Genomic DNA, 57,671 nt, shown 5'->3' on the forward strand with positions numbered 1-57,671 from the left:
ACCGCGCCGCGCATGATCCAGTCGTCGCGCCCGAGCTTCTGCCGCAGCGGTGCGATGGGGGCGGCACGGTCCGGCAGACTCAGCGTCTCGGTCGTCATCGCTGCTGTCCCGTGTCTAGGCCGGCCCGGAGCGCGGTTGGGCAAATACGCGCAACCGCTGCGGCGGCAGTGCGACCTCGATGGTCGCGCCCGAGGAAATGCCGAGGTCGCGCACGGCGTTGATGGAAAAGTCGGCCGAGAAATTCAGGTTGGTGCCGCTCGCATGCAGGGTCGTCGCGAAATGATTGCCGATGAATTCCATCACGCCGACCTGGACCGAGAGGCGATTGTCCGCATGCTCGCCGATGTCGCGCACCACCACGTCCTCCGGCCGAAGGCAGACCGTGACGGCCGCGCCCTCGGCGAGCGGCACCTCCTCGCCGAAATCGAGCACGGCCCCGCTGACGTCAGCGCGCTTGCTGGTGACGAGGCGCCCCTCCAGAAAGTTCATCTTGCCGACGAAGTCGGCGACGAAAGCCGTCGCGGGGCGGCCGTAGATCTCGTCGGGCGTGCCGACCTGCTCGATCCTGCCATGGCTCATCACCACGATCCGGTCGGACATGGTGAGCGCCTCCTCCTGATCGTGGGTCACCATGATCGTCGTCAGCTTGAGGCGTTGCTGCAGGTCGCGGATCTCGCCGCGCAGGCGCGCCCGGACGCGGGCGTCGAGGGCGGACAGCGGTTCATCCAGCAGCAGCAGGCCGGGCGATAGCGCCAGCGCGCGGGCGAGTGCGACGCGCTGCTGCTGCCCGCCCGAGAGCTGGGCCGGATATTTGCCGGCCTGCTCGGGCAGGCCGACGAGTTCGAGCAGCTCCTTGACCCGTTTGTCGGTCTCAATGCGAGGCGTGCCTGCGGATACCAGGCCGTAGGCGACGTTGTCCTTGATCGTCAGGTTCGGGAACAGCGCATAGGACTGGAACACGATGCCGAAGTCGCGCTTGGCGACCGGCAGCGTCGAGATATCCCGCCCGCCCTGATGGATCGACCCGGTGGTCTGCACGTCGAGGCCGGAGATGGCGCGGAGCAGCGTGGTCTTGCCGCAGCCGGACGGCCCGAGGAATGAGACGAACTCGCCCGGCATGATGTCGAGATCGACAGTGTCGAGCGCGGTGAACGCGCCGAACTTCTTCGAGAGGTTGCGGATGCGGAGATAGGGCACCGTCGTTGGCGTGCTGTCCATTCTACTGTCCCGCATTGACCGGCGGCGCGCGTGCACCGCCGGGTTCGTTGCTCCGAGAATCCCGGGCGGGATGCTCAGTTCAGGTCTTTCAGTTTCTGTTCAATTCTTGGGTTCGGACTTGCCGTCGTAGCGCTTGCTCCACTCTGCCAGGATCTTGTCGCGGTTCTCCGCGGCCCAGGCGAAGTCGTTCTTGATCAGCATCTTGTCGATGTCACCCTGGATGAACTCCATGGAGCTTGCGATGCCAGGCAACGCGACGATGGCGAAGTTCTCGGCGTAGAGCTTGTTGGCCTCCGGCGTCGCCGCCCAGTCGACCAGCTTCTTCGCCGCCTCCACCTCCTTGGTCGTCTTCATGATGCCGATCGCCTCCATGTCCCAGCCGAGGCCTTCCTTGGGCAGGACGATGCTGATCGGCGCTCCGCCCTTCTTGGTCTTGTTGGCGCGATATTCGAACGAGAGGCCGATCGTGTACTCGCCGGCGGCGGCCTGCCGGCACGGCTTGGAGCCGGAATGCGTGTAGGCCGCGATGTTATGGTGAAGCTCATCCATGTACTTCCAGCCTCCGTCCCAGCCGAACATCTGAAGCCAGGCGGAGACCATCAGAAATCCGGTCCCCGACGAGGCCGGGTTCGGCATGGCGATCTGTCCCTGATAGACCGGCTTGGTCAGATCGGCCCAGGACGCGGGCTCGGGCAGGTTCTTCTTGCCTGCTTCCACGGTGTTGACGCAGAACGCGGATGCCCAGACGTCCATGCCCACCCATTGCGGCGAGGCGGCGGGATCGCGCATCTTGGCGTCGACCTTGTCGAGACCCGCAGGCGCGTAAGGCATCAGCATGCCTTCCTTCTGCAGCAGCATCAGCGAGGTTGCGGCAAGACCCATGACCACATCGGCCTTGGGGTTTGCCTTCTCCGCAAGGAGTTTTGCGGTGATGATGCCGGTGGAGTCGCGAACCCAGAGGATGTTGATGCCGGGATTGGCCTTCTCGAAGGCGGCCTTGTAGGGCTTGATCTGGTCGGCCTCCAATGCCGTGTAAACGGTGAGGTCTGCCGCGCGAGCTGCAGTCGCGAGGCAGAACATGGCGGCGGCGATCGACGCAACAGCGCATCGCAGACCGGTTGTCGTGCACGGGTTCATGTCGGGCTCCATCGATGTTGGCCAGGGGGCCGGCGCCGTCAGGGCAGGGAACCCGGTATTGTTAGATGACATTCCCGTGACGCGCATGTCGGATTTTGTGCACGGCGCGCCTCGATTGCTGTGTCTCTGCACATCTTGAGTGCAGTATCGGCTCAAGTGCACCGCAACTTCGCGGGACTTCCGCCCGTCACGGTCGAGGACGGTGCGACGGTTGCAGCGGCGCTTGACCTTGCCGGGCGGGGAATGGACTTGCAGATGCGGTGCATCTGACGAGCTCAGGACATTGCGAGGCGTTCGTCACCTTCGATCGCAAGCTCGTCAAGTCCGCGAAAGCAGCAGGCCATGCGGGCGTTCGCGAGGCACGGTAATCGCGGCGGAACGGGATCGAAAGGCGAGGTCACGGCCTCCGGCGGGAGCGATTGCCGCAAAAAGCCAGCATGGCATCATGCCACGGTTCTGCCCGACGCGTCAAACGATATTCGTAAAATACGAAATTGCGCCGGTCTCAATTGCTGCCGACGGACGATGTGGAGGGTTGCGAAGACGCGCACGTGCTGCAGATCCGCGATGCTTTCTGGTTTGCCGCTGATTGGGTTGACGCAGCAATGGCTTGACCGAATGAGCCGCGTGCCGGCGAGCAACCGCGCTTCTACTGTGCATGGGGTTGTATTTCGCCTTTTGCAAGGACGAGGACAAGCATAGAGGAGAGGGCCGCTCGCGCCGAGCAAAACAAAAGGCCCGATCGCCATCGGCGATCGGGCCTTGTTCGTTGGCGCCGGCTTGCGCGCTTACGCCGCCGTCGAAGCCTTCCGCGCCGCCTTGGCGGCAGCAGCCTCGGCCTCGTCCTTGCGGATCTCCGACAGCTTCTTCTGGACCTGCTCGGAGAAGATGTACTGCGCCGGGCGCTGCTTGGAGAGGTCGATCTCGGGCGCCATCGGGCCCGTGGTCCTGATGCCGCGCAGCGACACCCACATCGCCTTCAGCGGGTTGTTGAGGGCTGCGGTCGCCGCCGTCGGCTCGTAGCCGCAATGGGCCATACAGTCGGCGCACTTCTCGTAACGACCGGTGCCGTAGCTGTCCCAGTCGGTGGTCTCCATCAGCTCCTTGAAGGTTTTGGCGTAGCCTTCACCGAGCAAATAGCAGGGCTTCTGCCAGCCGAAGATGTTGCGCGCGGGCATGCCCCACGGCGTGCATTCGTATTCCTGGTTGCCGGCGAGGAAGTCGAGGAACAGGCCGGAGTGCATGAAGTTCCACTTCTTGCCCTTGCCCATCGCGAAGACATCGCGGAACAGCTTCTTGGTCTTGGTGCGGTTGAGGAAGTGCTCCTGGTCAGGCGCGCGCTCATAGGCGTAGCCGGGCGACATCGAGACGCCGACGCCGAGCTCGACGGTGAGGTCGAGGAATTTTGCGATCTCCTCTGCCGGATGGCCGTCGAAGATGGTGGCGTTGACGTTGACGGTGAAGCCGCGCGCCTTCGCCGCCTTGATCGCGGAGACGGCGCGGTCGAACACGCCAACTTGCGACACCGCCTTGTCATGGTGGTCACGCAGGCCGTCGAGATGCACCGAGAAGAACAGGTAGGGCGAGGGCTCGAACAGGTCGAGCTTCTTCTCCAGCAGCAGCGCGTTGGTGCAGAGCGAGACGAACTTCTTGCGCGCGACGAGGCCGCGCACGATCTCGCCGATCTCCTTGTGGATCAGCGGCTCGCCGCCGGGGATTGCCACCATCGGCGCGCCGCACTCGTCGGCCGCGTCCCAGCACTCCTGTGCAGTCATGCGGCGGTTGAGGATCGCATCCGGATAATCAATCTTGCCGCAACCGACGCAGGCGAGGTTGCAGCGGAACAGCGGCTCGAGCATCAGCACGAGCGGATAGCGTTTGCGGCCAAGCAGTTTCTGCTTGAGCAAATAGCCGCCGATACGCATTTCCTTGAAGAAGGGGATTGCCATTACACGTTTCTTTCTGGGCTTGAAATTCGGGTAGGTCAGCTTGCAGCCAGCTCGGCCGGAAGCCTGAATTCGATGTTTTCCTCGCGGCCGGGAAGTACCGAGACCGTCACCGGTCCGATCCGCCGCAGCGCTTCGATCACGTCATCCACCAGCACCTCGGGCGCCGAGGCGCCGGCCGTGAGGCCGACGGATCTCGCACCTTTCAACCACTCCGGATTGAGCTCGCTTCCATCGGCGATCAGATAACTCGCGACGCCAGCCTCGGTGCCGATCTCGCGAAGCCGGTTCGAATTCGAGCTATTGGCAGCGCCCACCACCAAGATCACGTCGACCAGCTTGCTCAAGTCCCTTACCGCAGATTGGCGGTTCTGTGTCGCATAGCAGATATCCCGGATGTCTGGGCCTTGAATATCTGTAAATTTGGCCTGAAGGACCTCGATAATGCCCCTGGTGTCGTCGACCGACAGGGTGGTCTGGGTGATGTAGGCCACTGGCGTATCGGCAGGCAGCGTGAGGGCCTTGGCTTCCGCGACGCTCTGGACCAGCAGAACCGGCCCGGGAACCTGGCCCATCGTGCCCTCGACCTCCGGATGGCCGGCATGGCCGATCAGGATCAGGGTACGGCCCTTGGTGATGTAGCGCTTCCCTTGATTGTGAACTTTCGTGACCAGAGGGCAGGTGGCATTCAGCACCGGCAGGTCGCGGGCGGCAGCCTCCTCCTCGACGCTGCGGGCGACGCCATGGGCACTGAAAACGGTCACGGCCTTCGGCGGAACTTCAGACAGCTCCTCGACGAAGATGGCGCCCTTGGCCTTCAGGCTCTCGACCACGTATTTGTTATGCACGATCTCGTGGCGCACGTAGACCGGCGGGCCGTATTTCTCCAGCGCTCGCTCCACGATCTCGATCGCGCGCACCACACCGGCGCAAAAGCCGCGCGGTTGCGCTAGATAAACTTCCATTGGACGCCCATCACGCAAGTTGCACCAATCCGCTTCATTGTCCCGGCGGCACCCCGATATGGTCCCATGCTGCAATATCCGCACCATCGGTGTCGCAACCGCGGTAACCGCCCACCCCATCGGGGGCCTCGGCGCATGCAGGCACAGCACTTTGTGTCAAAAAATCGGCAATAAGGAAAGGTGGGAATGAGCTGCTGGTTCCCGGCAGTGCCGATCAAGGTATTATAGTAGTCGACTTACAAGAGCCCGGACGGCGACGTTTGTGCTCATCCCTCCGTCACTTTGCCGCCTCAAGTCTCCGGCTATACCGGCCGTCCCGCATGATTTTGCCACGGTCTCCCGGCGTTCACATCGAACCTTGTTCCGCTGAGAACCACTCAAAACAGCAATAGGTTTCGCTCCGGAACTCCGATAAACAGCGGGCGTTTCCGGCAAGCTGTTAACACCAGAAAGAAAATACGTGCTGCAAAGCGTAGTCGTTGCCATCGTCAGGGCCTGCACCCGGTTTGCCTCCCTCGTCGTCGTTCTCGGGCTCCTGCTGGCGGTGGGGGCGGGCTATTACACGTCCAAGCACTTCGCCATCAACACCGACATCAACTCGCTGATTGCCCAGAATCTGGACTGGCGCCAGCGCGATCAGCAGTTTGACCGAGCCTTCGATCGCGACGCCACGATCCTCGCGGTTGTTGAGGCCAGGACGCCAGAGATGGCAAACGCGGCGGCTGACGCGCTGTTTGCCAAGCTCAAGGACGATAAGACCCATTTCCAGTCGATGCAGCAGCTTGGCACCGGCGAGTTCTTCGAGAAGAACGGCCTGTTGTTCCTGCCGACCGAGGAGGTCGCCAAGATCACCAGCCAGTTCGAATCCGCAGCGCCCCTGATCGAGATCATGGCCGGCGATCCCTCGATCCGCGGCCTGACCGGCGCGCTGGAGACCGGGCTTGCCGGCGTCAAGCGCGGCGAGGTCAAGCTCGACAGCACCGAGCGGCCGTTCAACCAGATCGCACAGACGGTCGAGACCGTGCTCAACAAAGGCAATGCGGTCTTCTCCTGGCGCGAGCTCGTCAGCGACGAGCCGCTGAAGGATTCCGACAAGCGCGCCTTCATCGAGTTCAAGCCGATCCTCGACTACAACGCGCTGGAGCCCGGCAAGGATGCCACCGATGCGATCCGAAAGGCGGCGGCGAACCTCAATTTCCCAACCAAATACCAGGCGCGCGTGCGGCTGACCGGCCCAGTGCCGATCGCCAACGAGGAATACGCCACCGTCCAGGAAGGTGCTGTCGTCAACGGTGTCGGCACGGTGCTCGTCGTGCTGTTCATCCTGTGGCTGGCACTGCATTCGGCCAAGATCATCTTCGCCGTGTTCGTCAATCTCTTCGTCGGCCTCGCGATCACCACCGCCGCCGGCCTGATGATGGTCGGCTCGCTCAATCTGCTTTCGATCGCGTTTGCCGTGCTGTTCGTCGGCCTCGGCGTCGATTTCGGCATCCAGTACAGCGTCCGCTACCGCTCGGAGCGTTACAAGGTCGATGATCTCCGCAAGGCGCTGGTGCTTGCCGCCAGACGCTCCGCGATCCCGCTGTCGCTCGCTGCGATGGCGACCGCAGCCGGCTTCCTCTGCTTCATCCCGACCGACTACAAGGGCATCGCCGAGCTCGGCCAGATCGCCGGCGTCGGCATGCTGGTGGCGTTCATCTCCTCGATCACCGTCCTGCCGGCGCTGCTCAAACTGCTCAACCCGCCCGGCGAGAAGGAGCCGGTGGGCTACGCCTTCCTGGCGCCGCTCGATCATTTCCTGGAGAAGCACCGGGTGTTGGTCGTCGGTGGCACGCTGCTGCTCGCGGTCGCCGGCCTGCCGCTGCTCTATTTCATGAAGTTCGACTTCAACCCGATGAACCTGCGCAATCCGAACGCGGAATCGATCGCGACATTCCTCGACCTGCGCAAGGATCCAAACACCGGCGCCAACGCCATCAACGTGATGGTCACGTCGGAAGAGCAGGTCCAGCAGGTTGAGGCGAGGCTCGAAAAGGTCCCGGAAGTATTGCGGGTGATGTCGCTCAACAGTTTCGTGCCTGAGGACCAGGAGCCCAAGCTGAAGCTGATCGCGCAAGGCGCCAAGGTGCTGAATCCCGCGCTCAATCCGGACCAGGTCGATGCAGCGCCGTCGGACCGGGAGAACGTCGAGTCGCTGAAATCCTCGGTCGAGAATCTCCGCCGGACCGCGGGCGACGCCAAGGGCCCCGGTGCGGTTGCCTCGCGTAGGCTCGCGGCCGCCCTGGAAAAGCTCGCCAACTCGGATGAAGCGACCCGCAACAAGGCGCAGGATGTGTTCGTTGCGCCGATGAAGATCGTGTTCGACCAGCTCAGAAACGCGATGCAGGCCGGGCCGGTGACCCTGAACTCATTGCCACCGGATCTCGTCAGCGCCTGGAAGAGCAAGGACGGCATCATTCGCGTCGAGGCCCAGCCCAAGGGCGATCCGAACGACAACGATACGCTGCGCAAGTTTGCGGCAGCTGTGCTCGCTGCCGAGCCGACCGCAATTGGTGGGCCCGTCTCGATCCTGAAATCCGGCGACACCGTGGTGAATGCCTTCATCCATGCCGGCATCTATGCGCTGCTGGTGATCGGCCTGTTGCTGTGGATCACGCTCCGTCGCATTGTGGATGTGCTGATGACGCTGGTGCCGCTGTTGGTTGCAGGTGCAGTGACGCTCGAGATCTGCGTGTTGATCGGCCTGCCGCTGAACTTTGCCAATATCGTCGCGTTTCCGCTGCTGCTCGGCGTCGGTGTCGCGTTCAAGATCTACTATGTCGTCGCCTGGCGGTCCGGCAGGACAAACCTGCTTCAGACCAGCCTGACGCGCGCCATCTTTTTCAGCGCTCTGACGACGGCGACGGCGTTCGGCAGTCTGTGGCTGTCGAGCCATCCGGGCACGTCCAGCATGGGCAAGCTGCTCGCACTTTCTCTGGTGACGACGCTTGCCGCAGTGCTGCTGTTCCAGCCGGCCCTAATGGGCAAACCCCGCAATCTCAGGGAGTAGGCAGATGTCGCCCACGGGGTCAGTGGCGCCTTTCTGAACCGGCTTCGCCGCGCCCGCACCCTTCGGAGCGGCCGCCGTCGGCGCAGGTGCCGCGGCAGCCGGCGCTGGCGCAGACTTGGGCGCCGCGCCGGTGGTTTTTGGCTGGCCCTTGGCCATGGCGTTGGCGGTGCTCGGGGGGATCGGCGGACCAACGCGGGTCCAGGTCTCGCCGCCGCACAGGAAGCCCAGCACGCAACCCTTGATCTCGAGCTGGTCGGTGCCATTTGGCGTGATGGTCGCACTATACATCTGACCATCCTTGGCGTTGTAGACCTGACCTTCCCATTGCTCGGCGCCGGGCGTCTTCTTCATGTTGATCAGGGTCGCCATGCCCAGTGTTGGCCTGTTCTTTTTTGAGGCATCCGGGTTGTTCTCGTCGCGGCCGCCAGGCTGTTTTTCCCAGGAAACCGCGCCCCACATGCTGTCATTGCATTGCGCGACACGAATATTGGCGACGCCGTCGGCGACCCGCCAGTCGCCGGTCGGATCGGCGGCAAGTGCAGGTGTCAGGCCGGCGTAACCACCTGCCAGTATAATTCCGGTGTAAATGGCCAAACGCATATGTGTTCCTCGGCAGTGCAACATGGTCTAAAGCTGTGCTTGCGAAGATGGTCCGAAAAAGGGCAAAAGGCCGCACAGACCCTTTTCCGTTTGCTGACCGTTTTCAGTTGACGAAGCGGCCCTCAACCGAAGTATGTAGCGGATGAACAGTCCAAATCCAGACATGTCCCAGTTGTTCGCGGACCGTCAGGCCCAGCGCAGCACCCTGCATAATCGGTACCTGAACGAGCAGTTCGTCCGGGTTCTCAAGACCATCGGCTACGACGTCGGCTTCCAGAAGGGGCAGGGGCAGTACCTCTACGATCGCGAGGGGGCACGCTATCTCGACCTCTTGTCCGGCTTTGGCGTGTTTGCGATCGGGCGCAATCATCCTGTCATGCGCGAGGCGCTCAAGAGTGTGCTTGACGCCGATCTGCCCAATCTCGTTCAATTCGACGTCTCGACCCTGGCCGGCGTGCTCGCCGAGCGGCTCCTCAAATATGTTCCCTATCTCGACAAGGCCTTCTTCGCCAATTCCGGCGCAGAATGCGTCGAGGCCGCGATCAAGTTCGCGCGCGGCGCGACCGGGCGCCCCGGCATCGTCTATTGCGCCCACGGCTATCACGGCCTGACCTATGGCGCGCTGTCGCTGACCGGCGATTCGAACTTCCGCACCGGCTTCGAGCCGCTACTGCCGGGTTGCACCTCGGTTCCGTTCAACGATCTCGCCGCACTCGAGAAGGCCCTGGCCTCGCGCGAGGTCGCTGCCTTCGTCGTCGAGCCGATCCAGGGCAAGGGCGTCAATATGCCCTCCGACGAGTTCCTGCCGGGCGCGGCCGCACTCTGCAAGAAATATGGCACGCTGTTTGTCGCAGACGAGATCCAGACCGGCATGGGCCGCACCGGCCGCTTCCTCGCGGTCGAGCACTGGAATGTCGAGCCCGACATGGTGCTGTTGTCGAAGTCACTGTCGGGCGGCCACGTCCCCGTCGGCGCCGTGCTGACGCGCAAGAGCATCTTCGACAAGATTTTTAATCAGATGGACCGTGCCGTGGTGCACGGTTCCACGTTCTCCAAGAACGACCTAGCGATGGCCGCAGGTATTGCCACTCTCGATGTGATGGAGTCCGAGAAGCTGATCGAGGCTGCCGCCAAGCGCGGCGCAGAGCTTCGCCTCGCGCTTACCCGCATGGTCCCCGGCTACGAGCTGATGAAGGAAGTGCGCGGCAAGGGCCTGATGATCGGCATCGAGTTCGGTCCGCCGAAATCGCTGCGCCTGCGCGCCTCCTGGAACGTGCTGGAGGCCGCCAACAAGGGCCTGTTCTGCCAGCTCATCACGGTGCCGCTGTTCAAGGATCACAAGATCCTGACCCAGGTCGCCGGTCACGGCAGCCACACCATCAAGCTCTTGCCGCCGCTCACCATCACCGAAGAAGACTGCAGCTGGATCGAGCGCGCCTTCGACGACGTGATCGCCGGCAGCCACAAGGTCCCCGGTGCGATCTGGTCGCTCGGCAAGACGCTGGTGGACAACGCGGTGCGACGGTCGGCGTAAAGCATGATCCGGAAAAGTGCGAAGCGGTTTTCCGAAAAGATCATGCTCAAACAATAACCTAAAGCGCGATCACGATTCATCCTGATCTCATCGCGCTTTAGGCCGTTCGCTCGGCCGCGTCAGGCCGTGTCCAGCTCAATGCGCAAACACCGTATTGAACATCGGCGAGACATCGTCGTTCTTCTCGATCGCGAGAATTGCGCGGCGTTGCGTTGCAAAGAGGATCGGGATGTCCATCCAGTCTTTGCTTCGGATCAGCAGCGAATTTTTGGACGCATCCTGCGGCACCGCGGACAGGCCGATCAGGAAATGCGCGTCGGCGACCCTCACCGAGAGGGCCGCAAGGGGCGCGCCCTTGGCCTGCTCGTTGGCCTTCATCAGAAGGCCCGGGACCTGTTTGATCCGACCGGCGGTGAAGCCTGGGCCAACATCGATCTGCACCGTATGAGTGGCAGGCAACGCGGAATCGAAATTGCGTCGGATGGTGAGCGTCATTTGCAGTTTTCGCGAGGGTATCTCGACGGTGCCGCGTATCGTGACGTCGCCTGATGGCGCCGAGGCATCGGTCGTCGGTTCGACCTGCCAGGTGATCTGTCCCTCTACGCGGTGACCTTTCGGATCGCTCAGGTCTTCCTCGTAGAGGACGGCGCGCATCGTGGTGGCGAGTCCGTCCCGGGCTGCTGCCGGCCCGGATGCGGCGATCGTCCAGGCAAGGGCTGCAGCGAGAAAAAGAGCGCGGATCATGGCGTTGAATTAGCAGCGCGCCTCTGACCCCGCAATCGAAAGTTGTGATTGCGCCTCGTTATCGAGCGTTGCTACCCCTCCACATTCGCCTTCATCGCCGCCTCGAACTTGTCGACGAACTCGCTGAGCTCGTCGCCACCGATGTCGCTGACGGCCCAGAAGTTCAGGCCGCGCTCGCCCCAGCGGCGGCAGTTGAAGCCCTGCATGGTCTGCGTCCTCGGTGGCCGATGCTCGGTGCTCGCGGTCTGCGACACGAACAGGTTGATGATGTGCTGCCGGCGCTTGTAGACGACCGCGCCGATGGCGCGCGCATCGATATAATCGAGCCGGCCGCCGACCAGCGTAAAGCCTTGCGCGGTGAGGTCGATCACCGGCGGGGCGACGTCGAGCTTGCCGTTGAACCACGGCTTGACGGTGTGCTGGTCGGTCGAGACCACGTCGATGAGATGGCCCGCCTGGAGCGAGCGCAGATGCGCGGAGACGACCTCCGAGAGGATGCGCTGCTGGTCGTCCTGGCGCAGCACGACGGCAACGACGCCTGAAGCGGCGAGTGCGGAGACCGCCGAACCCATCGCAAAGCCGCGCAGCACGGACCGCCGGCTCGGCTGCGGCCGCGCTTGCGGGATCGACGCCTCGATACGAGTCCGGAGGCTGGCAGGCGCGCTGTAGCGCAGGTTGGTGTCGGCCAGTACGCGCTTCATCTCTTGCTGGGCCGCGAACTCGGCCGCGCAGGCCGGGCAGGCGGCGATATGGGCTTCGACCTCGCGCGCGTGTCCGGCATCAAGCTCGTTGTCGAGCAGCGCGTGAAGCAGGATCTTTGCTTCGTCGCAGGTCATTTCGAGTGCTCCTCTTCCGCCGTCCAGGCCGCGCGCAGCATGGCGCGGGCGCGGGCAAGGCGGGACATCACGGTGCCGACGGGGGCGCCAACGGCTTCGGCAATTTCACGATAGGACAGGTTGTTGATCTCCCGCAGCACGAAGGTCTCCTTGAACGGCTCGGCGAGCGCGTCGATCATCTTGCGGATGGCGCCGGCGTCGCGAGTGCGTAGCACCTCGGTCTCCGGGCTCGACTCGCTCTCCTGCCACATCGGCGTCTGGTCGGCCGCGCCCGGCGTATCCTCGATCGCGGCGTGCGAATGCGAGCGCCTGGCATATTCGGCGTTGCAGACATTGCGCAGGATCGCGAACAGCCAAGGCTTCATCGCCGGGCCGCGATAGCTGTCAAAGTGCTTCAGCGCGCGCAGATAGCATTCCTGCACCGCGTCCTCGGCGTCGGAGGCGTCGCGCAGGAGATAGCGTGCGAGCGTGTAGACGTCGTCGAGATAGGGCAGCGCCGCCTCGCGGAAGCGCTGCGCCTTCTGGAAATCGTCGCTGACGGGCATCGCCTCTCGCTTTGCCTCTTGCTGCGTTTGGTACGTCGTTTCGTCTCTGGGCCTGACCGAAGGCGCGCGAGCCCGGCCGGTGTGGGACCACCGGCCGGGCAAGACAGAGATGCCTTGGTTGGAGACGTTACTCAACCTTGATCATCCCGGTCATGTGCGGGTGCAACGAACAAAAATACTTGTAGTCGCCCGCATCGGTGAAGGTGAACGTGAACTTGTCGTCGGTATCGAGGGTTTTCGACCGGAACTTGCCGGCCGACACCACTGTGTGCGGGATGTCGTCCCGGTTGGTCCAGGTCACGGTCGTGCCGAGCTTGATGTTGAGCTCCGGCGGTTGGAAGACGAAATTGTCGATGTGCACCTCCATGGCGTTGTCGTCGGCACGGGCGGTGACGGGCAGCAGGATGGCCGCGGCCACAGCGACGGAAAAGTCGCGGCGATTGAGCGTCTTCATGGTCAGCTTCTCTTCAACCCTGGATCAACCTTGGAGCGGCGTGTCGATGATGGCGAGCCGCTGCTCGTTCTGCTTGAAGTTGACGCTGGCAACCCCGAGCATCGCTCGGAGCTTGGCGTCCTCGACTTTCATCGGTCCGGGCGAGGGGGCGGTGCCGGGCGCCGGCTGCGGGAAGGCGGTGGAGCGCGCGGTGTGGAAGGTGACGTTGCCCTCGACCTTCTGCATCACCTGATGGATGTGGCCATTCAGCACGGTGACCGAGCCGAAACCCTTGACGTATTCGAGCGCGCGGCCGCCGTCCTCGGTGCCCCAGCCCCATTCCGGATACACCGTCCAGAGCGGGATATGGGCGAACAGCACGATCGGCGTCGACTTCGACTTGCCGCGAAGGTCGTCCTCGAGCCAGGCGAGCTGCTCGGTGCCGAGATTGCCGAGACCGCCGGCCTTGAGATCGACGACGTTGACGAGCCCGATGAAGTGCACGCCGCCGGCGTCGAAGGAGTACCAGCCCTGGCCCTTGGTGCCGCGGCCGTAGCGCTCGCGATAGAACTTCACCTCCTCGTCGAGGAAATCATGCTCGCCGGGCACGTAGTGCACATCCAGCTTGGACTGCGAGATGATGCGGTCGGCATTGTCGAACTCGGCTGCCTTGGACAGATGGGTGATGTCGCCGGTGTGGATCATGAACGACGGCCTGGCCGGCATCGCATTGATCTTGCCTACGGCTTCCTCAAGCGTGCCGAGCGCATTGGGATTCGCCGGCTTGTCGAAGCCGACATGGCTGTCGCTGATCTGGAGGAAGGTCATGCCGGGCGCGGCGGCCGTTGCGGCCTCAGCGGAATCGATGATGCCAAGCGAGCGCGGCACGCCGCCAGTGATGGTCCAGAGCACCCCGGTGCCGGCCCATGTCATGCATTCGAGCACCTTGCGGCGGCTGACGCCGTCGTCCCCATGATTGTGTCCGCTCATCGCAACGTCTCCCTTGGCCCTGAATTGGGCTTCGGGGAGGTGATCGGGGGAGGGGAGGACTTATTCCCGAATGCGATGACGATTTCGTGAGGTAGTTTCGTGGTCCGGACGCGCTGCAACGCGAAGCGTTGCTTCGCAGAGCCGGGACCCAACAGAAAGGCGAGCGGCGCGCCGTGAGATGGGCCCCGGCTCAGCAGCGCATCACTGCGTGCTGCGCTGCGTCCGGGGGCACGAGAGCAATGGCAGGGCTACTACTTCGCATCCTCCAAAATCATCGCAGCCCCCTTCTCGGCGATCATCGCCGTCGGCGTGTTGGTGTTGCCCGAGGTGATGGTCGGCATGATCGAGGCATCGACGACGCGTAGGCCGCCGAGGCCGTAGAAGCGCAGGCGTTCGTCGACCACGGCCAAGGGATCGTTCGCCGATCCCATCTTCGCCGTGCCGACGGGATGGAAGATGGTGGTGCCGATGTCTCCGGCGGCTTTTGCCAGCGAGGCATCGTCGTCCCCGACGGTGGGTCCAGGCAGATATTCTGTGGGTCGATATTTCGCCAGCGCCTTCTGCTGCATCAGGCGGCGCGTGGTGCGGATCGCGTCGGCGCCGACCTGACGGTCGTCGTCGGTCGACAGATAGTTCGGCGCGATGATCGGCTTGTCGTCCGGGCTCGCCGAGCGCAGCCGCACGGTGCCGCGCGAGGTCGGCTGGAGATTGCAGGCGCTGACCGTTATCGCCGGGAAGCGATGCAAGGGATCGCCGAACTTGTCGAGTGACAACGGTTGCACGTGGAACTGGATGTTGGCGCGCGCGCGCGTTGCGTCAGACCGCGTGAAGATGCCGAGCTGCGACGGCGCCATGGTCAGCGGACCACGGCGGCGGAAGGCATAGTCGAGACCCATCAGGCCGCGGCGGAACAGATTGTAGTAGGTCTCGTTCAGCGTTCGCACGCCCTCGACCTTGTAGATCGCGCGCTGCTGGAGGTGGTCCTGCAGATTGCGCCCCACGCCGGGCTTGTCCATCACGATGTCGATGCCGAGCGGAGACAGCCAGTCGGCCGGCCCGATGCCGGAGCGATGCAGCACCTGCACCGAGCCGATCGAGCCCGCGGAGAGGATCACCTCGCGTTTGGCACGGGCCTCGACGATCTCGCCGTTCTGGATGAAGCGCACGCCGACGGCGCGGCCCTGTTCGATGATCAGGCGGTCGACCAGCACATGCTTTTCGAGCCGAAGATTGCGACGCCTCAAGGCCGGCTTGAGGAAGCCGCGCGCAGACGACCAACGCCGGCCGCGCTTCTGGTTGACGTGGAAATAGCTGGTGCCCTCGTTGTCGCCGGTGTTGAAGTCAGGAATGCGCTTGATGCCCATCTCCTCGGCGGCATCGGCGACGGCGTCGAGAATATCCCAGGACAGCCGCGGCGCCTCGATGCGCCAGCCGCCGCCGGCGCCGTGATGCTCGCTGGCGCCGAGGAAGTGGTCTTCCAGCCGCTTGAACAGCGGCAGCACGTCATCGTAGCCCCAGCCGGTCATGCCGAGCTGGCGCCAGTGATCGTAATCGGCAGCCTGGCCGCGCATCGAGATCATGGCGTTGATCGCCGAGCAGCCGCCGATCACCTTGCCGCGGGGATAGGCGAGCGAGCGGCCATTCAGGCCCGGCTCGGCCTCGGTCTTGAACATCCAGTCCGAGCGCGGATTTCCGATGGCAAAGAGGTAGCCGACCGGAATGTGGAACCAGATCCAGTTGTCGTCGCCCCCGGCCTCGAGAATGAGGACGCGGTTTGCGGGCTCCGCCGACAGCCGGTTGGCAAGGATGCAGCCGGCCGTGCCGGCGCCGACGACAATGTAGTCAAACTCACCTTCGAGCCGCCTTGGCATTCCGCTTTCCACCCAAACAGGCGTCATGCCCGGGCTTGCCGTCTTCGCTGAAGCTTCGCCGGCCCGATACCGTGAGCCCGGCGAAGCCTTGGCGGAGCCGGGTCCCGGGCAGCCACGCGCTTTCTGTCCTAATAGGCAGAGGTGGATGGCCGGCACAAGCCCGGCCATGACGAGAGGACAGGGCTACCCTCGATCTGCGGCAGTTAGGTGGACTGGCGCTTGCATGGTAGACGGGCTTGGATTTTCAACAGAGCTAGAGACCCTTCATGCCCATCGTCAACCGCGTCGCCGACCTTCAACCCGATATCCAGGCCTGGCGGCGGGACATCCACCAGCACCCGGAGCTGCTCTATGATGTCCACCGCACCGCAGCATTCGTGGCGGATCGCCTGCGCGAGTTTGGCTGCGACGAGGTCGTGACCGGCATTGGCCAGACCGGCGTGGTCGGCGTGATCAAGGGCAAAAAGCCCGCCGGCGAGGGGCTCAAGGCGATCGGCATGCGCGCCGACATGGATGCGTTGCCCGTCGACGAGCAGACCAATCTGCCTTACGCCTCGAAGACGCCGGGCAAGATGCACGCGTGCGGCCATGACGGCCACACTGCGATGCTGTTAGGGGCCGCGCGCTATCTCGCCGAGACCCGCAATTTCGCCGGCGACGCCGTCGTGATCTTCCAGCCGGCCGAGGAGGGCGGCGCCGGCGGCGCGGCGATGGTCAAGGACGGCATGATGGAGCGCTTCGGCATCGAGCAGGTCTACGGCATGCACAACGGCCCTGGCATTCCGATCGGCTCCTTCGCGATCCGGCCCGGCCCGATCATGGCATCGACCGACGAGGTCGATTTCATGATCGAGGGCCTCGGCGGCCATGCTGCGCGTCCGCACAAATGCGTCGATTCCGTTCTCGTGGGTGCGCAGCTGATCACCGCCTTGCAGTCGATCGTCTCGCGCAGCGTCGATCCCTTGGAATCGGCCGTGATTTCGATCTGCGAATTTCACGCCGGCAATGCCCGCAACGTCATTCCGCAGACGGCGACGTTGCGGGGCACGATCCGCACGCTGACGCCTGATGTGCGCAAGCTGGTCGAGAAGCGGGTGCGCGAAGTCGTGGCGGGCGTCGCCCAGATCACTGGCGCAAAGATCGACCTGCACTACAAGCGCGGTTATCCCGTCGTGAACAATCACGCCGCGCAGACCGAGGTGGCGACGCGCATCGCGAGGCAAGTCGCGGGCGATACCAATGTGGTGGAGATGTCGCCGATGATGGGCGGCGAGGATTTTGCCTACATGCTGGAAGCGCGCCCCGGTGCTTTCATCTTCTGCGGCAACGGCGACAGCGCCGGCCTGCATCACCCCGCCTACAATTTCAACGACGAGGCGATCGTGTTCGGCACGTCCTACTGGGTCAAGCTGGTCGAGGAACAGCTCGCAGCGTCATGACGCGCTGAGCTGAGGCACAACTGAAAAGGGCCCGTGCATCGCACGGGCCCTTTTTGTTGGCATGTCTCGCGGCTCAGAACACGTGCGAGAACAGGTAGTACAGCACGCCCGAGATGATCATCGCGGCCGGCAGGGTCAGCACCCAGGCCATGGCGATGTTGCGGATCGTCGCCCATTGCAGGCCCGAGCCGTTGGCGGCCATGGTGCCGGCGATGCCTGATGACAGCACGTGGGTGGTCGAGACCGGCAGGCCGTAGACGTCGGCGGCGGCAATAGTGGCGGCCGCGGTGATCTCGGCGCAAGCGCCTTGCGCATAGGTCAGGTGCGTCTTACCGATCTTTTCGCCGACGGTGACGACGATGCGCTTCCAGCCGACCATGGTGCCGAGACCAAGCGCGATGGCGACCACGATCTTCACCCAGCCGGGGATGAACTTCGTCGCGCTGTCGAGCGAGCCCTTGTAGGCGTTGAGCACGGCGACGTCGGCGGCGCTGAGCTCGGCCTCCTTGTCCTTCATCAGGAAGCGCAGCGCTTCCGATGCGAGATACATGTCGTTGCGGGTATTGCCGACAAGGTCGGCGGGCACTTTGGCGAGCGAACCGTAGGTGATCACCTGCTTGGCGATGTCGCGCACCAGCACGGCGAGCGACGGGAACGTACCGCCAGTGACCTCGCGCTGCGCGACATAGTTGGTCACGGCCGGCCGCGGATTGCCGATCACGCTGTAGCCGGCGGCCTTGCCCTCGATGATCCTGCTGGCGGCTTCCGAGTTCTGGACGAACGCGGCGATCTGGCTCTCCGGCAGCGCGCGGTTGAGCGCGTAGGCGGTCGGCACCGTGCCGATCAGGATCAGCATGATCAGGCCCATGCCCTTCTGACCGTCATTGGAGCCGTGGAAGAAGCTCACCAGCGTGCAGGTGAGGATGAGGATGCCGCGGATCCACCACGGCGGCGGCTGGTCGCCCTTCGGCTCGCCGAACAGAGCGGGGGTGGCGCGCAGCAACACGGTGCGCAGGATCAGCAGCAGGCCGGCGGCGAGCGCGAAGCCGAACAGCGGCGACAGCAGCAGCGCCTTGCCGATATTGGTGGCCTGGGTCCAGTCGACTCCGGAGGTGCCGCTGCGGCCATGCAGGACCGCGTTCATGATGCCGACGCCCATGATCGAGCCGATCAGGGTGTGCGAGCTCGAGGCCGGCAGGCCAAAATACCAGGTGCCGACGTTCCAGATGATGGCGGCGATCAGCAGCGCGAACACCATCGCGAATCCGGCGCTGGAGCCGACCTGGAGGATCAGCTCGACCGGCAGCAGCGAGACGATGCCGAAGGCGACCGCGCCCGAGGACAGCAGCACGCCGAACAGGTTGAACATGCCGGACCACACCACGGCGACGTGGGCGGGCAGCGAGCGGGTGTAGATCACGGTCGCCACGGCGTTGGCTGTGTCGTGGAAGCCGTTCACGAACTCGAAGCCGAGCGCGATCAGGAGCGCGACGAAGAGCAGGAGGAACGGAGCGAAGGACTTGACCTGAGCGCCGGAGGCATCGACGTCGACCCAGATGCTGTAGGCGACGAAGAGCAGCGCGGCGGCGATCACGCCCATGTAGATCACGCCGGTGAGCGGATGAAATCCACGATTGAGGTCTGGCCCCTTACTCAAGGCAGGCTCGATCGAGCCCGGCAAAGCAACGTCACTCATCGGAAATTCTCCTGTCCCAAGGCCCCGATTTTGCGCGCGGCATGTGACAGGCGGTTGAAATGGCGGAAAAGCCGCCGAAATGACGGGAGTGCTCGACGGCCTTTTGCTGTGCATCGGAGCCGCGTCAGGCGGCGCGCGGGGCTTTCTTCTGCAACGCGGCGGCGATCTTCAGGTCTTCGACAAAGCGCTGATATTCCATCACCTTCGCCTCGGGATCGGGTAGCCGCAGCAAATAGGACGGATGCACCGTCACCAGAGCCTTGCGACCGTCGGTGAGGTCTATGAGCCGGCCGCGCGTCTTGCCGATAGGCGTGATCTTGCCGAACACGCTTTGCGCGGCGGTCGCGCCCATCGCAACGATGAGATTGGGCTGTATTGCCGAAACTTCCCGCTCATACCATTGCCGGCAGGCTTTGATCTCCGGTGTTGCCGGCTTCTGGTGCAGGCGGATCTTTCCGCGCGGCACGAATTTGAAGTGCTTCACGGCGTTGGTGACATAGACCTTCTTGCGGTCGACGCCGGCCTCCGCAAGCGCGCGGTCGAGCATCTGGCCGGCCGGGCCGACGAAGGGATGGCCGGCGAGGTCCTCCTTGTCGCCGGGCTGCTCGCCGACCAGCATGATGGTGGCGTTCTCGGGGCCTTCGCCGAACACCGTCTGCGTCGCATTCTTGTAGAGCGGGCAGGCGCGACAATGCGCAGCCTCTTCGCGAAGCGTTTCGAGATCGTCGGCGGCAGGTTTACGTTTCATCGGAGCCTCCGGCCGTTTCTGAGGCTTGTGCGGATCGGTTGCGGCGTTGGCGATCATGGCGCCGGTCATGCGCTCGGCGTCCTCGATCAAGGGCTTAATGATCGAAGCCTCGGGCAGGTTCCTCCAGTATTTCTTCGGCATCTCCGTCTGCATCGCTTTCACCTTCAGGCGTGCCGGATTGAAGATGCTGGCGTAATAGCGCCGCCAGGTTTCCTCCAGCCGGTCTTCGCCCGGCGCTTCGCTCTTGCTCACGCCCGGCGTGAACGAGAGCGCATGGCCGTCCCAATGCGCGCAGAGATCGGGCGTCAGGATCGACCAGGGCATGTCGGCAAAGCGTCTTGCGAAGAACGGCGCCGCGAGCTCGACGATGTGATGTTCCGGCTCGAACCAGGCGACGTAATGGGCGTCGCGCTCGCGGCCGATCTCGCGAAAGCGCACGAAGGCGTGCATTTTGTGCTCGTCGCGATGGACCGCGCGTGCCATCGCCGTGACCAGCGCAACATCGGGATCGGTCGCGACCTCGATCAGATCGTGATTGTCCTTCAGCCGCCAGAGCAGCCGATAGAGGATCGCAAAGCGCTCGCGATCGCGATGCAGGATTGCTGATTTTGCGAGATCGACGAATTTACCTGATACATTGAACGTGCCGTCATTCACTTCGAGGATCGGCGACGGTGCGGGAGGCGCAAACAACTCCGCTTCGCCGCCTTGCACGGCCCAGGTGACGTCAGTGGGCTGCACATGATGAAGCACGAGGCTGCGGGCGGCTTTGCGCCAACCGTCGAAATCGGTTTCGCTGTCGAGCGTCATGTACTGCATCAGAATCCAAACCCTAATTGTGTTGCTTTCGGCTTGAATCGTTCGATCAGTCCGGCAGCATCGAGACGATGCGGCGAAGGGCGGTGATCGCTGAGAATGATGAACGGCAGCGCCTTGTGCTTGGGCACGTGCAGCCGCGCCAGGTCGGAGAGGCGGATCGTGGTGGTGCGCCGCGTCGCGATGATGCGCTCGACCGCCTTGGTGCCGAAGCCCGGCACCCGCAGCAGCTCCTCGCGGCTGGCGCGGTTGACGTCGAGCGGGAAGCGGTCGCGATGGCGCAGCGCCCAGGCAAGCTTCGGATCGATATCGAGCGGCAGCATGGCGCTGTCGTCGACGATCTCGCCGACGTCAAAGCCGTAGAAACGCATCAGCCAGTCGGCCTGGTAGAGCCGGTGCTCGCGCAGCAAGGGCGGCTGCACCAGCGGCAAGGCGCGGCTGGCATCGGGGATCGGGCTGAAGGCGGAGTAGTAGACGCGCCGCAGCCGGTAGGAGCCGTAGAGATTGGCGCTGGTGTGGAGGATGGTTTGATCGTTCGCGCTGTCGGCGCCGACGATCATCTGCGTGCTTTGCCCGGCCGGCGCGAAACGCTGCGGTCTTGCCTTCGTTTTTGCGTTACGGCCTTCCTCGGCCTCGTCGAGCTTCAGCCGCAGCCGGCCCATGGTGCGGCGGATCGCGCGCACGTCTTTCTCGGGCGCGAATTGCTGCAGGCTCGCGGCTTCAGGCATCTCGATGTTGATGGAGAGACGGTCGGCATATTTGCCGGCCTCCGCGATCAGCGCATCGTCAGCTTCCGGAATTGTCTTGAGATGGATGTAGCCGCGGAAGTGATGCTCCTCGCGCAGCTTTTGCGCGACGCTCACCACTTGCTCCATCGTGTAGTCGGGGCTGCGGATGATGCCGGAGGAGAGAAACAGTCCCTCGATGTAATTGCGCCGGTAGAAGTCGAGCGTCAGCTTGACCAATTCGTCGATGGTGAAGCGGGCGCGCGGCACGTTGGAGGAGGCGCGGTTGACGCAATAGAGGCAATCGTAATTGCAGGCGTTGGTGAGCAGCACCTTGAGCAGCGAGATGCAGCGTCCATCGGGCGCGTAGGAATGGCAGATGCCCATGCCGGGCGCAGTCGAGCCCATGCCCTTGCCGTCGCTGGAATCCCGCTTCTCGGTGCCGCTGGAGGCGCAGGAGGCATCGTACTTGGCGGCATCCGCGAGAATTTCCAGCTTGCGTTGTATGTCCATGTTTGAATCTCTTTGATTCCGCTCATGAATCTTTGGCACGCCAATTCGATTGACTCTTCGGCTGCCGTTAGCTTTATATTAGAACATATCATGAACAAATGAGCCAGCCGTTGGTTCTTCTTTTGAAAGCCACGGCATCAATCTTTGAGGAGCGGCGAGCATGAGCGGCGCACGCATGAGCGCGCTTGCGACCTTGCGCAGCCAGATCGAACGGATCGAGACGGCGGAGGTCGTGCATCATCAGGACCGCGTCGCGCTTGGTCACGGCGAAGTAGACCGCGCGCTGAAAGGCGGGCTCGCGCGCGCGGCGATCCACGAGGTGTTTTGCGAAGGGCGCCAGGGCGCGGCCGCGACCGGCTTTGTCACCGGGCTTGCGGGCCGCGTCACGACGCAGCGGCCGCTATTGTGGGTGCGGCAGGATTTCTCGGAGATCGAGACTGGTGCGCTGTCGATGAGCGGGCTCGCCGAGCTCGGCCTCGATCCGCGCCGCGTGGTGATGGTGCGTGCGGCTGACGTGGAGAGCGCGCTGCGCACTTCGGCCGATGCGCTCGCCTGCGATGCGCTCGGCGCCGTCGTGCTCGAGCTCTGGGGCGAGATCAGACAGTTCGACCTGGTGGCGAGCCGCAAGCTGACGCTGGCTGCGCAAGGCTCAGGCGTCACCGGCCTGTTGCTGCGGATGGCGGCGCGGCCGCTGCCGTCGACCGCGGAGACGCGCTGGATGCTGCGCGCGGCGCATTCACCGCCGGGCCCGATGTGGGATGCCTGGGGCGCGCCGCGCTTCGATGCCGAGCTGTTGCGCAATCGTCATGGCCCGTGTGGCCGGTGGATCATGGAATGGAATTGTGATGAGTGCCAATTCAGTGAGCCGTCGACGTATCCTCAGCCTATGGCTGCCGCGCCTGCCCATCGATCGGATCCAGCGCTTCTTCAGCAGCGCCGGGCTGGGTAAGAATAACAATGAGCCGAACATTGTCGTCATCAAGGACGTTAATGCATTGGTGATCCATGCGCTGGACGAGGCTGCAGAGCGCCTCGGCCTGTATATCGGCCAACCGCTGGCCAATGCGAGGGCGATGTGCCCAGATTTGAAAGTGTTCGACGCCGATGTCGTGGCCGATGCGAAGACGCTCAGCGACATCGCCGATTGGTGCGACCGCTTCACGCCGCTGGTGGCGCTCGATCCGCCGCATGGGCTGTTCCTCGATATCACCGGCTGCGCGCATCTGTTCGGCGGCGAGGCTGCCTTGTTGCAGACGCTGGTCCGGGCGCTCGGTCGACAAGGCTTTGCCGTCAGTGCGGCCATCGCCGGCACGTCGGTCTGCGCGCGCACGCTGACGCGGCAGGCCACGGGCAGCATCGTTGCCGATGGCGAAGAGGCGGCGGCGATCGACCGGTTTCCGGTGTCCGCGCTCGGCGCGGACGAAGCGATCACCACCGGCCTGCGCCGCGCCGGCCTGAAAACCATCGGCGATGTCGCATCGCGCTCGCCGAACGAAATCACGGCGCGGTTCGGCGCGCGGTTTTCCACGCTGCTCGCGCATGCGCTGGGGCAGGGCGATGCGCCGATCAGTCCGCGCAAGCCGCTGCCCGATTACATCGTGGAAAAACGCTTTGCCGAGCCGATCGCGACCGACTCCATGATCGCGATGACGCTGTCGCGGCTCGCTGACACGTTGATCGCGTCCATGGAGAAGCAGGGCAAGGGCGCGCGCCGGCTGGAGGCCGCGTTCTTCCGCACCGACGGCGCGGTGCGCACGATCATGGTCGAGACCGGGCGTCCGGTGACGCGAAGTGCCGTCATTGACCGGCTGTTCCGCGAGCGTCTAGATGCGCTCGCCGATCCGCTCGATCCCGGCTTCGGCTTCGACATGGTGCGGCTGTCGGCGAGCCGCACCGAGATCGTGGTGCAGGAGCAGCGCGATCTCGATGCCCATGTCCATGACAATGACGAACTCGCCGCGCTGATCGACCGCATTGCCGCGCGCATCGGCGGAAAGCGCGTCGTCGTGCATCTGCCGCAGGATACCCATATTCCCGAGCAGGCGGTGCTGGCCGCGCCAGCCCAGCATCATCTCGCTGCGGCCATGCAGGCCGAATGGCCAGATCGTGCCGAAAGCGAGCCGCCGCTGCGCCCCCTCAGGCTGTTCGACCAGCCCGAGCCGGTCACCGTGCCGTTTGCGACCGTGCCTGACGGTCCGCCGCATCAATTCACCTGGCGGCGCGCGAAACATGCGGTGGTGCGGGTGGAAGGACCCGAACGCATCGCGATGGAATGGTGGCGACAGGACGGCAAGCAATTGACGCGGGATTATTTCCGCATCGAGGACGCCGAAGGCCTGCGCTTCTGGATTTTCCGCGACGGTCTTTATGAAGGGGAGGTGTTCGACGCCGACGGCGAGCCCGCTCCGCCTCGCTGGTATGTGCACGGTCTCTTCGCATGAACATTCCTGCCTATGCCGAGATCGGCATCACCACCAATTTCTCCTTCCTGCGCGGCGGATCGGATCCGCGCGCCTATGTGCATCAGGCCAGCAAGCTCGGCATTCCCGTGATCGGCATTGCCGACCACAACACGCTCGCCGGTGTGGTGCGGGCCAGGAACGAGCTCGGCAATGACAAGGTGCTGCACAAGCCAAAGCTGCTGATCGGTGCGCGCATCGTCTTCATCGACGGCACGCCCGACATTTTCGTCTATCCGCGCGATCGCGCCGCTTATGGCCGGCTCTGCCAGCTCTTGACCCGGGGCAAGCGCGGCGACGACATCACCCGGATCGAGAAGGGCGAGTGCCGTCTCGGCTTCGCTGATCTGTTGGAGTTCGCGGAGGGCCAGCTCCTGATCCTGACGCTGTCGCACCGGTTCGATGATGCGCAGGCGCTGGATGTGCTTGCAAAGCTGAAAGCAAGCCGCGCCGAGGGCGTGTGGCTGGCGGCGAGCCTGATCTATCGCGGCGACGATCGCCGCCGCCTGGCGCGGCTCGATGATCTCGCCGCCAAAGCAAAAGTGCCGCTGCTCGCGACCAACGAGGTGCTTTATCACGATCCCGGCCGGCGTCCCCTCCAGGACGTGCTCACCTGTATCAGGGAAAAGACCACGATCGAGGCGGTCGGACGCAAGCTGGAAGCCAATGCCGAGCGCTTTCTGAAGACGCCCCGCGAAATGGCGCGGCTGTTCCGCGATGTCCCAGAGGCGATCGCGGAGACAATGCGCTTTGCCGACAGGATCGAGTTCTCGCTCGACCAGCTCAGATACCAATATCCCGATGAGCCGGTGCCGCCGGGCAAGACCGCGCAGGGACATCTGGAGGATCTGACCTGGGCGGGCGTCGACAAATATTTTGGCGGCAAGATCGACGACAAGCTGCGTGCAACGCTCAAGAAAGAGCTCGCGCTGATATCAGAGCTGAAATACGCGCATTACTTCCTCACCGTGCACGACATCGTCCATTACGCGCGCAGCCAGAACATTCTGTGCCAGGGGCGGGGATCGGCGGCGAATTCGGCCGTCTGCTACGTGCTCGGCATTACCTCGGTCGATCCAACCAAGGTCGATCTGTTGTTCGAGCGTTTCATCTCCAAGGAGCGGCTGGAGCCGCCCGATATCGACGTCGATTTCGAGCATTCGCGGCGCGAGGAGGTGATGCAATATGTCTATCGCCGCTATGGCCGCCACCGCGCCGCGATCATCGCCACCGTCATCCACTACCGCCCGCGCAGCGCCATCCGCGACGTCGGCAAGGCGCTCGGCCTGACCGAGGACGTTACCGCTGCGCTCGCCGACACCGTCTGGGGCAGCTGGGGCAAGGGCCTCAACGACATGCAGGTCCGGCAGGCCGGGCTCGATCCGCAAAATCCCCTGATCAACCTTGCGGTCGAGCTTGCGACCGAGCTGATCGAATTCCCGCGCCATCTGTCCCAGCATGTCGGCGGCTATGTGCTGACCCAGGACCGGCTCGACACCTATGTTCCGATCGGCAACGCCGCGATGGACGATCGCACCTTCATCGAATGGGACAAGGATGACGTCGATGCACTCAGTATGATGAAGGTCGACGTGCTCGCACTGGGCATGCTGACCTGCATCAGGAAATGTTTCGATCTGATCGACCAGCACAAGGGCAAGCGTTGGGTTCTTGCGACCGTTCCGCAGGATGACCCCAAGGTTTACGACATGCTGTGTGCCGGCGAGTCGCTCGGCGTGTTCCAGGTCGAGAGCCGCGCCCAGATGAACATGCTGCCGCGCCTGAAGCCGCGGACCTTCTACGATCTCGTCATCGAAGTCGCGATCGTGCGCCCGGGGCCGATCCAGGGCGACATGGTGCATCCCTATTTGCGGCGTCGGAACAATCTGGAGAAGGTGACGTATCCCTCGCCATCACCCGAGCACGGTCCCGCGGACGAGCTCTACAAGGTACTGCACAAGACCAAGGGCGTGCCCCTGTTCCAGGAACAGGCGATGCGCATCGCGATCGAGGCGGCGAAATTCACCCCCGAGGAAGCCAATGGCTTGCGCCGCTCGATGGCGACTTTCCGCAATGTCGGCACCATCGGCCAATACGAGGAGAAGCTGATCGGCAACATGGTCGCGCGCGGCTATGATGCCAACTTCGCCAGAAGCTGCTTTGACCAGATCAAGGGTTTTGGCTCCTACGGTTTTCCGGAGAGCCATGCCGCGAGCTTTGCGCAGCTCGTCTACATCTCCTCATGGCTGAAATATCATCATCCCGACGCGTTCTGTTGCGGCCTGTTGAACTCGCAGCCGATGGGTTTTTACGCGCCTGCGCAGATCGTCGGCGATGCCCGCAAGAACGGCGTCGAGGTCCGCGAGATCGATGTGTCCTACAGCTTTGCGCAGAACACGCTGGAGAATACTGACGGCAGATATTGCGCGGTGCGTCTCGGCTTTCGCCAGATCGACGGCTTTCATTGGCTTGATGAGGATGAAGAGAGGCTGAAACGCTTGCAGCTGTCATTCCGGGGCACGCGAAGCGTGAACCCGGAATCTCGAGATTCTCAGGTGCGCAAGTGCGCACCAGAGTTCGACGCTGGCGCGTCGCCCCGGAATGACGGAGCAACCGACTGGGCTGACCGCATCATCAAGGCGCGCAACCGCCTTCCCTTCACCTCGCTCGAAGACTTCGCCCGCGACACCGGTCTGCCCAAGCGCGCGCTGATCCTGCTCGCCGATGCCGACGCGTTCCGCTCGCTCGGGCTCGACCGCCGCGAGGCGCTGTGGCAGGTGCGACGCCTGCCTGACGACGTGGCGTTGCCGCTGTTCGAAGCAGCCACCGCGCGCGAGCAACCGGACGAGCACGCAAAACCGCTCCCCGTGATGCCGCGTCCCGAACAGGTCGTTGCCGACTATCAGACCATCCGGCTGTCACTCAAGGGTCACCCGATGGAATTCCTGCGCGAGATGTTTTCGCGCGAGCGCATTGTCGCCTGCAAGGAGATCAGCCACGAGAACGAACGGCGGCGCGTTCGCTGTGCCGGCGTGGTGCTGGTGCGGCAGCGGCCGGGCAGCGCCAGCGGCGTCGTGTTCATGACGCTGGAGGACGAAACCGGCATCGCCAATGTCGTGGTCTGGCCCAAGGTCATGGAGCAGTACCGCAAGGAGGTGATGGGCGCGCGCCTCATCGAGGTTCAGGGCTACATCCAGAGCAGCCCCGAAAAGGTGACGCATCTGATCGCGCAGCGCATGATCGATCGCTCGCACGATCTGGTCGGCCTCGCCAATGATGCGCTGAGCCGCAAGCATCCGGTGCCATCAGGCGCGACTGTGGTCGAGCCGCTCAACGACGACCGGCGCGACCACGCCGATATGCCGGCGCAAAAAATCCGCCACCCCCGCAACGTCCGCATCCTGCCGCCGTCGCGGGATTTCCATTGAGGTGGGGCGCGGTGCTGCCTCACGCTCAGCTGCCGTAGGGTGGGCAAAGGCGCGAAAGCGCCGTGCCCACCGTTCTTCGTTTTCGTGGAAAGTGGTGGGCACGCTTCGCTTTGCCCACCCTACAAGTTGTTTGATGCCGCGCTTCCTTAAAAATTCACCCGGTTCGAGATCGCGCCATCCACGACGAGGTTCGACCCCGTCGTGAATCCCGATACCGGGCTTGCCAGAAACACCGCCGCGTTCGCGATCTCCTGCGGCGTTGCCATGCGCCCGGTCGGATTGCGCTTCATCGCGTCGTTGTAACGCTCGGGCATGTTCTTCTCGATCATCTCCCAGACGCCGCCCTTGAAATAGACCGTGCCGGGCGAGACGACATTCACGCGGATCTTCTTCTTGGCGTATTGCCGCGCCAGGCCTTTCGCCATGTGGATCAGCGCCGCCTTGATCGGGCCGTAGGAGCTGGCGAGATCGGCCTGCGCCGCCGAGATCGAGGAGATGATGACGAAGGCGGCATCACCGCTTCTCTCGCCGCTGGCCTCGAGGAACGGCCGTGCCGCGTCGAATGCATGCACGGCGCCGAGCACGTCGAGCCGGAAATTCTGCTCCCATGATGCGGGATCATGGCCTTGCGCCATCGCACCCGCATTGGCGAACAGCAGGTCGACGCCGCCAAGCTCTTTTGCCGCGTCCTCGATCCACGCCTTCAGCGCGGCGCCATCGGTGACGTCAACCTTGCCGCCGGTGGCGTTGATGCCGCTCGCCTTTAATTCAGCAACGGTGGCCGCGACCTGCTCAGCATTGCGCGCGCACACCGCGACATTGCTGCCTTCACCGGCCAGCGTTGCCGCAATCGCCCGCCCGATGCCACGCGTGCCGCCGAGCACGACGGCGTTTTTCCCTTTGAGACCGAGATCCATGGTTTGGGATTCCTTTTTGTTGATCGTAGGGAGCTTAGTTGTTTGAGCAAGGATGTCGAATTGGTTCTCGGTGTCATACCCCGCGAAAGCGGGGTATCCAGCACGCCGCGGCCTCGCGGTTCGATCACAACCGCCTCTGGAATACTGGATCATCCGCTTTCGCGGATGATGACACCGTGCGAGCCGGAACAGCGCTCCCCTCACTCCGGCGCGGCCCCCACCGGTGGGCCGCCGGGCGGACGGTGCAGGAAGGTCAGCGACGCAAAGGCGCCGACCCAGGAACCGATCGCGGCGAAGGCCACATAGACGGCGTTTTCGGTGTAGCTGATCACGGCATAGGAGGAGAGCAGATACCAGATCGCGCTCCAGCTTGCGGCCGGCACGCGCTTGCGGGCGACCACGGCTGACGTAAACATCACATAGACCGCGTCGGTGGCCGCCGTTGCGACGAACACGGCGCCTGCGGTGAGGGGATCGATGGCGGCCATTGCAATCCTTTCCGTGCTAATGGGGTGATCGCAAAGCTAAAGGGAGAAAAGAGGCCATGCAAAGCCCTACCGACATTCTCAAGGACATCTGGACCTCCGCTGACGGAGAGCCTGCCGCGCTCGAACATATGCATCTGACCGGCGAGGAGCCGCAGATTCCGTCCTCGTTTCGCGTCGCCGTCGCCGGACAAACGACAATCGCCGCCGCAGGCCTTGCCGCCGCCGAGATCTGGCGGCTGCGCAGCGGCGAGGTGCAGAAGGTCAACGTCGACATGCGCCACGCCGTCGTCGAATGCCGCTCCGAGCGTTATCTGCGCCTCGACGACAAGCCTCCGCCGCCGGCCTGGGACGCCATCGCCGGCGTCTACAGGACCGGAGACAACAGCTTTGTCCGCTGCCACACCAATTTCCCGCATCACCGCGACGCCGTCTGCAAGGTGCTTGGTTGCGCCCCCGAGCGTGACAAGGTGCAGGCCGCGCTGATGCAATGGAAGGGCGAGGATTTTGAAACGGCAGCCTATGCCGCCGGCGGCGTCGTTGCGCTGATGCGCTCTTACGACGACTGGTCGGCGCTGCCGCAGGCGCGCGCGCTCGCCGAGCTGCCGCTGATCTCGATCGAGAAGATCGGCGATGCCCGGCCGAAGCAATGGCCGAAGGGCGATCGGCCGCTCGCCGGTCTCCGCGTGCTCGATCTCTCTCGCGTCATCGCAGGGCCCGTCGCCGGCCGCACGCTCGCTGCACACGGAGCGGATGTGCTCTTGGTGTCGGGGCCGGAACTGCCGGCCATTCCCTGGCTCACCATCGACACTGGCCGCGGCAAGCTCACCACCTTCATCGACCTGAAGAGCGAAGCGGGCCGGGCGCAGCTGCGCGAATTGCTCAAAGATGCCGACATCTTCTCGCAAGGCTACCGCCCGCGCGCGCTCGCCAGCCTCGGCTTCTCGCCGGAAGAGGTCGCGCACATCAATCCCGGCATCGTCTACGTCACGCTATCGGCTTACGGCCATGCCGGCCCTTGGGCCGAACGACGCGGCTTCGATTCGCTGGTGCAGACCGCGACGGGCTTCAACCATGCGGAAGGCAAGGCCGCCGGCATCGATGGTCCGAAGGAATTGCCGGCCCAGATACTCGACCACGCCACCGGCTATCTGATGGCGTTCGGCGCAATGATGGCGAAGGCGCGCCAGGCCCGCGAAGGCGGCAGCTGGCATGTGCGCGTGTCGCTGGCGCAGACCGGTCGCTGGCTGTGGAATCTCGGTCGGCTCGAAAGCGGTCTCGAGACCCCGGATCTTACGGGTGAGGTCGTACATGCAGCGTTCATGGAAACGGTGTCATCTGGCTTCGGCACGTTGCAGGCGGTGCGTCACTCGGCCGTGCTGTCGCGGACGCCGGCGCGTTGGAGCCGTCCGGCGATGCCGCTCGGCAGCCATTCGCCGCAATGGCCGCGCTGAAGCTGACGTGAAGCTGACGTGTGGTAGAATTTTAACGCAAACCGAAGGACCGCCAGCGTTTTTTAGGTTGTTTGAAATCCTAAATCGGCACTATTAGCGCGACCGATGAGGCAGTCGTCTGCCGAGATCGTCGCAGACTTGACCGGGCCCCATGGTAGCTGAAAAGACCAAGCAATTGCAGGTGCTTACAAAACGACGGGTGATCACATCCGTAGTTTTACTGGCGCTTGTCGGGGCTGGCGCCTACGGCTTCCTGTTTGCCGGCGCCAAGGACAAGAAGCACTCCGAAGTCTCCAGCCAGTCGCGCAAGAACGCGCAGAATTTCACGCCGACACCGTCCGAATGGGCGACGCTGACGATCGAGCCGGTCAACGCCAAAACCTTCCGTGCCGAGTACGTCACCGAGGGCAAGGTCGCGGTCGATGAGGACCGCTCGACGCCGGTGTTCTCGCCCTATGCAGGCCGGGTGACCAAGCTGCTTGCCAAGCCGGGCGAGAGCGTGACCCAGGGTCAACCGCTGTTCACGATCGAGGCCGCCGATACCGTGCAGGCCCAAAACGATTTCATCGCGGCGATGACGTCGCAGAACAAGGCAAGGTCTGCGCTGGAGCTTGCCGACATCCAGTACAAGCGCGCCAAGGATCTCTACGAGGGCCGCGCCATTCCGCTCAAGGATTATCAGCAGGCGGAAGCGACCCAGGTCCAGGCGCAGAACGACATGCGCTCGGCAGTGACGGCACTGGAAGCTGCGACCAACAAGCTGCGCATTCTCGGCTTCACCGACGAGACGATCAAGACGTTCCAGAACAAGGGCACCATCAACCCTGAGATCACGATCTATGCGCCGCTCTCGGGCACGGTCGTGCAGCGCAAGATCGGCCCCGGGCAATATGTCAGCGCCGGCGCCAGCGATCCTGTCTTCGTGATCGGCGATCTCTCCACGGTCTGGCTCACCGCCTTCGTGCGCGAGAGCGATGCAGCTCAAGTCAGCGTCGGACAGGACATCTCCGTCAACGTGATGGCGCTGCCGGGCCGCCCCTTGACCGCCAAGATCAACTATGTCGCCGCCGCGATCGACCCCAACACGCGCCGTCTGCTGGTGCGCGCCACCATCGACAACAAGGACGGCCTGCTCAAGCCGGAAATGTTCGCAAACGTCACGATCTATTCGGCCGGCGACCGCGCGGCGCCGGCGGTGCCGAAGCAGGCGCTGATCTACGAAGGCGACCAGGTCCGCATCTGGGTCGCGCGTGAAGACAAGTCGGTCGAGCTCCGCCAGATCAGAGTGGGGCTCATCAATGGCAACCTCGTCGAGGTCACCAGCAACCTGAAGCCCGGCGAACAGATCGTCGTCAAAGGCAGCCTGTTCATCGACCGCGCGGCGTCCGGTAGCTGATCGACGAGCCCCACGAAACTGCGAAAAACCTGAATGGACCGTCTCGTCGCCCTTGCCGTCAACCGGCGCTTCCTGATGGTCGGCATGTTCGTCGCCGTGCTCATCGGCGGCCTGATTGCGTTCAACCAGCTCAACATCGAGGCTTATCCCGATCCGACCCCGCCGATGGTCGACATCGTCACCCAGAGCCCCGGCCTGTCGGCGGAAGAGATCGAGCGCTATATCACGATCCCGATCGAGACCCAGGTCGCGGGCCTGAAGAACCTGACGACGATCCGCACCATCTCGCTGTACGGCCTGTCCGATATCAAACTGCAGTTCTCCTTCGCCTACACTTACGAAGAGGCGCTGCAGCAGGTCTTGAATCGCCTGGCGCAGCTGGCGCCGCTGCCGGGCAACGTGCAGCCGCAGATCTCGCCGCTGAGTCCGATCGGCGAAATCTTCCGCTATCGGCTGGTCGGCCCGCCGAACTACAGCGTGCTCGACCTCAAGACCATCCAGGACTGGATCCTGCAGCGCCGCTTCCGCGCCGTGCCCGGCGTGATCGACGTCACCGGCTGGGGCGGCAAGAGCAAGACCTATGAGCTCGAGGTCGACAACAACAAGCTGGTCGCCAACGGCCTGACGCTGCCGCAGCTGCTCCAGGCGGTCAGCAACTCCAACGTCAATGTCGGCGGCAACACCGTCAATATCGGCCAGCAATCGGCCGTGGTGCGCGGTGTCGGCCTGATCAAGTCGATCGACGATCTCGCCAACACCATGGTGGCCCAGACCAACGGCAATCCGGTGCTGGTGAAGGACGTCGCCACCGTCACCGTCGGCCAGAAGCCGCGGCTCGGCATCGCCGGCCTCGACGATTCCGACGACATCGTGCAGGGCATCGTGCTGATGCGGCGCGGCGAGCAGAGCACGCCGACCATCAACCGCGTCGAGCAGCTCGTCAATCAGATCAACGGCTCGACCATCCTGCCGCCGGGCGTGCGCATCGAGCGCATCTACGACCGCAAGGACCTGATCGACCTCACCACGCACACCGTGCTGCACAACATGGTGGTGGGCATCCTGCTGATCGTGCTGCTGCAGTGGATCTTTCTCGGCGATCTCAGAAGCGCGCTGATCGTCGGCGCCACGATACCGTTCGCGCTGTTCTTCGCCGTGATCATCCTGGTGCTTCGCGGGGAATCGGCCAACCTGCTCTCGGTCGGTGCCATCGATTTCGGCCTGATCGTGGATGCCACCGTCATCATGGTGGAGGCGATCTTCCGCCGCCTGACGCAGACCACGCCACCGTCGGAATCGGAGCAGATGTCGCCAGAGACGCTGTTCGGCATGAAGAGCCATGCCATCCTCAGCGCCGCCGCCGACGTCTCGCGCTCGATCTTCTTTGCCGCCGCCATCATCATCGCGGCCTTCCTGCCGCTGTTCACGCTGTCGGGCGTCGAGGGCAACATCTTCGGACCCATGGCGCGCACCTATGCCTACGCGCTCGCCGGCGGCCTGCTGGCGACCTTCACCGTCACGCCCGCGCTGTCCGCGATCATTCTGCCCGCCCATGTCGAGGAGACCGAGACCCGCGTGATGCAGGTCCTGCACCGGCTCTACATGCCGGTGCTGAACTGGGCCGTCGCCAACCGCGCCATCGTCCTCGGCGGCGCGGTCGGCCTCGTGATGATGACGGTCACCTTCGGCCGGCTGCTCGGCCTCGAATTCCTGCCCAAGCTGGAAGAGGGCAATCTCTGGATCCGCGCCACGTTGCCGCCGACCATCTCGCTGCAGGAAGGCAACACCTACGTCAACGAGATGCGCAAGCTGATCCGCGCCCGGCCCGAGGTCGAATCCGTGGTGTCGCAGCACGGCCGTCCCGACGACGGTACCGACGCCGCCGGTTTCTTCAACGCCGAGTTCTTCGCGCCGCTGAAGCCCGCGAGCCAATGGCCCGGCACGCATGACAAGGAGGAGCTGACCGCGGAGCTGCTCAAGCAGCTCGACGATCGCTTCCCCGGCGTCGAGTTCAACTTCTCGCAATATCTCCAGGACAACGTCTCCGAAGCCGTCTCCGGCGTGAAGGGCGAGAACTCGATCAAGCTGTTCGGCAACGATCTCCAGGCGCTGACCGATACCGCCAACAAGATCAAACAGGTGCTGTCGACGGTGCAAGGTGTCACCGACCTCGCCGTCTTCACCTCGCTGGGGCAGCCGACCGTGCAGATCGACATCGACCGCGCCAAGGCCGCGCGCTATGGCCTGGCGCCCGGCGACATCAATGCCACCATCAAGGTCGCGATCGGCGGCGACACCGCGGGCGATCTCTACGAGCCGGGCAGCGATCGCCACTTCCCGATCATCGTTCGCCTTGCGCCGGAGTACCGCCGCAGCGCCGAGGCGATCCAGAATATCAGGATCGGCGCGCCCGGACCGAACGGCTCCATCACCCAGATTCCACTGAGCGAGGTCGCCAATATCAGCCTCGTCTCGGGCGCAGCCTACATCTATCGCGAGCAGCAGGAGCGCTATCTGCCGATCAAGTTCTCGGTGCGTGAGCGCGACCTCGGCAGCGCCATCCGCGAAGCGCAGCAGAAGATCGCCGACCAGGTGCAATTGCCGCCCGGTTCGCACATGGAATGGGTCGGCGAGTTCGGCAATCTCCAGGACGCGATCCGGCGCCTGTCGATCGTGGTGCCGATCTCGCTGGCGCTGATCGGCATCCTGCTCTGGTTCAATTTCGGCTCGATGACCGACACCTTGCTCGCCATGAGCGTGATCCCGATGGCGATCTTCGGTGGCGTGCTGGGGCTGTTCATCTCCGGCACCGCCTTCAGCGTCTCGGCGGCGATCGGGTTCATCGCGCTGTTCGGCATCGCCGTGATGGACGGCATCATCATCCTCTCGCAGTTCAACCAGCTGATCGAAGAGGGCATGGACCGCATGAGCGCGGTGGTCCGCACCGGCGAATTGCAGCTTCGGCCGGTCCTGATGACATGCGTCGTTGCCGGCGTCGGCCTGCTCCCGGCCGCGTTGTCCGAAGGCATCGGCTCGCAGGTGCAGAAGCCGCTCGCGGTCGTGGTCGTCACCGGCATGATGCTGGCGCCCGTCGTGATCCTGGTGACGCTGCCGGTGCTGATCTCGTTCTTCTCGCGCCGGGCGCGCTGATCTCAAAAGCCGTAGAGCCGCGCGGGATTGTCGACCAGGATCTTCCTGCGAACGTCCGCATCCGGTGCCCACACTGGAAGCTGGTTGAGCAGCCGGCCGTCGTCGATCTGGTGGAACGGTGCGATGCCGGTGGCCTTGCGCCCCGCCACTTGCGCCGAATCCGGATGCGGCCAGTCGGTGCCCCAGACGATGCGATCCGGGTTCGCAGCGATCAGCGCACGCGCATACGGCGCGATGTCCTGATAATCGGGCGCCAAGTTCGACGAGCGATAGGCGCCCGAGATTTTCACGTAGGCTTTGCCTGACTTGACCAGTGCGACGAGGTCGGCAAAGCCGGGCTGCTCCAACCCGAGCGAGGCCTCGAGCCCACCGAAATGGTCGAAAACCGCAGGCACCGGCGAGGCCAGCACGAGATCCTTGATGGCGGAGATCATCGCCAGCGTGGTGTAGAGCTGCACATGCCAGCCACGTGCCGTCATGCGCTCGGCGGCAGCCGTAAAGCGAGCACGGCCGATATCGGGATTGTTGACGCCATCGGTTGCGAGGTTAATGCGGATGCCGCGAAAACCGTCCGCATGCATCGCGTCCAGTTGAGCTTCGGTGGTGTTGTCGTCGATCACGGCCACGCCGCGCGCGGTGTCGCCGCGCGCCTTCATCCCGAACAGGCTGGAGGAATTGTCGGGGCCGTAGACGCTCGGCGTGACGATCACCACGCGCTCGATGTGCAGCGCCTTGTGCAGCGCCGCCATCTCTTCAGGGCTAGCAGGTCCCGGCGTATAGACGCGCCCCGCGAAGAACGGAAACTTTTCGACGTCGCCATGGATGTGGGTGTGGCAATCGCAGGCATGTGCCGGCACGTCGAAATTGATCGACGTCGCGGGTTGCGCGGCTCGCGCGTAGATCTTGTCGGTCATGGCTGCTCCGGCGTCGCGATAGAAGCGCCGCACGATATCACATCAACCGGGCAGTTCCGCCACGTGGCTGCATAGCTGCTCGACCAGCTCCGCAACGGGCCGCGAACCGTCGACGCGGACGATCGGGCAGGGCAGGCGCGCGAGCCAGGCCTCATGCTTTGCGAGACTGCGGCCCTCGCGATCACCGGCTTCGTAATGCGAGGCCCATTCGACGAACGACTCCGTCTCCTCATGACGCCAGCCGCCCTGCGCGACGGCTTCAGTGCCGAAATGCGCAGCTTCCCGGGCGCGCAGGCGCTGCAACCGAAGGTCGGGCGGTGTGGTCACATAGACCACGAGATCGAACAGCGGCACGAGCTCGTCGCCCCATCCGGTGACGGATCCGCTCAGCACCCAATCGAGACGCGGCAGAAACATCTCGCGCATCAGGCGCAGCCGGTCTGTGGCAGGGCGAGTCGTCCGGTAGGGCGGCACCGTCGGCAGCCAGAAATAATCGTCGCTGTCGTGATGCGGCAGCGCCAGCCGGCCCGCCAGCGCGCGGCCAAGCGTCGTCACGCCGGAGCCCGAAGCTCCCATCAGATGGATGCGGCGGCTCTGCATGGGTGTCGACCGAAGGATTGAGATTACTGTCCCGACGGCGTGCGCAGTCCGTGCCAGGCGTCGCGGACCTGGTGGTAGTGCACCTCGGGCAAATAGTCCGGCGTGTTCAGACTGAGCGTCTTGACGTCGAGATGGCCGACGGCGCTGAGCAGGGTGTAGGAGGCGATGACGCGGTCGCGCAGTGCGCCGATCAGCCGGGCTCTCGCCTGGATCAGATCGGCCTGCGAGTTGAGAACATCGACGGTGGTCCGCTGTCCGCCGGCGGCCTCGCGCTGCACGCCCTGGAGTGCGACGGTTGCCGCCTTCACCTCCGACTCCGAGGCCGAGACCGCGATCTTGGCGCCCTCATTGGCGACCCAGGCGCTGACCGCGGCCGTACGGGCCTGATTGCGGACCTGGTCGAGCACCAGACGGCTCTGGGCCGTAACTTCCTTGGCCTGACGGGTCTGCGATGCCGCCTGGCCGCCGTCATAGATCGGCGCGGTGACGTTGGCGACGATCGAGGCCTGATCCGTGGCGAAGGTGCCGAGCGTCTGGTCGCTGTCGCGGCTTTTGCTGGCGCTGCCCTGGAGCGTGGCGCTGGGCAGCAGCGCGCCTTCGGCGACGCGGATATTGGTCGAGGCGACGTCGACGTCGAAGCTTGCGGCCATTACCGCCGGGTGCTCGTGGATCGCCATCGCGATCGAATCCTCGCGGGTCTTCGGCAGATAGCGATCGACGACCTCGGCGGGACGAAGCGCGGAGGGGGCATTGCCGATCACCTGCGCATAGGTTGCCTGGCTCACCGCCAGCGCAACCTCGGCGGCATTGAGATCGGCAAGGCCGCGATTGAGACGCGCCTCGGCCTGGGCGGTGTCGGTCGGCGTGACGTCGCCGGCGTTGAGGCGGCGCTGGGTGATGGAGAGCGTCTCGCGCAGGAAGGCGACGTTCGAACGCTGTGCCTCCACCAGCGACTGGTTCGCCAGCACATTGGTGTAGGCGGTGACCGCGTCAAGCAGCACGCCCTGGCCGACATTGCGTAGCGCCTCGCGACCCGATTGCACCTGGAGTTCCGCCACACGCACGCTGTTGGCGGTGCGGAAGCCGTTGAACAGGGTCTGCGACACCGTGACCCCGATGGTCCAGGGTTTCAGCGTCGCGGTCTGGATGGTGTTGTTCGGTAGCAAGTTACGCACCGCCTGCAGGCCGGCGCTGAGGCTGGCCACGAGCTGCGGCCGATAGCCGGCCAGTGCCTGCGGCACGTTCTCGTCGGTGGCGCGTTGCCTTGCGCGCTCGGCATTGAGCTGCGGATTGGTCTGGTAGGCCTTGACCAGCGCCTCCGGCAGCGCCTCTGCGGAGGCCGCGGCGGGCAGGGCAGAACAGAGCCCCAGCGTGGCCCATGCCGCCAGGACAGGACCCACGCCCGATCGTTGCCACGTCATCACGCGGCCAGCTCTGGCGGCACGCCCTATCATGTAATCCCGCAAAACCCCGGCTGTCCGCCCCCGCCGACGGCGGTTCTCTTAACTGTTTACCCAGCGCGGGTCTCGCAGGCAAACTGCCGCGGGGGAAACCCCCACGAAATCCGTGCTTGTTGCAGGTGCGTCACAGGGACTGCGGAAAAGGGGATGTAATCTTACACCAGCCTTACCGTCGGTCAGGTTCACCGGTTCTTGTTCACCGGCTTGCGCTTCTCGATGAACGCCGCCATGCCTTCGGAGCGGTCTTCGAGCGCGAAGGTCGAGTGGAACAGATTGCGCTCGACGCTCATGCCTTCCGCGAGCGTGGTCTCGAAGGCGCGGTTGACCGCTTCCTTGGCCATCGCAACGGCAGGGCGCGACATCGAGGCGATCTTCTCCGCCGCCGCAATCGCCTCGTCCATCAGCTTGTCGGCGGGCACAATGCGGCTGACGAGGCCGCTGCGCTCGGCCTCAGCCGCATCCATCATGCGGCCGGTGAGGCAGAGATCCATGGCCTTGGACTTGCCGATCGCACGGGTGAGACGCTGCGTGCCGCCGATGCCGGGGATCGTGCCGAGCGTGATCTCGGGCTGGCCGAACCTGGCGGTGTCGGCAGCGATAATGAAATCGCACATCATCGCAAGCTCGCAGCCGCCGCCCAGCGCATAACCCGCGACGGCGGCAATGGTCGGCTTGCGGCAGCGCGCGATGCGATCGCCGCCGATCGCGGCGAAGTCCTCGGAGAACATGTCGATGAAGCCCTTCGGCTGCATCTCCTTGATGTCGGCGCCGGCGGCAAAGGCCTTCTCGCTGCCGGTCACGACGATGCAGCCGATGGCGTCATCGGCTTCGAGATCGTCGACGGCTGCGGCGATCTCGCGGAAGACGCCGAAGGAGAGCGCGTTGAGCATCTTTGGCCGGTTCAGCTTGATGATGCCGACTGCGCCTTTGCTTTCGACGATGATGTGTTCGAACGTGCTCATGCTCCACCCACGCTTTTGCTGGAGCGGGCAATGTGCCCGCTGGCGCGGATGCCTTCAAGGGGCCGGAACGCGCCAATCAGGCCATGAACATGCGCGCGGCCGAGGCCAATGTCAGCAGCGTGCCAACACCAATGAATATTTTGCCGATCAGGGAGCTCTGGTCCCAGGCCGAGCTCGGCTGGCTGCTCGCCATGACCGGTGCTGGGCGCGGCTGCGCGTCGGTCGCGGCGATCACCGCTTTCTGCGCAGACGGGTTGTCCTGTTGCAGGGCGCGGTCGAGGTCGTTGGGCTGGTCGGGCGGCACGACCAGGTTCTCGGCGGCGGGCGCTGCGTTGTTATCGGCCGCGGCCTGCACATTGTCGTTGGCGCGGCCGGTCATCGCCGAGGCTGCAGCTGCAGGCGGCGTATCGCCGGCAGCGAGCTGCGCGTTGGCGTTGGCGACTTCCGGCGGCATCTGGCTCGAGGCCACGTTATTGTCGACCTTGACCTCGCCAGCCTGCGGCGTTGCGTCCGCGTTGTTGGTCTTGTCAGTCTTGTCGCCGGATTTCTGCGCTGTCTTGCTATCGCTATGGCGGCGAGAGGCGTGGTGCCGCTGCTTGTCCGCATCGGCCTGTTTGCCCGCGCTGTCCGGCTTGGCGCTGGCGGCAGAGCTCGGCGCGGCCTGTGCCGCGCCCGCGGACAGCAAAAATAGCCCGGCCAGAACAATCCATGCCGCGCGCCCGCTGGCTTTCATCATGTTGAGGATCTCCCCAATTCGCCCGTCCCGGGTGCGAACAGAGACCCCGGGGCATGACGACAGCGCGGCAAAAAATGGGAATCTTCGGGCCACAGGGGGCAAAAAGGCGGCAAACTGGCGGGCGCCGCCGCGCACCCGGATGCGAGACGGACCGATCGGTGTTATGAGCCTCCGGTCTTTTCCGGGTGGGGACCGGATTCCCTGGCTGCGCTCTGATCACGACTTCGTGATTTCAGGGTTGGCGATGTAACAAATTGAAAGAGCGGCCGAATTGCCGTGTAGGAGCGCGCGTGCGCGGACGTGAGGACGAATGGACCGACCTGATGCGGTCGGCCATGGCGGGGGATGATGCGGCGTATCATCGCCTGTTGAGAGCGGTCACGCCGGTGCTGCGCGCTGCTGCGAGGCGTGGCCTGGCGCGTGCCGGGCAGCCTCCTGACCAGGCCGAGGATATCGTGCAGGAGATTTTGTTGGCGGTGCATCTGAAGCGGCACACCTGGGACAGCGAAGCCCCCTTCGCCCCCTGGCTGTTCGCGATCGGGCGCAACAAGCTGATCGATGCGCTCAGGCGCCGCGGCCGGCGCGTCTTCGTCAATATCGACGATTTTGCCGAGACGCTGCCCGGCGAGGCGCCGCAGGAGACGGCCTCGGCCGGCGAGGTGACGGCGCAGCTCAACACGCTGCCGCAGCGCCAGCGCGACGTATTGCAGTCGATTGCGGTCGACAGTGCATCGATCAAGGATACCGCGGCGAAATACGCCATGAGCGAAGGTGCGGTGCGGGTCGCGCTGCATCGGGGGCTTGCGGCCCTGACCGCCAAACTACGGGACCATTAGTCATGGATACCGATCAACTCATTCGCACCCTCGCGGCCGACAACACCCACCGCGCCCCGCGCGTCGGCGCGCTGCTGACCACGGGACTGCTGGTCGCGGCGCCGTTCTCGATCCTGATCTTCGCGACTTTCCTGGGCGTGCGGCCGGACGTGATGACAGCGATGCACAACCCGTTCTTCGATGCGAAGTTCGCGGTGACTTTGTCGCTCGCGATTCCCGCCATCATCATCAGCCTGCATCTGTCGCGGCCCGAAGCCCTGATGCGGGGCTGGGGCTGGCTCCTGCTGCTGCCCGTCGGATTGCTTGCGCTGGCGATCGGCAGCGAGGCGATGATGGCGCCGGCGATGCCGATGACGATGCGGCTGGTCGGCAAGAATTCGCGCTGGTGCATGCTCGCGATCCCCGCGATGTCGCTGCCGCTTCTCGCGGGTGCATTGTTCGGCCTGCGCCATGGCGCGCCGTCGCGACCGGCGCAGGCCGGCGCGCTCGCCGGTCTGTTGTCGGCCGGGCTGGCCGCCACGCTCTACGCCTCGCATTGTACCGACGACTCGCCGCTGTTCGTCGCGACCTGGTACACGATCGCGACCGCGGTCGTGACAGCCATCGGCGCCGCCGTCGGATCGCGAGTCCTGAGATATTAAGCCGCGGACGTCACGTTCTGCATGCGGTGGAAGCGCAGCACCTGCTCTGCGGTGGATGAGCGCAGGGCCTCGTAGGTATCGCGCAACGCCAGCATGTCGGTCTGCGAGCTGCCCGAAAGCTTCTCGCGCATGGCGATGATGGCGCGCACGCTCGACCATTGCATGCCGGCGACCTTGGCGAGGATCATCAGGCCTTCGGTGCGGCTTTCGATCATCATGTTCTCGGCGGTCTCGACCGAAATGCCGGCGAGCGCCGCGAGCCCGGCATTGGCCTCGTCGAACTTGCCCTGCTCGGCGAAGGTCGCGACCTGGAACTCGTTGAGGCGGCCGTCCTCGTGCAGCGATTTCACCAGCGCCCGCGCCATTTCGGTCTGCCTCGTCACGGCCGCGGCGCGGACCCGCTGCGCCGCTTGCTGGACCGCGCTCGGCACTTCGCTGGCGAGCTCGGGATGGGCGGCTTCCAGCTTCCTGCGAACGCTCAGGGAAGCCTTGGCGACGAGCTTCAGGTAATGATGCCGCGGCAAATCGGGCCGCCGGCCGATGCAGGTGGCGAGGTCGTCGTCGCGCTCGGCGCGCGTGACGAGATCGGTGAGGCTGCCTTCGGAGAGCTGCGCGCCCGGATTGCTGACGGTCGATTGCACCACGTCTTCGTTGCCGCGGCTCACCAGCACGTCGGTCAGCGCCTCCGACAGCACTCGCCGCAGCGAGATCGCCTTGAGATGGGCCTGGCTCTTGCTGCGCGCGATCTCGATCAGGGTGGTCTCGTCCAGCCGTTCCGACTTCGTCAGGACGGGACCTGCGACTTCCATGACGTCGTCGAGCGCCAGCGTGCGGATGATCTGCGGCGGTGCGGCTGCGATCGGTGCGAGACGGTCGGCGAGCAAGGCTTTGGCCGAGGTCTCGATCTGCTCGATCAGGCACTGGAAGACGTCGTCGAACACGCGGATATGGTCGTGCGAATAGTCCACCGCGTTGCCCACGAACAGGTCAGTAACGCGCCGCAGCGTCTCGACCCGGCGCGCGACGGTGCCGTGCGCGAGCACCGACTGCAATTCCTCGAGCAAATTGGCGGATGATATGACGGTTTTGGATCTCATAGCCCTGTCCTGGAGCGTTCGGTCCGGCGGCGTGTTCTCACGTGCCGGCGACAAATCGATTGGTCAGCCCGTAACAATGCGGTTGCGCCCTTGCGCCTTGGCGGAATAGAGCGCGCTGTCGGCGCGCGCGAGAAACGTGTCGGCAGTATCATTGGCGCGCAGCGTCACGACGCCGGCGGAAATCGTCACGCGCATGCCGGGCGAAAATGCGCTCCAGTCGAGCTCGGCGACGATGCTGCGCAGCCGATCGAGCATGCGCAATGCAGCCTCGCTTGCGGTGCCGGGCAGCAGCAGCAGGAATTCCTCGCCACCATAGCGGCCAAAACGGTCGTCGGGCCGGATGTTGGCGAAGATGGTGATGGCAAAGGTCCGCAGCACCTCGTCGCCGATGGGATGGCCGTGGGCGTCGTTGATGCGCTTGAACCAGTCGAGGTCGATCAGCGCGATGGCGCAGGGAGCGCCCGCCTGCCGCGACTTTTCGATCTCGGCGTCGAGCAGTCCCATGATGCAGCGGCGATTGTAGGAGCCGGTCAGCTCGTCGAGCTCGGCGAGTTCCTCGATGCGCCGATAGGCGGCCTTCAGCTCGATGCTGCGCCGGTACAGGATCTTGCGCAGCGTGGCGCCGAACAGGCCGAGAAAGGCGCACTGGCCGATCACCAGCACGAAGCACAGCATCGAGGCTATCCGCTGCAACCGCGTCGCGACCGGCATGCCGATCGGCAGGTCGGAGGCGAGGAAGACGGCCGCAAGCGCGCAGGTCGCGATTGCCGAGGTCAGCATGGCCTGGACCGAGGTCATGCGCAGCGTGCCGAAGGCGAAGATCAGGAACAGCACGCTGATGAAGGCAATGCCGATCGTCGGCACCGACACCAGGAAGACGAATTGCAGCGCCATATGCGCCGAGATCTGGAAGACCGTGAGATAATGGTCGTGGTGCCTGTCGCCGAAGCCGGCCTCCGACATCACGACGAAGATGCCGATGGTCGTGACGCCGCCGATCCAGAACAACGATGGTACGTTGCTGCGGATGGCGCCGTCATAGGCATAGAGCAGCAGCACCAAGGCGCCGAGCGAATAGCTCGCGACCTGGCCGACATACATCTGCCGGCGCTGCCGCACCCGGCGCGCCAGCACTCCGGGCGCGGCGTCCTCACGCGTGAGGACGAGATCGGCGGCCTCTGCGGCACTCCTCTCAGGAAAGGACGTCGCAGCCGTGTTCATGGTCCCGCCAATGGTGGATGTCAGCCGAAAAAATCTACGTGGCAAGCCTTTAGGTTTGGTATCCTTCTGAGCCGAATCCCAACGCGACCCGCGTGCGTGAGGGCCTCGAGCGGCACGGAATTTGGCGGTCAGTTAGCCATTGCGGCCGATATCGCGGACCAAATCCTGCGCCGTGCGACATAATGTGCACGGGCCGTGATAGAGACGCTCGACCGAGCCAACCGCGCCGGCCCACGGCAAGTCCGCGAGAGAGTGTTTCTGTATTATGTTACCGTCTTGGAGCCAAACGGCCGACCGCCACGGGTGGGACAAGGAAATTGCGCGTATGTGTGGTAGATCACACAAGTCCCCATATGACTGCGGTAGATTGAAGAATTTTACCTCTCCCGTCGAACCGTCCCCCGCATCGACCCGACCAATCTTGCGAGACGTGCCTTGAGCGTGACACAGGCGGCTACGGACGAGATCCTGATCGCCCGGATCGCCCAAGGCGACCGGCTCGCCATGCAGGTGCTGTACGGGCGGCACCATGTCAGGGTGTACAGGTTCGGGCTCAGGCTCGTGCGGGACGAGCAGACGGCGGAAGACCTCATCAGCGAGGTGTTTCTCGACGTCTGGCGTCAGGCCGGCAAGTTCGAGGGCCGGTCCGCCGTTTCCACCTGGCTCTTGGCAATCACCCGATTCAAGGCCCTGTCTGCGCTTCGGCGCAGGAAGGATTTTGAGTTGGACGACGAAGCCGCCAACGCGATCGAGGATTCGTCCGACGATCCGGAAACGGTGGTGCAGAAGAAGGATACCAGTGAGGCGTTGCGGGAGTGTCTGACCGGCCTCTCGCCGGACCATCGGGAAATCGTCGACCTCGTCTACTACCACGAGAAGTCCGTGGAGGAAGTGGCCGAAATCGTCGGGATTCCGGAAAACACGGTAAAGACGCGTTTGTTCTATGCGCGCAAGAAATTGGCCGAACTGCTGAAGGCAGCCGGCGTTGAGCGAGGCTGGCCATGATGGCTTTGAGCAAGAAGATGCTGGAGCAAGAGCCCAGTGAGATCGAGTTGCTGCTGCCGTGGCATGCCGCCGGCACGCTGAACGCGCGCGATGCGCGCCGCGTCGAGGAAGCGCTCGCCAGCGATCCGGAGCTCGCAAAGCAATATGCGGTGATCCGCGGTGAATACGAAGAGACCATTCACCTGAACGAAAGCCTGGGTGCACCGTCGGCGCGCGCGATGCAGAAGCTGTTCGCCGCGATCGACGCCGAGCCGGCGCGCGCGACCAGTTCGCTGCCGCTGTCCGCACGCATCGCCACGTTCTTTGCGAGCCTGTCGCCGCGCACGCTGGCCTGGTCGGCGAGCCTGGGCGCCATCGCATTGCTGCTGCAGGCCGGCATCATCGGGGCTGTCTTGATGAAGACGCAGACCGCGACTTTCCAGACCGCATCGCTCTCGACCGGCGCGCCGATTACGCGCGAGCTCGGGGCGGCTGCGCCTTCGCGGGCGCTGGTGCGCTTCACGCCCGAGGCGCGTGTCGCCGACATCACCGCGCTGCTCGACAGCTATCAGGCCTCGATCATCGGCGATGCCAAAGGCGGCATGTTCCGCCTGCAGTTCGACAAGGCGATGAGCCAGGACGAGCTCGCAGCGCTGCTCGCCAGAATGCAGCGCGAAAAGTTCGTCAACCTCGCCGTGGCGGCGCCTTAAGCGCCTGCACCAATGATGCGCAAATCCGAGAGTAAGTTGCGAGCCGGTGCCTATGCCTCCTCGGCTGGAGCCGCGCTCCTGCTCGCCGCCTGTCTTGGCATCGGAGTGGCCCATGCCCAGGCGATCATGCGCACGCCGACGATCAGCGTTCCCACGCGCGCCCCGACGCTCTCTGTAAATGGCGCGGTCTCCGTAAATGGCGCGGCGAGAGCCGTGGGCGGCGGCGATCATGGTCCGCACATAACGCCGACGGTTCATACCATCGCGCGGATCGCGCCAAGTTCCGTCAATCCCGTGCTGCCCTACGCGCGCTACTCGCCAAATCTCTATCCGGCCTGTTCTAACGCCTATCGCGATGCCGATGGCGAATGCCTCGGCCAGCCGAAGGGGGGCGGCGACGGCTCCGGCAAGACGACCAGGAAGAGCGCCGGCAAGGGGCGTGGCAACGCTACGCCAGTCGCCATCATCTCGCGCAGTTTCGCCAATGAATTCGTGGCCGAGATCGACAGCGCGCTGTCGCCGACAGAGGCCGACGAACTCGCCCGGCGCCACGGCCTGACCCGCCTGTCATCTGAAAACTTCCCGCTGATCGGGGCCACGGTCGGCCTGTTCCGCATCACCGACGGCCGCCCTTACGAGACGGCGCGGCGCGAGTTCGCGGCCGACGCGAGCGTGCGCTCGCTTCAGCCGAACTTCCGCTACGTGTTGCAGGACCAGAGGCCTGCGGTCCCGCCCGAAGGCGATCCGGCGCAATATGCGCTGTCCAAGCTGCGCCTGCCGCAGGCGCACACGCTGGTGCACGGCGCCAATGTCACGATTGCGGTGATCGATTCAGGCATCGATGCAAAGCATCCCGAACTCGCCAATTCCATCGCCGATGTCTTTGACGCACTCGGCAGCAGCGAGGGCGCTCACGTCCATGGCACCGGCATTGCGGGCGCCATCGTGGCCCATGCGAAGCTGATGGGTAGCGCGCCGGAAGCGCGCATCATCGCCATCAGGGCCTTCGGCGGCACCGCCGGCGGTGCGGAGAGCTCGTCCTACATCATCCTGCGCTCGCTCAACTACGCCGCCGAGCACGGCGCCCAGATCGTCAATATGAGCTTTGCCGGTCCCAAGGACGCCGTGATCGAGCGAGCGATCGCGGCGACCGCCGCGCGCGGCCTGGTGCTGATCGCGGCCGCCGGCAATGCCGGCGCCAAATCGCCGCCGCTCTATCCCGCTGCCAATCCCAACGTGATCGCCGTCAGCGCGACCGACCAGCAGGACAAGCTGTTCACCGCATCCAACCGCGGCAATTACATCGCGCTGGCCGCGCCCGGCGTCGACATCTTCCTGCCGGCGCCTGACGGCAAATATCAGATCACGTCGGGCACCTCGTTCTCGGCGGCCTATGTCTCCGGCGTCGCGGCCTTGCTGCTCGAGCGCAATTACACCCTGAAGCCGGAAGCGCTGCGCATGACGCTGGCGAAGACGGCACGCGACCTCGGTTCACCCGGGCGTGATGATCTGTTCGGCGACGGCGAGCCCGATGCGTTTGCCGCGGTCATGGCCGTTCCGGCCGACAGCACGACGCCGGTCGCGGCTGCGTCGGGTACAACTAAACGTGAAGATGCCGAGAAGCGGCGCGATGACCCCAACATCCGCGCGATCGAGCAGCCTTCGCTGTCGAGCGCCGACGATAAATCCACGGTTTCTCAGGCGGATAGGCCGGCGGCACGCTAGCGCCTGCGACATCCTTTCGCGTGGGCCAGAGGTTAAAAAATCGAACACCCGGATTGAACGTTCAGCCTGCTGCCACGACCAAATAATGTGGGAGCGGTCATCCCTCCCCATCAGTCATATCAGGCGCGAGCGCCCATCCACCCCAAGCGCCCATATGGCTCGACCCGTCCGGTTGTCCCCCCGGACGGGTCTTTTCTTTTGGGGCGTCGGGTTTCTTGAGGCGCGATGCGCGATCAGCTTGCGGTTGAGGCCGCGGGCGCGTCGCTGTGATCACTCAGCGACGCTGCACGGAAGGCCCGCCATGCTTGTGCGAAGCTTGACTCCCAAACCGCTGAAAACTCCGCGTGACTACGGTGTTGTGAGACCGGAGCCGTGTCGTTGCTGGACAAGTCAAAACTTTTCCACAAGATATTCCCGTCGCTTCTAGATTGATTCGTGTGCGTTGCGTCGCGTCCGTAGTTTTCTCCTGACGGGCTGATTAATGACTCATCGCCATGACGCTGGCCGAGGCGCGTCCGGCCGTGAAATTGCGGCACGCTGGTGCGCTCTCGCAGAGCAGCGGCTGGAGCATCTCTCTGAAATGTTCGAGACCGGGCGGTGGCGCCGCTACCATTCCGAGCTCGCATTTCTCGAAAACATCCAGGAAGCCAAGCGCGCGGTCCAGACTTGGCGCGCGCTTGCGAATGGCGAGGACGTCGCCGCAGCCGCCGCGAGCGTGACCTCTGCATTCGGTTGGTCGCCGGCGACCATGCCGCGGGTGTTTCCGCGCGAACAGGCCCAGACGGTGCAGCCCAAGATCTTGCAGCCCAAGATCTTGCAGCCCAAGGCCATACACATTGCGCCAGAGAGCTCCATTCCGGTCCGGCTCGAGCCCGAGCCGGCTATCCTCGCTGACATCGTCGAGGCCCCGATTGCACCGCATGCCCCAGTAGCACCTGTCGCTCGCATGGCGCCCGCAGCTCCGCCTGCGCCAGTCGCCCGGGAGGCTACGCTGGTGGATCCGATCGCGCCTGCCGCTCCGTCGATCGCATCGTTCCTGCAGACCTTCACGCCGCCCGCCGACGACATCGTCGCGGCCCCCGAGCGCGTCGTCGAGTTCACCTTCAGCCTCGACGGCATCGAAGCCAAGTACCCGCTGCTGCGGAATACGTTCTGAGATCCGCGTTCCCGAGACGCGCCACGTCCCAATCCGTCATCCTGAGGCGCGAAGCATGGGACGCATCGCGTCCCATGGAGAGCCTCGAAGGATGCACGGCCCGGCTGTCACTGTGCACACTTATTGTCGCACGGCATTGCCGCCTACGACCACCTGGGCAAAGCGCTGCGCGCCGTCCGCGGACAGGTCCGCCGTCACGGCGCGTGCGTGGTCCAGCCCGACCACCGCGCCGCGCGGGGTTTCCGAGATCATGTTGTTGTTGACGAGCGCCGTGCCTGCGCCTGAAACGACGGAGACGCCGATGCCGGCCAGCGCCTTGCGGATCACATTGCCCGTGATCGCGACATCGCGCAGATATTTCCCCCAGCCGGCAACGATGCCGTAGGACGGTGCGTTCTCGATCACGTTGCCTGATACCGACGTGTCGGCCTCGATATAGATGCCTACGCCGGCATCATCGTCAGGCGCGGTGCCGATGGGGCGCTTAGGGATCAAATTGCGGATGATATTGCCTTGAACGACCGCAATACGCCCGCCCTCGTTGAAATTGCAGACGGAGACGCCGACGGCGGCGCCGTCGACCGTGTTGTTGGCAATCACGGCGGCCTCGAACGAAAACTCGGAATAGAGCGCGACCTCGCGCACGTCGCTGACGCTGTTGCCAGATATATGGATATTCGAGGCCGAGTTGCCGCGCACGGCGGAGTAGTCGCAATTCCTGATGCGATTGCCGCGCACGATTACGTTGCCGGCGCGGAAGGCGTTGATGGCATTGCCGAACTGCCCCGAGCCGCCCGGGCCGGCCTTGATGTCCTCGATGCGGTTGTCGGCGACAAGAGTGCCGTCATCGCCGATGGCGGTGCGCAGGATCTCGATGCCGTTGTCGCTGGTGCCGACAATGGTGTTGCGGGACACGCTGAGGCCCCTGGCGTCGAACGAGACCACCGCCGTCACGGCGATGTCAGTCAAGATGTTGCCGGAGATATCGCCCGACACCTGCTCAAGCCAGATGCCGCTGCCGCCGGATGCCGTGATCTCGCAATCGGCGATGCGCACGTCGCGGCCGCCGAGTACATGGATCAGCCCGCGCCGCGCCGGCAGCGGAATGGTCCGGCCATCGAAGGTGATACCGGTGAGGCCGATTGAATCAGAGCCCTCGCTCTGGATCACCGAGGCCCCACCGGTGAAGACAAGCTTCGTCGCGCCGCGCACGCCGATGAGTTGCGCCCCATTCGGCAGCCGTAGAAGGCCCGTGCGATAGATTCCGGGCGGCAGCGCGAGCGGCATCTGCGCCCGCGAAGCTTCGTCGATCGCGCGTTGGAGAACGCGCGTCTGGTCCTCGCTGCTGCCGGGTCGCACGCCATATTGCGTCGCGTCACGGCCGAGCATCGACATCGGCGGCGCCGCGCGCGCGGCATCTGCGGGCATGGCAAGCGCACCGGCAATGCCGGCAGTCGAAGCTCCGATGAGATGACGGCGATTGAGGTCCATGACGCGTCCTTCGGCGGACGCGGGGTGTCCGCGACAGTTAGGTAGCGCAGGGCGGGTGGGGCGGTGAGGATTGTTCGCGGTAGGGTTAAATGTTTACCCCAGCGCAGGTGCCGTAGGGTGGGTTAGTCTGGCGGCTGCGCGAAGCGCAGTCCGTCAGGCGTAACCCACCACGGTCTCTATCCGCGGGGGACAGAAGAGGTGGATTACGCTTCGCTAATCCACCCTACGAGAGCGGTGTGTTCCGTGCCTTCCTTGCCAACGCTACCGTCTCCATCAGCATCGCTTCTCCCGCATCTACCAGCTCCTCCAGCGTAATCCGCGGAGCGCCCTTGCGCCGCACGGCGCCGCTGCGGGCAAGCAGCGGAATGTGGATGAACGCGGCAAGCTTCGGCGCGCCAGCTCTGACCTTCTCGATCGCGCGCCAGCTCAAGTAGTTGCAGAGATAGGCGCCGGCATCGCGCGAGGGCCGCGCATCGATGCCGGTGAGGCGCGCGGCACGCAGCAGTCTTGCGGTATGCGGGCCGAAATTCATCGCATCGGCATGGCCGGCAATGCCGCGCTTGCTGGAGCGGGTGTTGGCGGCGTCGGGCCACAGCATGGTGACGGCGTTGCGCGCGCGGCTCTCGATGCGCAGGTAAGGCGTACGCGCCGCGAGCCCGAACATCAGCATCGCATCCGGCTTCACCTTTGCCAGCACGTCAGGCAATTGCCGGTCGACCGCGGCATAGGTCACCGGAAAGATGTGGCGCGACAGCTCGACATCATCGAGCGCGGGACGCCGCAGCTGCGCCAGCCGCGCCACCAGCAGCTGGGTCGGATTATGCGGCGCGCCGGGAAACGGGCCGAAGCCCGTGAGGAGAACGCGGAGCTTGTCGCTCATTGCAGCAACTCCAGAATCTGTTCGGCGGCGAGTGCCGGCGTGAGGTGGCCGTCGGCGACCTCGGATTCGATCTTCTTCACCCTGGCGCGCACCGACGCCTCGCTACGCAGCCGCGACAGCATGCGCTGCTCCAGCATCGACCACATCCATTTCACCTGCTGATCGCGCCGCCGCGCCGCGAATTCACCTGACGCATTCATCGCCTTGCGGTGATCCAGAACCTTCTGCCAGAGCTCGGCGATGCCGGTGCCGGCCAGCGCCGAATAGGTGATGACAGGCGGATGCCAATGCTCGGACCGCGGGCTGAGGATATGCAGCGCGCCACGATAGTCGGCGGCGGTGACGTTGGCGCGCTTGAGATTGTCGCCGTCGGCCTTGTTGATCGCGATCATGTCGGCGAGCTCGACCAGGCCCTTCTTGATGCCCTGCAGTTCGTCGCCGCCGCCCGGCAGCATCAGCGCGAGGAAGAAATCGGTCATGTCGCAGACCGCGGTCTCGGACTGGCCAATGCCGACGGTCTCGACCAGCACGACGTCGAAACCGGCGGCCTCGCACAGCAGCATGGCCTCGCGTGTCTTTGCCGCGACGCCGCCGAGCGTGCCCGAGGACGGCGAGGGGCGGATGAAGGCATCGCTGGACGCCGACAGCCGCGCCATCCGCGTCTTGTCGCCGAGGATCGAGCCGCCGCTGCGGGCCGAGGATGGATCGACCGCGAGCACGGCGACCTTGTTGCCCTGCTCGATCAGATAGGTCCCGAGCGCATCGATGGTGGTGGATTTGCCGACGCCGGGCGAGCCGGTGATGCCGACGCGAACCGCCTTGCCGGTGTCGGGCAACAGCATCTGCACCAGTTCGCGCGCCTGCGCCTGATGGTCGCTGCGCCGGCTCTCCACCAGCGTGATGGCGCGCGCGAGCGCTGCGCGATGACCGGCGCGGAGGTCGCGGGCGAGGGCGGTGATATCGAGCGAAGACTTCTTCTCAACCATGCCCTGCTTTACAACGGAGGAAGCAGGCAGGCGAGAGCCCCCTCAGGCCTTGGTAAAGCCGGCGGCCCTCATGGCTCGGCCCATCTGGCTGTCAGTCTCATCCATGAAGGTTTTGAAATCGCTTGCATCCCGCCACACGGCGCCAAAGCCGCGCCTGGTCATGAAGTCTTTGAATGCGGAAGAATCGTACACCGTCTTCAAAGCTGCGGTCAGCCTGGTCGCGATCTCCGGAGACAGGCCCCTGGGACCACCGATGCCGCGCCATGAGCTGGTGGAATAGTCGGCGCCGAGCGCCTCCTTCAGCGTTGGGACGTCAGGAAAGCTCGGGTTGCGCGCGGGCGCCATGATCGCGAGGCTCCGGGCCTGGCCGGCCTCGATGGTCGCATGTGCCTCCGGCACCGAGCAGGTGGTGAGATCGACGCTGCCCGCGACGAGGTCCTGCATGGCCGGTGCTGCACCATTCGACGCCGACCACGTGACCTGATTCGCCGGCAACCCCATCGCCTGCATCCAGCCGACCAGCGCGAGATGCCAGATGCCGCCTTGTCCGGTGCCCGATGCCTTGAACCGTCCCGGTGGCGCCAACCTGATGGCGTCCACGAGCTCCTTGACTGTCCTGTATGGCGAGGAGGCGGCAACCTGGATGCCTGGCGGATCTTCGTTCATCAGCGCCAGCGGCATGAAGCTCCGCGGCGTCAGATGCGTCATGGCCTGCCAATGCAGCATCGCGATTTCCACGGTCAGCATGCCGATGGTGTAGCCATCCGGCGGCGCCGTTGCGATCTCGGCATGGCCGACGAGCCCGGACCCGCCGGTACGGTTCACGACATGGAAAGGTTGGCCGAGCTCCTTCTCGAGAAGCGTCGCGATGAAGCGTGCGGTCGCATCCGTGCCGCCGCCCGCCCCCCAGGGCACGATCACGGTGACCGGCCGCGCCGGGTAGGCTTGCGCGCGCGCAGGCGAGAGGAGCGCGGATGTGGCTGCGGCTACTGAAGAGGCCGCGAAAACGCGGCGCGTAATTCCTGGCATTGATGTTCCCGGCATCGCCCTCGGGAATCGGGCTCGCGTCATCGCATCATGCTACGCAGCTTTGCGCGGATGTCGCAAGCGGCAGCCCCGTGTCGCCGTGCGCAACGGGTTCCGTTGCTATTGTTGTTCGTCAGCGTCGGCCTTCGGCCGTGCGCCGCCGAAGATGCGTGCGCCTTCCGCCGTGAGATAGGGCTTCAACGTCTCCCACGGAACGAAGGCGACATATGGGCCCTCGGCGTAGGGGCCGACGGCATAGGGCGGATAGTGGAAGGTCAGGCCGGAACTCTTGCCTGTCTCCGTCGATGGCGCCAGCGTCACGGCGCCGATCTTGAGCAGGCTCGGCTCAAGGCCCTTGAACCATTCCTCGGTCGCGGTCTCGCCGCTGTCGCGCTTCTTCTTCTCGATCTTCAGCGAGGCGATCACGGCTTTCACCATCGCCTTCATGGTCGCGCCGTTGTCGGCGGTTTCGATGAAGAACGGGCGGATCGAGATGCGCTTGTTCTCGGATTTGTCCCACAGGATCGTATTCACGTCCGAATTGGGATGGGCGCCATGGGTGTCCATGTAGTCGTCGCGCAGGATGCTGACGTAGCGATCGGCCACCACAGAGCGGATCGAATATTTGCGTTCGAAGTCCCAGCCGCCGTCCTTGAAGAATTGCTGGTCCTGCTTGCGCGAGGCGGCAGCGTCGCCTGCGTTCTTGTCGAGCCACTTCTTGCCTTCGGCCAGGCAATCGGTTGCGAGCGGCGCGTCGGCCTTGATCTTGTCGTCGAGGAAGACGCGTGCGTCGATGCTCCTGTTCTTGACGGCAGCATCGGGCTTGGGATCGGCGGCGAGGGCGGAAAACGCACATGTTGCGCTCAGCGCCAGGGCGACGCTCAAACCGGTCATGAACTTCAAGGATGCGCTCCTACTCCGCCGCCTCGCTATGCCCGAGCCGGGCGTTGAGCTTGCGGATCAGCTCCTCGGCCGCCTCTGCGATCACGGTGCCCGGCGGGAAGATCGCCTCGGCGCCGGCCGCATAGAGCGCCTCGTAGTCCTGCGGCGGCACCACGCCGCCGACGATGATCATGATGTCCTCTCGGCCCTGCTTCTTCAGCGCGGCCTTGAGTTCAGGCACGGCAGTGAGGTGAGCGGCTGCGAGCGAGGAGACGCCAAGGATGTGGACGTCATTCTCGACCGCCTGCCGTGCGGCCTCGTCGGCGGTGGCAAACAGCGGTCCGATGTCGACGTCGAAGCCGATATCGGCAAAGGCAGACGCTATCACCTTCTGGCCGCGGTCGTGCCCGTCCTGGCCGATCTTGGCGACGAGGATGCGCGGGCGGCGGCCTTCGGCCTCCTCGAAGGCGTCGATCAGCGCCTGAACCTTCTCGACCTGATTGCCCATGCTGGACGCCTCCCGCTTGTAGACGCCGGTGATCGATTTGATCTCGGCGCGGTGCCGGCCGAACACCTTTTCCATCGCCTCCGAAATCTCGCCGACGGTCGCCTTGGCCCGCGCGGCATCAATGGCGAGCGCGAGCAGATTGCCGTTGCCTTCGCCGGCCGAGCGCGTGATCGCGGCAAGCGCGGCGTCGACGTCCTTCTGGTTGCGCTCGGATTTCAGCCGCGTCAGCTTGTCGATCTGGAGCCGGCGCACGTTGGTGTTGTCGACCTTCAAAATCTCGATCGGCGCCTCGTCGGCCGGCTTGTACTTGTTGACGCCGATCACCGCCTGCTTGCCGGCATCGATGCGGGCTTGCGTCTTGGCGGAGGCTTCCTCGATGCGCAGCTTGGGCACGCCGGCCTCGATCGCCTTGGCCATGCCGCCGAGCTCCTCGACCTCCTGGATGTGGCCCCACGCTTTCGCCGCGAGGTCACGGGTCAGGCGCTCGACATAGTAGGAGCCGCCCCAGGGATCGATGATGCGGGTGGTGCCGCTCTCCTGCTGCAGGAAGAGCTGGGTGTTGCGGGCGATGCGCGCCGAGAAATCGGTCGGCAGCGCCAAGGCCTCATCGAGCGCATTGGTGTGCAGAGACTGGGTGTGGCCTTGGGTGGCCGCCATCGCCTCGACGGTGGTGCGCATCACGTTGTTGAAGACATCCTGCGCGGTCAGCGACCAGCCTGATGTTTGCGAATGCGTCCGCAGCGACAGCGAGCGCGGGTCCTTCGGATTGAAGGGCTTCAAGAGCTTCGCCCAGAGCAGGCGCGCGGCGCGCAGCTTGGCCACCTCCATGAAGAAGTTCATGCCGATCGCCCAGAAGAACGACAGCCGCGGCGCGAAACGGTCGACGTCGAGACCGGCGGCAAGCCCCGCGCGTAAATATTCGACGCCGTCGGCGAGCGTATAGGCAAGCTCGAGGTCCTGCGTCGCGCCGGCCTCCTGCATGTGATAGCCGGAAATGGAAATAGAGTTGTACTTCGGCATTTTCTGCGAGGTGTACGCAAAAATGTCCGAGATGATCCGCATCGAGGGCGCGGGCGGATAGATGTAGGTGTTGCGCACCATGAACTCTTTCAGAATGTCGTTCTGAATGGTGCCTGAGAGTTTTTCCGGCGGAACGCCCTGTTCCTCGGCGGCCGCGACATAGAGCGCGAGGATCGGCAGCACCGCGCCGTTCATGGTCATCGACACGCTCATCTGGTCGAGCGGAATGCCTGCGAACAGCGTGCGCATATCGTAGATGGAATCGATGGCAACGCCGGCCATGCCGACGTCGCCGCCGACGCGCGGATGATCTGAGTCATAGCCACGATGGGTGGCGAGATCGAAGGCCACCGAGAGGCCCTTCTGCCCGGCTGCGAGATTGCGGCGGTAGAACGCGTTGGAATCCTCCGCCGTGGAGAAGCCGGCATATTGCCTGATCGTCCAGGGCTGGTTGACATACATGGTCGGGTAGGGGCCGCGCAGGAACGGCGCGATGCCCGGATAGGTCTCGAGGAAGTCGAGCCCGGCGAGATCGGCCTCGCCATAAACGGTCTTTACCAGGATGCCCTCCGGCGTCAGCCACGGCTCGGCGCTGCCTGATGGCGCGGCAGCAGCGGTTCGCTCGAACGCGATATCGGCGAAATTGGGAATGCGGCTCATGGCTTCAACCATATCATCGGCGTTCAATCATGATCCGGATGCTGATGGCTGACGATGGTCGCCATCTTCTCCGGCCCGTAATTCTGCTGAGTGGTCTGGCTCGGCAGGTTGGAGATTCCGACGACCCAGCCGAGGCGGGACTCGGTTCCGTATTGTCGGGTCGGCACCAGCCGGTCAGGCCGGTCGAACGCGCCGGTCATGATCTCGATGCGCGGACCATCGATGCGACGGAAGCTCAGCGGCGTGCCGCAGGCCGCACAAAAGTCGCGCATCGCGATCGTGGAGGATTGGAACGCGGCCGGCGTGCCCTTGGTCCAGGCGAAGTCCGTGCGGTTGATGTCGGCAAAGGAAGCAAACGGCGCGCCGCTCGCCTTCTGGCACATCCGGCAGTGACAGATCGACACCTTGTTGGGTGTTGCCGAAATCGCAAAGCGCACCGCGCCGCATTGGCAGCCGCCGGTCAGAACGGGTTTGCTTGCGTCGGTCATGCCAGCTCCATCAGAACATAAGCGTCTTGCAGCGTCGCAAGCGCATCGCTCCCGGCAAATACGAACCCCGTGACACCGGCCGCGCGCAAGGTCGCCTCCGCCTCGGCCGGACGGCCTGCCAGATAGATATGTCGCGCGCCCGCCGATTGCAGGGCCTTTGCCGCGGCTTCGGCGCGTTCCGCATAGACCTTGTCGCTCGAACAAAGGCAGGCGAGCGCCGCGCCCGAAGCCCCGAAGGCCGCAGCGAGCTTGGCCGGATCGGCAAAACCTTCGCTATCGATGGCCTGGATACCGCCCGCCTCGAAGAAGCTTTTTGCGAATGTCGCACGTGCCGTAAAGTCGGCGGGGGTGCCGAGATTGGCCAGGAATACGCTGGGCCGCGATCCGCGCGCCTTCAACGCCGCGTCGGATTTGTCGCGCAGCGCCTCGAACGGCTGCGCCAGTCGGATCGGCGGCAGGGGGTCGAACTTGTATTTCTGCTCGCCGTAGGGCGCGAGCACGATGGGCGCCGCCTTCAGCACGGCCGTCTCGCTTTCATGCAGGTTCGGAAACTCGCTGGCGCCGGTCAGCACGTCGCGGCGCCTGGCGATGTTGGCCTCGCGCGCCTTGCGCGTTGCCGCGACCTTGCCCTGGAACAGGCCCTGCTGAAGTGCGGCAAAGGCGCCGCCGGCCTTCTCGCTCTCCTGAAACAGCGCCCAGGCGGCCTCGCAGAGCTGCGCCGTGAGTGTCTCGATGCCGCCGGATCCGGCCGCGGGATCGCTGACCTTGGCGAGGTTGCTTTCTTCGAGCAGCAGAAGCTGGGTATTGCGTGCGACGCGCCGCGCGAACGGATCGGGCAGCCCGAGTGCCAGCGTATGCGGCAACACCGTGATCGCATTGGCGCCGGCGAGCCCGGCTGCGAACGTCGCGATGGTCGCGCGCAGCATGTTCACATAGGGGTCGCGCTGCGTCAGCATGCGCCAGGCCGTATCGGCGGCAATGAACAGCGGCTTCGGCGTCAGGCCGCAGGCGGCCTCGACGCGCGCCCAGAGCAGTCGCAGCGCGCGGAACTTCGCCATGGTCAGGAACTGGTCGGCATCCGCGGTGAGCCGCGCGTAGACCATGCCTTGCGCCTGCTCCAGCGGGACGCCGGCCCCTTCAATCGCGCGCAGATAGGCTAATCCGCAGGCGAGCACGAAGGCCAGCTCCTGGACCTCGGAGCCGCCGGCATCATGGATCACGCGGCCATCAGCGGATGCAAATGGTCCCTTGAAGCCGATCGCTGCGAGGCCCTTGATGCCGCCGGTGACGGCAGGAGTGATCTGTTCCCATGTGTAAGGGCTGTGACCCCACACTGCGCAGGCCGCAAGCGGATCGAGCCCGAAGCGGATGTCGCAGGCGGCGGGATCGATGCCGTTGCTCTTCACATATTCCGCGACATGGATCGCAGCCATCCGCGATTCCGGGCCGACCTGAAGCTCGAGGCCGATGCCGGCGTCGAGGTGAATGTCTTTCAGCGCCTCCGCTACCGCCTCGGCCGAAGGTTCCAGGCCGAAGCCGTGACTGCCATTGCCGCTGGCGAACACCAGCGAGAGGCCCGTGGCGCCGTTCTCCA

At 64.5% G+C, this 57,671-nt stretch carries 47 protein-coding genes (2 of these 47 cut by a window edge); 15 read left to right on the plus strand and 32 right to left on the minus strand.

Annotated features, from left to right (window positions below; genetic code table 11):
• The 5 genes from HYH07_RS18125 to ispH all read right to left on the minus strand — a co-directional run.
• Nucleotides 1-98 carry the 5' end (the start) of a putative 2-aminoethylphosphonate ABC transporter permease subunit gene (locus HYH07_RS18125; RefSeq protein WP_220003759.1) on the minus strand. Its footprint begins 1,621 nt before the window's first position, so the window shows 98 of its 1,719 coding nt (coding positions 1-98); it begins with the start codon at nt 96-98; the stop codon falls past the left edge of the window.
• A 16-nt stretch (nt 99-114) separates the two neighbouring features.
• Nucleotides 115-1,218 carry a putative 2-aminoethylphosphonate ABC transporter ATP-binding protein gene (locus HYH07_RS18130; RefSeq protein ID WP_220003760.1) on the minus strand — a complete coding sequence of 368 codons (1,104 nt, stop codon included), beginning with the start codon at nt 1,216-1,218 and terminating at the stop codon, nt 115-117.
• A 99-nt stretch (nt 1,219-1,317) separates the two neighbouring features.
• Complete coding sequence (locus tag HYH07_RS18135; protein ID WP_220003761.1) at nt 1,318-2,355, minus strand: putative 2-aminoethylphosphonate ABC transporter substrate-binding protein; 1,038 nt, start codon at nt 2,353-2,355, stop codon at nt 1,318-1,320.
• A gap of 788 nt (nt 2,356-3,143) precedes the next feature.
• Nucleotides 3,144-4,304, minus strand: a complete 1,161-nt coding sequence (hpnH, locus tag HYH07_RS18140) for an adenosyl-hopene transferase HpnH (protein WP_220003762.1) — start codon at nt 4,302-4,304, stop codon at nt 3,144-3,146.
• A gap of 35 nt (nt 4,305-4,339) precedes the next feature.
• A complete protein-coding gene (ispH, locus tag HYH07_RS18145) occupies nt 4,340-5,266 on the minus strand; it encodes a 4-hydroxy-3-methylbut-2-enyl diphosphate reductase (protein ID WP_220003763.1) in 927 nt (308 codons plus the stop codon).
• Between the two features lie 460 nt (nt 5,267-5,726).
• Here ispH and HYH07_RS18150 point away from each other — a divergent pair, with 460 nt between their 5' ends.
• Nucleotides 5,727-8,315, plus strand: a complete 2,589-nt coding sequence (locus HYH07_RS18150; protein WP_220003764.1) for an MMPL family transporter — start codon at nt 5,727-5,729, stop codon at nt 8,313-8,315.
• Here the strand turns inward: HYH07_RS18150 and HYH07_RS18155 are convergent.
• Nucleotides 8,283-8,915: a DUF2147 domain-containing protein gene (locus HYH07_RS18155; protein WP_220003765.1), complete on the minus strand. Its 633-nt coding sequence runs from the start codon at nt 8,913-8,915 to the stop codon at nt 8,283-8,285. The genes HYH07_RS18150 and HYH07_RS18155 overlap by 33 nt on opposite strands.
• Nucleotides 8,916-9,057: 142 nt before the next feature.
• On the opposite strand from HYH07_RS18155, the gene hpnO reads away from it, so the two are divergent.
• On the plus strand, nt 9,058-10,449 hold the full coding sequence (hpnO, locus tag HYH07_RS18160; RefSeq protein ID WP_220003766.1) for an aminobacteriohopanetriol synthase HpnO: 1,392 nt from the start codon (nt 9,058-9,060) through the stop codon (nt 10,447-10,449).
• A gap of 135 nt (nt 10,450-10,584) precedes the next feature.
• On the opposite strand, the gene HYH07_RS18165 is transcribed toward hpnO, so the two are convergent.
• From HYH07_RS18165 to HYH07_RS18190, 6 genes are all read right to left on the minus strand, one after another.
• The gene (locus HYH07_RS18165) at nt 10,585-11,193 is read right to left on the minus strand and encodes a hypothetical protein (RefSeq protein ID WP_220003767.1); all 609 of its coding nucleotides are present in this window, start codon (nt 11,191-11,193) and stop codon (nt 10,585-10,587) included.
• Nucleotides 11,194-11,264: 71 nt separating this feature from the next.
• Nucleotides 11,265-12,029: an anti-sigma factor gene (locus HYH07_RS18170; protein ID WP_220003768.1), complete on the minus strand. Its 765-nt coding sequence runs from the start codon at nt 12,027-12,029 to the stop codon at nt 11,265-11,267.
• Nucleotides 12,026-12,574 carry a sigma-70 family RNA polymerase sigma factor gene (locus HYH07_RS18175; protein ID WP_220003769.1) on the minus strand — a complete coding sequence of 183 codons (549 nt, stop codon included), beginning with the start codon at nt 12,572-12,574 and terminating at the stop codon, nt 12,026-12,028. Before HYH07_RS18175 ends, HYH07_RS18170 begins: the two co-directional genes overlap by 4 nt.
• A gap of 127 nt (nt 12,575-12,701) precedes the next feature.
• Nucleotides 12,702-13,028 carry a cupredoxin family copper-binding protein gene (locus tag HYH07_RS18180; RefSeq protein ID WP_220003770.1) on the minus strand — a complete coding sequence of 109 codons (327 nt, stop codon included), beginning with the start codon at nt 13,026-13,028 and terminating at the stop codon, nt 12,702-12,704.
• A 24-nt stretch (nt 13,029-13,052) separates the two neighbouring features.
• Entirely contained in the window at nt 13,053-13,997 is a 945-nt protein-coding gene (locus HYH07_RS18185) for a metallophosphoesterase (RefSeq protein WP_220003771.1), read from the minus strand.
• Between the two features lie 251 nt (nt 13,998-14,248).
• Complete coding sequence (locus HYH07_RS18190; RefSeq protein WP_220003772.1) at nt 14,249-15,868, minus strand: GMC family oxidoreductase; 1,620 nt, start codon at nt 15,866-15,868, stop codon at nt 14,249-14,251.
• A 266-nt stretch (nt 15,869-16,134) separates the two neighbouring features.
• On the opposite strand from HYH07_RS18190, the gene HYH07_RS18195 reads away from it, so the two are divergent.
• Nucleotides 16,135-17,307 carry a M20 aminoacylase family protein gene (locus tag HYH07_RS18195; protein WP_220003773.1) on the plus strand — a complete coding sequence of 391 codons (1,173 nt, stop codon included), beginning with the start codon at nt 16,135-16,137 and terminating at the stop codon, nt 17,305-17,307.
• Nucleotides 17,308-17,380: 73 nt separating this feature from the next.
• Here HYH07_RS18195 and HYH07_RS18200 read toward each other — a convergent pair whose 3' ends face one another.
• The 3 genes from HYH07_RS18200 to HYH07_RS18210 all read right to left on the minus strand — a co-directional run bounded on the left by HYH07_RS18200 (nt 17,381) and on the right by HYH07_RS18210 (nt 21,805).
• Nucleotides 17,381-19,003 carry an inorganic phosphate transporter gene (locus HYH07_RS18200; RefSeq protein WP_220003774.1) on the minus strand — a complete coding sequence of 541 codons (1,623 nt, stop codon included), beginning with the start codon at nt 19,001-19,003 and terminating at the stop codon, nt 17,381-17,383.
• Between the two features lie 124 nt (nt 19,004-19,127).
• Nucleotides 19,128-20,570, minus strand: a complete 1,443-nt coding sequence (locus tag HYH07_RS18205; protein WP_220003775.1) for a UdgX family uracil-DNA binding protein — start codon at nt 20,568-20,570, stop codon at nt 19,128-19,130.
• Entirely contained in the window at nt 20,570-21,805 is a 1,236-nt protein-coding gene (locus HYH07_RS18210) for a putative DNA modification/repair radical SAM protein (protein ID WP_220003776.1), read from the minus strand. Before HYH07_RS18210 ends, HYH07_RS18205 begins: the two co-directional genes overlap by 1 nt.
• A gap of 160 nt (nt 21,806-21,965) precedes the next feature.
• On the opposite strand from HYH07_RS18210, the gene HYH07_RS18215 reads away from it, so the two are divergent.
• From HYH07_RS18215 to HYH07_RS18225, 3 genes are read left to right on the plus strand one after another with little or no spacing between them, the layout of a single operon-like run.
• Nucleotides 21,966-22,754, plus strand: a complete 789-nt coding sequence (locus HYH07_RS18215; protein WP_220003777.1) for an ImuA family protein — start codon at nt 21,966-21,968, stop codon at nt 22,752-22,754.
• Nucleotides 22,651-24,246 (plus strand): DNA polymerase Y family protein, encoded by a 1,596-nt coding sequence (locus HYH07_RS18220; RefSeq protein WP_220003778.1) that lies wholly within the window; start codon nt 22,651-22,653, stop codon nt 24,244-24,246. Before HYH07_RS18215 ends, HYH07_RS18220 begins: the two co-directional genes overlap by 104 nt.
• Nucleotides 24,243-27,692, plus strand: coding sequence for an error-prone DNA polymerase (locus tag HYH07_RS18225; protein WP_220003779.1), 3,450 nt, complete (start codon nt 24,243-24,245; stop codon nt 27,690-27,692). Before HYH07_RS18220 ends, HYH07_RS18225 begins: the two co-directional genes overlap by 4 nt.
• A gap of 146 nt (nt 27,693-27,838) precedes the next feature.
• Here HYH07_RS18225 and HYH07_RS18230 read toward each other — a convergent pair whose 3' ends face one another.
• Together HYH07_RS18230 and HYH07_RS18235 are read right to left on the minus strand one after the other, a co-directional pair.
• The gene (locus tag HYH07_RS18230; RefSeq protein ID WP_220003780.1) at nt 27,839-28,609 is read right to left on the minus strand and encodes an SDR family NAD(P)-dependent oxidoreductase; all 771 of its coding nucleotides are present in this window, start codon (nt 28,607-28,609) and stop codon (nt 27,839-27,841) included.
• A 200-nt stretch (nt 28,610-28,809) separates the two neighbouring features.
• Nucleotides 28,810-29,097, minus strand: a complete 288-nt coding sequence (locus HYH07_RS18235; RefSeq protein WP_057753013.1) for a hypothetical protein — start codon at nt 29,095-29,097, stop codon at nt 28,810-28,812.
• A 56-nt stretch (nt 29,098-29,153) separates the two neighbouring features.
• Between HYH07_RS18235 and HYH07_RS18240 the strand changes: the two genes are divergently transcribed.
• The 3 genes from HYH07_RS18240 to HYH07_RS18250 all read left to right on the plus strand — a co-directional run bounded on the left by HYH07_RS18240 (nt 29,154) and on the right by HYH07_RS18250 (nt 35,094).
• Nucleotides 29,154-30,548 carry a CoA transferase gene (locus tag HYH07_RS18240; protein ID WP_220003781.1) on the plus strand — a complete coding sequence of 465 codons (1,395 nt, stop codon included), beginning with the start codon at nt 29,154-29,156 and terminating at the stop codon, nt 30,546-30,548.
• A 151-nt stretch (nt 30,549-30,699) separates the two neighbouring features.
• Entirely contained in the window at nt 30,700-31,944 is a 1,245-nt protein-coding gene (locus tag HYH07_RS18245) for an efflux RND transporter periplasmic adaptor subunit (RefSeq protein ID WP_220003782.1), read from the plus strand.
• Nucleotides 31,945-31,977: 33 nt separating this feature from the next.
• Nucleotides 31,978-35,094, plus strand: a complete 3,117-nt coding sequence (locus tag HYH07_RS18250; RefSeq protein WP_220003783.1) for an efflux RND transporter permease subunit — start codon at nt 31,978-31,980, stop codon at nt 35,092-35,094.
• Between the two features lie 2 nt (nt 35,095-35,096).
• Here the strand turns inward: HYH07_RS18250 and HYH07_RS18255 are convergent, their stop codons facing one another.
• From HYH07_RS18255 to HYH07_RS18275, 5 genes are all read right to left on the minus strand, one after another.
• Nucleotides 35,097-36,008 (minus strand): amidohydrolase family protein, encoded by a 912-nt coding sequence (locus HYH07_RS18255; protein ID WP_220003784.1) that lies wholly within the window; start codon nt 36,006-36,008, stop codon nt 35,097-35,099.
• A gap of 42 nt (nt 36,009-36,050) precedes the next feature.
• Nucleotides 36,051-36,608, minus strand: coding sequence for a hypothetical protein (locus tag HYH07_RS18260; protein ID WP_220003785.1), 558 nt, complete (start codon nt 36,606-36,608; stop codon nt 36,051-36,053).
• A gap of 23 nt (nt 36,609-36,631) precedes the next feature.
• Complete coding sequence (locus tag HYH07_RS18265; protein WP_220003786.1) at nt 36,632-38,062, minus strand: TolC family outer membrane protein; 1,431 nt, start codon at nt 38,060-38,062, stop codon at nt 36,632-36,634.
• 188 nt (nt 38,063-38,250) lie between these two features.
• Nucleotides 38,251-39,030, minus strand: a complete 780-nt coding sequence (locus HYH07_RS18270; RefSeq protein ID WP_057753019.1) for an enoyl-CoA hydratase — start codon at nt 39,028-39,030, stop codon at nt 38,251-38,253.
• A gap of 76 nt (nt 39,031-39,106) precedes the next feature.
• A complete protein-coding gene (locus HYH07_RS18275) occupies nt 39,107-39,766 on the minus strand; it encodes a hypothetical protein (protein WP_220003862.1) in 660 nt (219 codons plus the stop codon).
• Between the two features lie 290 nt (nt 39,767-40,056).
• Between HYH07_RS18275 and HYH07_RS18280 the strand changes: the two genes are divergently transcribed.
• Both HYH07_RS18280 and HYH07_RS18285 read left to right on the plus strand, forming a co-directional pair.
• Nucleotides 40,057-40,602 carry a sigma-70 family RNA polymerase sigma factor gene (locus tag HYH07_RS18280; protein ID WP_057753021.1) on the plus strand — a complete coding sequence of 182 codons (546 nt, stop codon included), beginning with the start codon at nt 40,057-40,059 and terminating at the stop codon, nt 40,600-40,602.
• Nucleotides 40,603-40,604: 2 nt separating this feature from the next.
• Complete coding sequence (locus tag HYH07_RS18285) at nt 40,605-41,243, plus strand: NrsF family protein (protein WP_220003787.1); 639 nt, start codon at nt 40,605-40,607, stop codon at nt 41,241-41,243.
• On the opposite strand, the gene HYH07_RS18290 is transcribed toward HYH07_RS18285, so the two are convergent.
• The gene (locus tag HYH07_RS18290) at nt 41,240-42,340 is read right to left on the minus strand and encodes a DUF2336 domain-containing protein (RefSeq protein WP_220003788.1); all 1,101 of its coding nucleotides are present in this window, start codon (nt 42,338-42,340) and stop codon (nt 41,240-41,242) included. The genes HYH07_RS18285 and HYH07_RS18290 overlap by 4 nt on opposite strands.
• 63 nt (nt 42,341-42,403) lie before the next feature.
• On the minus strand, nt 42,404-43,561 hold the full coding sequence (locus HYH07_RS18295) for a GGDEF domain-containing protein (protein ID WP_220003789.1): 1,158 nt from the start codon (nt 43,559-43,561) through the stop codon (nt 42,404-42,406).
• Nucleotides 43,562-43,996: 435 nt separating this feature from the next.
• Here HYH07_RS18295 and HYH07_RS18300 point away from each other — a divergent pair, with 435 nt between their 5' ends.
• The 4 genes from HYH07_RS18300 (at nt 43,997) to HYH07_RS18315 (ending at nt 48,136) form a co-directional block, all read left to right on the plus strand.
• Nucleotides 43,997-44,566, plus strand: coding sequence for a sigma-70 family RNA polymerase sigma factor (locus tag HYH07_RS18300; protein WP_220003790.1), 570 nt, complete (start codon nt 43,997-43,999; stop codon nt 44,564-44,566).
• Nucleotides 44,563-45,255, plus strand: coding sequence for a hypothetical protein (locus tag HYH07_RS18305; protein WP_220003791.1), 693 nt, complete (start codon nt 44,563-44,565; stop codon nt 45,253-45,255). The genes HYH07_RS18300 and HYH07_RS18305 overlap by 4 nt, the downstream gene beginning before the upstream one ends.
• 12 nt (nt 45,256-45,267) lie before the next feature.
• Complete coding sequence (locus HYH07_RS18310) at nt 45,268-46,980, plus strand: S8 family serine peptidase (protein WP_220003792.1); 1,713 nt, start codon at nt 45,268-45,270, stop codon at nt 46,978-46,980.
• Between the two features lie 481 nt (nt 46,981-47,461).
• Nucleotides 47,462-48,136: a TIGR03809 family protein gene (locus HYH07_RS18315; protein ID WP_220003793.1), complete on the plus strand. Its 675-nt coding sequence runs from the start codon at nt 47,462-47,464 to the stop codon at nt 48,134-48,136.
• A 120-nt stretch (nt 48,137-48,256) separates the two neighbouring features.
• On the opposite strand, the gene HYH07_RS18320 is transcribed toward HYH07_RS18315, so the two are convergent.
• The 8 genes from HYH07_RS18320 to HYH07_RS18355 form a co-directional block, all read right to left on the minus strand.
• Nucleotides 48,257-49,627, minus strand: a complete 1,371-nt coding sequence (locus tag HYH07_RS18320) for a TIGR03808 family TAT-translocated repetitive protein (protein ID WP_220003794.1) — start codon at nt 49,625-49,627, stop codon at nt 48,257-48,259.
• A gap of 223 nt (nt 49,628-49,850) precedes the next feature.
• Entirely contained in the window at nt 49,851-50,507 is a 657-nt protein-coding gene (locus HYH07_RS18325) for a pyroglutamyl-peptidase I (protein ID WP_220003795.1), read from the minus strand.
• Nucleotides 50,504-51,493, minus strand: coding sequence for a methylmalonyl Co-A mutase-associated GTPase MeaB (gene meaB, locus HYH07_RS18330; protein ID WP_220003796.1), 990 nt, complete (start codon nt 51,491-51,493; stop codon nt 50,504-50,506). Before meaB ends, HYH07_RS18325 begins: the two co-directional genes overlap by 4 nt.
• Before the next feature lie 42 nt (nt 51,494-51,535).
• Nucleotides 51,536-52,522: a tripartite tricarboxylate transporter substrate binding protein gene (locus HYH07_RS18335; RefSeq protein ID WP_220003797.1), complete on the minus strand. Its 987-nt coding sequence runs from the start codon at nt 52,520-52,522 to the stop codon at nt 51,536-51,538.
• Between the two features lie 117 nt (nt 52,523-52,639).
• Nucleotides 52,640-53,413, minus strand: coding sequence for an RsiV family protein (locus tag HYH07_RS18340; RefSeq protein ID WP_220003863.1), 774 nt, complete (start codon nt 53,411-53,413; stop codon nt 52,640-52,642).
• A gap of 19 nt (nt 53,414-53,432) precedes the next feature.
• Nucleotides 53,433-55,589, minus strand: a complete 2,157-nt coding sequence (gene scpA / locus HYH07_RS18345; protein WP_220003798.1) for a methylmalonyl-CoA mutase — start codon at nt 55,587-55,589, stop codon at nt 53,433-53,435.
• A 23-nt stretch (nt 55,590-55,612) separates the two neighbouring features.
• The gene (locus tag HYH07_RS18350; RefSeq protein WP_220003799.1) at nt 55,613-56,077 is read right to left on the minus strand and encodes a GFA family protein; all 465 of its coding nucleotides are present in this window, start codon (nt 56,075-56,077) and stop codon (nt 55,613-55,615) included.
• Nucleotides 56,074-57,671 carry the 3' portion of a methylmalonyl-CoA mutase family protein gene (locus HYH07_RS18355; protein ID WP_220003800.1) on the minus strand. It continues 274 nt past the right edge of the window, so only the last 1,598 of its 1,872 coding nucleotides appear in the window; the start codon falls outside the window, past its right edge; the stop codon is at nt 56,074-56,076. The genes HYH07_RS18350 and HYH07_RS18355 overlap by 4 nt, the downstream gene beginning before the upstream one ends.

This window comes from Bradyrhizobium sp. BR 10261, from assembly GCF_019455395.1.
Taxonomy (GTDB): Bacteria; Pseudomonadota; Alphaproteobacteria; order Rhizobiales; family Xanthobacteraceae; genus Bradyrhizobium; species Bradyrhizobium manausense.

Excerpts from the sequence above, each read along its gene's own strand:
- HYH07_RS18130 (WP_220003760.1), bottom strand. The coding sequence starts at position 1,218 with ATGGACAGCACGCCAACGACGGTGCCCTATCTCCGCATCCGCAACCTC.
- HYH07_RS18135 (WP_220003761.1), bottom strand. The coding sequence starts at position 2,355 with ATGAACCCGTGCACGACAACCGGTCTGCGATGCGCTGTTGCGTCGATC.
- hpnH (WP_220003762.1), bottom strand. The coding sequence starts at position 4,304 with ATGGCAATCCCCTTCTTCAAGGAAATGCGTATCGGCGGCTATTTGCTC.
- ispH (WP_220003763.1), bottom strand. The coding sequence starts at position 5,266 with ATGGAAGTTTATCTAGCGCAACCGCGCGGCTTTTGCGCCGGTGTGGTG.
- HYH07_RS18155 (WP_220003765.1), bottom strand. The coding sequence starts at position 8,915 with ATGCGTTTGGCCATTTACACCGGAATTATACTGGCAGGTGGTTACGCC.
- hpnO (WP_220003766.1), top strand. The coding sequence starts at position 9,058 with ATGAACAGTCCAAATCCAGACATGTCCCAGTTGTTCGCGGACCGTCAG.
- HYH07_RS18165 (WP_220003767.1), bottom strand. The coding sequence starts at position 11,193 with ATGATCCGCGCTCTTTTTCTCGCTGCAGCCCTTGCCTGGACGATCGCC.
- HYH07_RS18170 (WP_220003768.1), bottom strand. The coding sequence starts at position 12,029 with ATGACCTGCGACGAAGCAAAGATCCTGCTTCACGCGCTGCTCGACAAC.
- HYH07_RS18175 (WP_220003769.1), bottom strand. The coding sequence starts at position 12,574 with ATGCCCGTCAGCGACGATTTCCAGAAGGCGCAGCGCTTCCGCGAGGCG.
- HYH07_RS18180 (WP_220003770.1), bottom strand. The coding sequence starts at position 13,028 with ATGAAGACGCTCAATCGCCGCGACTTTTCCGTCGCTGTGGCCGCGGCC.
- HYH07_RS18185 (WP_220003771.1), bottom strand. The coding sequence starts at position 13,997 with ATGAGCGGACACAATCATGGGGACGACGGCGTCAGCCGCCGCAAGGTG.
- HYH07_RS18190 (WP_220003772.1), bottom strand. The coding sequence starts at position 15,868 with ATGCCAAGGCGGCTCGAAGGTGAGTTTGACTACATTGTCGTCGGCGCC.
- HYH07_RS18195 (WP_220003773.1), top strand. The coding sequence starts at position 16,135 with ATGCCCATCGTCAACCGCGTCGCCGACCTTCAACCCGATATCCAGGCC.
- HYH07_RS18200 (WP_220003774.1), bottom strand. The coding sequence starts at position 19,003 with ATGAGTGACGTTGCTTTGCCGGGCTCGATCGAGCCTGCCTTGAGTAAG.
- HYH07_RS18205 (WP_220003775.1), bottom strand. The coding sequence starts at position 20,570 with ATGCAGTACATGACGCTCGACAGCGAAACCGATTTCGACGGTTGGCGC.
- HYH07_RS18210 (WP_220003776.1), bottom strand. The coding sequence starts at position 21,805 with ATGGACATACAACGCAAGCTGGAAATTCTCGCGGATGCCGCCAAGTAC.
- HYH07_RS18215 (WP_220003777.1), top strand. The coding sequence starts at position 21,966 with ATGAGCGGCGCACGCATGAGCGCGCTTGCGACCTTGCGCAGCCAGATC.
- HYH07_RS18220 (WP_220003778.1), top strand. The coding sequence starts at position 22,651 with ATGAGTGCCAATTCAGTGAGCCGTCGACGTATCCTCAGCCTATGGCTG.
- HYH07_RS18225 (WP_220003779.1), top strand. The coding sequence starts at position 24,243 with ATGAACATTCCTGCCTATGCCGAGATCGGCATCACCACCAATTTCTCC.
- HYH07_RS18230 (WP_220003780.1), bottom strand. The coding sequence starts at position 28,609 with ATGGATCTCGGTCTCAAAGGGAAAAACGCCGTCGTGCTCGGCGGCACG.
- HYH07_RS18235 (WP_057753013.1), bottom strand. The coding sequence starts at position 29,097 with ATGGCCGCCATCGATCCCCTCACCGCAGGCGCCGTGTTCGTCGCAACG.
- HYH07_RS18240 (WP_220003781.1), top strand. The coding sequence starts at position 29,154 with ATGCAAAGCCCTACCGACATTCTCAAGGACATCTGGACCTCCGCTGAC.
- HYH07_RS18245 (WP_220003782.1), top strand. The coding sequence starts at position 30,700 with ATGGTAGCTGAAAAGACCAAGCAATTGCAGGTGCTTACAAAACGACGG.
- HYH07_RS18250 (WP_220003783.1), top strand. The coding sequence starts at position 31,978 with ATGGACCGTCTCGTCGCCCTTGCCGTCAACCGGCGCTTCCTGATGGTC.
- HYH07_RS18255 (WP_220003784.1), bottom strand. The coding sequence starts at position 36,008 with ATGACCGACAAGATCTACGCGCGAGCCGCGCAACCCGCGACGTCGATC.
- HYH07_RS18260 (WP_220003785.1), bottom strand. The coding sequence starts at position 36,608 with ATGCAGAGCCGCCGCATCCATCTGATGGGAGCTTCGGGCTCCGGCGTG.
- HYH07_RS18265 (WP_220003786.1), bottom strand. The coding sequence starts at position 38,062 with ATGATAGGGCGTGCCGCCAGAGCTGGCCGCGTGATGACGTGGCAACGA.
- HYH07_RS18270 (WP_057753019.1), bottom strand. The coding sequence starts at position 39,030 with ATGAGCACGTTCGAACACATCATCGTCGAAAGCAAAGGCGCAGTCGGC.
- HYH07_RS18275 (WP_220003862.1), bottom strand. The coding sequence starts at position 39,766 with ATGATGAAAGCCAGCGGGCGCGCGGCATGGATTGTTCTGGCCGGGCTA.
- HYH07_RS18285 (WP_220003787.1), top strand. The coding sequence starts at position 40,605 with ATGGATACCGATCAACTCATTCGCACCCTCGCGGCCGACAACACCCAC.
- HYH07_RS18290 (WP_220003788.1), bottom strand. The coding sequence starts at position 42,340 with ATGAGATCCAAAACCGTCATATCATCCGCCAATTTGCTCGAGGAATTG.
- HYH07_RS18295 (WP_220003789.1), bottom strand. The coding sequence starts at position 43,561 with ATGAACACGGCTGCGACGTCCTTTCCTGAGAGGAGTGCCGCAGAGGCC.
- HYH07_RS18305 (WP_220003791.1), top strand. The coding sequence starts at position 44,563 with ATGATGGCTTTGAGCAAGAAGATGCTGGAGCAAGAGCCCAGTGAGATC.
- HYH07_RS18310 (WP_220003792.1), top strand. The coding sequence starts at position 45,268 with ATGATGCGCAAATCCGAGAGTAAGTTGCGAGCCGGTGCCTATGCCTCC.
- HYH07_RS18315 (WP_220003793.1), top strand. The coding sequence starts at position 47,462 with ATGACTCATCGCCATGACGCTGGCCGAGGCGCGTCCGGCCGTGAAATT.
- HYH07_RS18320 (WP_220003794.1), bottom strand. The coding sequence starts at position 49,627 with ATGGACCTCAATCGCCGTCATCTCATCGGAGCTTCGACTGCCGGCATT.
- HYH07_RS18325 (WP_220003795.1), bottom strand. The coding sequence starts at position 50,507 with ATGAGCGACAAGCTCCGCGTTCTCCTCACGGGCTTCGGCCCGTTTCCC.
- meaB (WP_220003796.1), bottom strand. The coding sequence starts at position 51,493 with ATGGTTGAGAAGAAGTCTTCGCTCGATATCACCGCCCTCGCCCGCGAC.
- HYH07_RS18335 (WP_220003797.1), bottom strand. The coding sequence starts at position 52,522 with ATGCCAGGAATTACGCGCCGCGTTTTCGCGGCCTCTTCAGTAGCCGCA.
- HYH07_RS18340 (WP_220003863.1), bottom strand. The coding sequence starts at position 53,413 with ATGACCGGTTTGAGCGTCGCCCTGGCGCTGAGCGCAACATGTGCGTTT.
- scpA (WP_220003798.1), bottom strand. The coding sequence starts at position 55,589 with ATGAGCCGCATTCCCAATTTCGCCGATATCGCGTTCGAGCGAACCGCT.
- HYH07_RS18350 (WP_220003799.1), bottom strand. The coding sequence starts at position 56,077 with ATGACCGACGCAAGCAAACCCGTTCTGACCGGCGGCTGCCAATGCGGC.